At 72.3% G+C, this 55691-nt stretch carries 53 protein-coding genes and 2 pseudogenes (1 of these 55 cut by a window edge); 27 read left to right on the top strand and 28 right to left on the bottom strand.

Going from position 1 to position 55691, the window contains the following annotated elements; all coding sequences use genetic code 11:
• Nucleotides 1-125 precede the first annotated feature (125 nt).
• Entirely contained in the window at nt 126-1649 is a 1524-nt protein-coding gene (locus tag OG917_RS05185; RefSeq protein ID WP_328316343.1) for a glutamate--cysteine ligase, read from the top strand.
• A gap of 281 nt (nt 1650-1930) precedes the next feature.
• On the top strand, nt 1931-2731 hold the full coding sequence (locus OG917_RS05180; protein WP_443059059.1) for a CPBP family intramembrane glutamic endopeptidase: 801 nt from the start codon (nt 1931-1933) through the stop codon (nt 2729-2731).
• 198 nt (nt 2732-2929) lie between these two features.
• Here the strand turns inward: OG917_RS05180 and OG917_RS05175 are convergent, their stop codons facing one another.
• The gene (locus OG917_RS05175) at nt 2930-3739 is read right to left on the bottom strand and encodes a PhzF family phenazine biosynthesis protein (protein WP_328316342.1); all 810 of its coding nucleotides are present in this window, start codon (nt 3737-3739) and stop codon (nt 2930-2932) included.
• Nucleotides 3740-3878: 139 nt separating this feature from the next.
• On the opposite strand from OG917_RS05175, the gene OG917_RS05170 reads away from it, so the two are divergent.
• Complete coding sequence (locus OG917_RS05170) at nt 3879-4475, top strand: PadR family transcriptional regulator (RefSeq protein ID WP_328316341.1); 597 nt, start codon at nt 3879-3881, stop codon at nt 4473-4475.
• Between the two features lie 76 nt (nt 4476-4551).
• Here OG917_RS05170 and OG917_RS05165 read toward each other — a convergent pair whose 3' ends face one another.
• On the bottom strand, nt 4552-4980 hold the full coding sequence (locus OG917_RS05165) for a type II toxin-antitoxin system Rv0910 family toxin (protein ID WP_328316340.1): 429 nt from the start codon (nt 4978-4980) through the stop codon (nt 4552-4554).
• 259 nt (nt 4981-5239) lie between these two features.
• Here OG917_RS05165 and OG917_RS05160 point away from each other — a divergent pair, with 259 nt between their 5' ends.
• The 3 genes from OG917_RS05160 to OG917_RS05150 all read left to right on the top strand — a co-directional run bounded on the left by OG917_RS05160 (nt 5240) and on the right by OG917_RS05150 (nt 7950).
• The gene (locus tag OG917_RS05160) at nt 5240-5803 is read left to right on the top strand and encodes a Clp protease N-terminal domain-containing protein (RefSeq protein WP_328321664.1); all 564 of its coding nucleotides are present in this window, start codon (nt 5240-5242) and stop codon (nt 5801-5803) included.
• A 31-nt stretch (nt 5804-5834) separates the two neighbouring features.
• Nucleotides 5835-6815, top strand: a complete 981-nt coding sequence (locus tag OG917_RS05155; protein WP_328316339.1) for an EamA family transporter — start codon at nt 5835-5837, stop codon at nt 6813-6815.
• 163 nt (nt 6816-6978) lie between these two features.
• Entirely contained in the window at nt 6979-7950 is a 972-nt protein-coding gene (locus tag OG917_RS05150) for a DMT family transporter (RefSeq protein WP_328316338.1), read from the top strand.
• Between the two features lie 38 nt (nt 7951-7988).
• On the opposite strand, the gene OG917_RS05145 is transcribed toward OG917_RS05150, so the two are convergent.
• Nucleotides 7989-8678, bottom strand: coding sequence for a pyridoxamine 5'-phosphate oxidase family protein (locus tag OG917_RS05145; RefSeq protein WP_328316337.1), 690 nt, complete (start codon nt 8676-8678; stop codon nt 7989-7991).
• A gap of 35 nt (nt 8679-8713) precedes the next feature.
• Between OG917_RS05145 and OG917_RS05140 the strand changes: the two genes are divergently transcribed.
• Nucleotides 8714-10045, top strand: a complete 1332-nt coding sequence (locus OG917_RS05140; protein ID WP_328316336.1) for an aminotransferase class I/II-fold pyridoxal phosphate-dependent enzyme — start codon at nt 8714-8716, stop codon at nt 10043-10045.
• Here the strand turns inward: OG917_RS05140 and OG917_RS05135 are convergent.
• Nucleotides 10036-11010, bottom strand: coding sequence for a DMT family transporter (locus tag OG917_RS05135; RefSeq protein WP_328316335.1), 975 nt, complete (start codon nt 11008-11010; stop codon nt 10036-10038). The two genes, OG917_RS05140 and OG917_RS05135, sit on opposite strands and share 10 nt — an antisense overlap.
• Nucleotides 11011-11084: 74 nt before the next feature.
• On the opposite strand from OG917_RS05135, the gene OG917_RS05130 reads away from it, so the two are divergent.
• A complete protein-coding gene (locus tag OG917_RS05130; protein WP_328316334.1) occupies nt 11085-12014 on the top strand; it encodes a LysR family transcriptional regulator in 930 nt (309 codons plus the stop codon).
• A 16-nt stretch (nt 12015-12030) separates the two neighbouring features.
• Here OG917_RS05130 and OG917_RS05125 read toward each other — a convergent pair whose 3' ends face one another.
• Nucleotides 12031-12492, bottom strand: a complete 462-nt coding sequence (locus OG917_RS05125) for a pyridoxamine 5'-phosphate oxidase family protein (RefSeq protein ID WP_328316333.1) — start codon at nt 12490-12492, stop codon at nt 12031-12033.
• A 156-nt stretch (nt 12493-12648) separates the two neighbouring features.
• Here OG917_RS05125 and OG917_RS05120 point away from each other — a divergent pair, with 156 nt between their 5' ends.
• Nucleotides 12649-13290 carry a cysteine hydrolase gene (locus OG917_RS05120; protein ID WP_328316331.1) on the top strand — a complete coding sequence of 214 codons (642 nt, stop codon included), beginning with the start codon at nt 12649-12651 and terminating at the stop codon, nt 13288-13290.
• A 186-nt stretch (nt 13291-13476) separates the two neighbouring features.
• Here the strand turns inward: OG917_RS05120 and OG917_RS05115 are convergent, their stop codons facing one another.
• The 3 genes from OG917_RS05115 to OG917_RS05105 form a co-directional block, all read right to left on the bottom strand.
• Nucleotides 13477-15660, bottom strand: a complete 2184-nt coding sequence (locus OG917_RS05115) for a S9 family peptidase (protein WP_328316330.1) — start codon at nt 15658-15660, stop codon at nt 13477-13479.
• A 306-nt stretch (nt 15661-15966) separates the two neighbouring features.
• A complete protein-coding gene (locus tag OG917_RS05110; RefSeq protein ID WP_328316329.1) occupies nt 15967-17094 on the bottom strand; it encodes an NADH:flavin oxidoreductase in 1128 nt (375 codons plus the stop codon).
• A gap of 181 nt (nt 17095-17275) precedes the next feature.
• Complete coding sequence (locus tag OG917_RS05105; RefSeq protein ID WP_328316327.1) at nt 17276-17818, bottom strand: MarR family winged helix-turn-helix transcriptional regulator; 543 nt, start codon at nt 17816-17818, stop codon at nt 17276-17278.
• 146 nt (nt 17819-17964) lie between these two features.
• On the opposite strand from OG917_RS05105, the gene OG917_RS05100 reads away from it, so the two are divergent.
• The 3 genes from OG917_RS05100 to OG917_RS05090 all read left to right on the top strand — a co-directional run bounded on the left by OG917_RS05100 (nt 17965) and on the right by OG917_RS05090 (nt 20205).
• Nucleotides 17965-18927 (top strand): quinone oxidoreductase family protein, encoded by a 963-nt coding sequence (locus tag OG917_RS05100; RefSeq protein WP_328316326.1) that lies wholly within the window; start codon nt 17965-17967, stop codon nt 18925-18927.
• A 211-nt stretch (nt 18928-19138) separates the two neighbouring features.
• On the top strand, nt 19139-19714 hold the full coding sequence (locus OG917_RS05095; protein ID WP_328316325.1) for a SigE family RNA polymerase sigma factor: 576 nt from the start codon (nt 19139-19141) through the stop codon (nt 19712-19714).
• Nucleotides 19711-20205, top strand: coding sequence for a hypothetical protein (locus OG917_RS05090; RefSeq protein ID WP_328316324.1), 495 nt, complete (start codon nt 19711-19713; stop codon nt 20203-20205). The genes OG917_RS05095 and OG917_RS05090 overlap by 4 nt, the downstream gene beginning before the upstream one ends.
• 352 nt (nt 20206-20557) lie before the next feature.
• Here the strand turns inward: OG917_RS05090 and OG917_RS05085 are convergent, their stop codons facing one another.
• The 12 genes from OG917_RS05085 to OG917_RS05030 all read right to left on the bottom strand — a co-directional run bounded on the left by OG917_RS05085 (nt 20558) and on the right by OG917_RS05030 (nt 35813).
• Nucleotides 20558-22120 carry an AMP-binding protein gene (locus OG917_RS05085; protein WP_328316323.1) on the bottom strand — a complete coding sequence of 521 codons (1563 nt, stop codon included), beginning with the start codon at nt 22118-22120 and terminating at the stop codon, nt 20558-20560.
• Nucleotides 22117-22845, bottom strand: coding sequence for a 4'-phosphopantetheinyl transferase family protein (locus OG917_RS05080; protein ID WP_328316322.1), 729 nt, complete (start codon nt 22843-22845; stop codon nt 22117-22119). Before OG917_RS05080 ends, OG917_RS05085 begins: the two co-directional genes overlap by 4 nt.
• On the bottom strand, nt 22842-23972 hold the full coding sequence (locus OG917_RS05075) for an acyl-CoA dehydrogenase family protein (protein WP_328316321.1): 1131 nt from the start codon (nt 23970-23972) through the stop codon (nt 22842-22844). Before OG917_RS05075 ends, OG917_RS05080 begins: the two co-directional genes overlap by 4 nt.
• Nucleotides 23965-25143, bottom strand: coding sequence for an acyl-CoA dehydrogenase family protein (locus OG917_RS05070; RefSeq protein WP_328316320.1), 1179 nt, complete (start codon nt 25141-25143; stop codon nt 23965-23967). Before OG917_RS05070 ends, OG917_RS05075 begins: the two co-directional genes overlap by 8 nt.
• Nucleotides 25140-25406 (bottom strand): acyl carrier protein, encoded by a 267-nt coding sequence (locus OG917_RS05065; protein ID WP_328316319.1) that lies wholly within the window; start codon nt 25404-25406, stop codon nt 25140-25142. Before OG917_RS05065 ends, OG917_RS05070 begins: the two co-directional genes overlap by 4 nt.
• A gap of 53 nt (nt 25407-25459) precedes the next feature.
• Entirely contained in the window at nt 25460-26629 is a 1170-nt protein-coding gene (locus OG917_RS05060; protein WP_328316318.1) for a hypothetical protein, read from the bottom strand.
• 69 nt (nt 26630-26698) lie between these two features.
• Nucleotides 26699-27412, bottom strand: coding sequence for a maleylpyruvate isomerase family mycothiol-dependent enzyme (locus OG917_RS05055; RefSeq protein ID WP_328316317.1), 714 nt, complete (start codon nt 27410-27412; stop codon nt 26699-26701).
• A gap of 144 nt (nt 27413-27556) precedes the next feature.
• Nucleotides 27557-28846, bottom strand: coding sequence for a pyridoxal phosphate-dependent aminotransferase (locus tag OG917_RS05050; RefSeq protein ID WP_328316316.1), 1290 nt, complete (start codon nt 28844-28846; stop codon nt 27557-27559).
• A complete protein-coding gene (locus OG917_RS05045) occupies nt 28843-30207 on the bottom strand; it encodes a KamA family radical SAM protein (RefSeq protein ID WP_328316315.1) in 1365 nt (454 codons plus the stop codon). Before OG917_RS05045 ends, OG917_RS05050 begins: the two co-directional genes overlap by 4 nt.
• Nucleotides 30207-31886 (bottom strand): carbamoyltransferase C-terminal domain-containing protein, encoded by a 1680-nt coding sequence (locus tag OG917_RS05040; protein WP_328316314.1) that lies wholly within the window; start codon nt 31884-31886, stop codon nt 30207-30209. The genes OG917_RS05045 and OG917_RS05040 overlap by 1 nt, the downstream gene beginning before the upstream one ends.
• A gap of 29 nt (nt 31887-31915) precedes the next feature.
• Nucleotides 31916-34360, bottom strand: a complete 2445-nt coding sequence (locus OG917_RS05035; RefSeq protein WP_328316313.1) for an ATP-grasp domain-containing protein — start codon at nt 34358-34360, stop codon at nt 31916-31918.
• A gap of 196 nt (nt 34361-34556) precedes the next feature.
• Nucleotides 34557-35813 carry a condensation domain-containing protein gene (locus tag OG917_RS05030; RefSeq protein ID WP_328316312.1) on the bottom strand — a complete coding sequence of 419 codons (1257 nt, stop codon included), beginning with the start codon at nt 35811-35813 and terminating at the stop codon, nt 34557-34559.
• Between the two features lie 492 nt (nt 35814-36305).
• Between OG917_RS05030 and OG917_RS05025 the strand changes: the two genes are divergently transcribed.
• The 4 genes from OG917_RS05025 (at nt 36306) to OG917_RS05010 (ending at nt 41332) form a co-directional block, all read left to right on the top strand.
• Nucleotides 36306-38051 carry an AMP-binding protein gene (locus tag OG917_RS05025; protein ID WP_328316310.1) on the top strand — a complete coding sequence of 582 codons (1746 nt, stop codon included), beginning with the start codon at nt 36306-36308 and terminating at the stop codon, nt 38049-38051.
• Nucleotides 38052-38190: 139 nt separating this feature from the next.
• A complete protein-coding gene (locus OG917_RS05020) occupies nt 38191-39426 on the top strand; it encodes an MDR family MFS transporter (RefSeq protein WP_328316309.1) in 1236 nt (411 codons plus the stop codon).
• Between the two features lie 117 nt (nt 39427-39543).
• Nucleotides 39544-40785: an ATP-grasp domain-containing protein gene (locus OG917_RS05015; protein WP_328316308.1), complete on the top strand. Its 1242-nt coding sequence runs from the start codon at nt 39544-39546 to the stop codon at nt 40783-40785.
• A 127-nt stretch (nt 40786-40912) separates the two neighbouring features.
• Nucleotides 40913-41332: a PPOX class F420-dependent oxidoreductase gene (locus tag OG917_RS05010; protein ID WP_328316307.1), complete on the top strand. Its 420-nt coding sequence runs from the start codon at nt 40913-40915 to the stop codon at nt 41330-41332.
• Nucleotides 41333-41360: 28 nt separating this feature from the next.
• On the opposite strand, the gene OG917_RS05005 is transcribed toward OG917_RS05010, so the two are convergent.
• Nucleotides 41361-41597 carry a hypothetical protein gene (locus OG917_RS05005; protein ID WP_328316306.1) on the bottom strand — a complete coding sequence of 79 codons (237 nt, stop codon included), beginning with the start codon at nt 41595-41597 and terminating at the stop codon, nt 41361-41363.
• A 299-nt stretch (nt 41598-41896) separates the two neighbouring features.
• On the opposite strand from OG917_RS05005, the gene ligD reads away from it, so the two are divergent.
• On the top strand, nt 41897-42913 hold the full coding sequence (gene ligD / locus OG917_RS05000; RefSeq protein ID WP_328316304.1) for a non-homologous end-joining DNA ligase: 1017 nt from the start codon (nt 41897-41899) through the stop codon (nt 42911-42913).
• A gap of 92 nt (nt 42914-43005) precedes the next feature.
• Here ligD and OG917_RS04995 read toward each other — a convergent pair whose 3' ends face one another.
• Nucleotides 43006-43686 carry an endonuclease gene (locus tag OG917_RS04995; protein ID WP_328316303.1) on the bottom strand — a complete coding sequence of 227 codons (681 nt, stop codon included), beginning with the start codon at nt 43684-43686 and terminating at the stop codon, nt 43006-43008.
• A gap of 269 nt (nt 43687-43955) precedes the next feature.
• Here OG917_RS04995 and OG917_RS04990 point away from each other — a divergent pair, with 269 nt between their 5' ends.
• The 4 genes from OG917_RS04990 to OG917_RS04975 all read left to right on the top strand — a co-directional run bounded on the left by OG917_RS04990 (nt 43956) and on the right by OG917_RS04975 (nt 47721).
• Nucleotides 43956-45086, top strand: a complete 1131-nt coding sequence (locus OG917_RS04990; protein ID WP_328316302.1) for a glutathione-independent formaldehyde dehydrogenase — start codon at nt 43956-43958, stop codon at nt 45084-45086.
• Nucleotides 45087-45245: 159 nt separating this feature from the next.
• A complete protein-coding gene (locus tag OG917_RS04985; protein WP_328316301.1) occupies nt 45246-46448 on the top strand; it encodes an aromatic acid exporter family protein in 1203 nt (400 codons plus the stop codon).
• A 185-nt stretch (nt 46449-46633) separates the two neighbouring features.
• A complete protein-coding gene (locus OG917_RS04980; RefSeq protein WP_328316300.1) occupies nt 46634-46960 on the top strand; it encodes a plasmid stabilization protein in 327 nt (108 codons plus the stop codon).
• 80 nt (nt 46961-47040) lie between these two features.
• Entirely contained in the window at nt 47041-47721 is a 681-nt protein-coding gene (locus tag OG917_RS04975; protein ID WP_328316299.1) for an HAD family hydrolase, read from the top strand.
• A gap of 47 nt (nt 47722-47768) precedes the next feature.
• Here the strand turns inward: OG917_RS04975 and OG917_RS04970 are convergent, their stop codons facing one another.
• Nucleotides 47769-48299 (bottom strand): adenylate kinase, encoded by a 531-nt coding sequence (locus OG917_RS04970; protein WP_328316298.1) that lies wholly within the window; start codon nt 48297-48299, stop codon nt 47769-47771.
• A 145-nt stretch (nt 48300-48444) separates the two neighbouring features.
• Here OG917_RS04970 and OG917_RS04965 point away from each other — a divergent pair, with 145 nt between their 5' ends.
• Nucleotides 48445-48984: an EF-hand domain-containing protein gene (locus OG917_RS04965; RefSeq protein WP_328316297.1), complete on the top strand. Its 540-nt coding sequence runs from the start codon at nt 48445-48447 to the stop codon at nt 48982-48984.
• A 76-nt stretch (nt 48985-49060) separates the two neighbouring features.
• On the opposite strand, the gene OG917_RS04960 is transcribed toward OG917_RS04965, so the two are convergent.
• A complete protein-coding gene (locus OG917_RS04960) occupies nt 49061-49819 on the bottom strand; it encodes an ALF repeat-containing protein (RefSeq protein WP_328316296.1) in 759 nt (252 codons plus the stop codon).
• A gap of 318 nt (nt 49820-50137) precedes the next feature.
• Between OG917_RS04960 and OG917_RS04955 the strand changes: the two genes are divergently transcribed.
• On the top strand, nt 50138-50944 hold the full coding sequence (locus OG917_RS04955; protein ID WP_328316295.1) for a lysozyme: 807 nt from the start codon (nt 50138-50140) through the stop codon (nt 50942-50944).
• 93 nt (nt 50945-51037) lie between these two features.
• On the opposite strand, the pseudogene OG917_RS04950 reads toward OG917_RS04955, so the two are convergent.
• Nucleotides 51038-51526: pseudogene (locus OG917_RS04950) on the bottom strand (helicase-related protein); the annotation flags it as partial.
• On the opposite strand from OG917_RS04950, the gene OG917_RS04945 reads away from it, so the two are divergent.
• From OG917_RS04945 to OG917_RS04935, 3 genes and pseudogenes are all read left to right on the top strand, one after another.
• A complete protein-coding gene (locus tag OG917_RS04945; RefSeq protein WP_328321662.1) occupies nt 51479-52705 on the top strand; it encodes a sensor histidine kinase in 1227 nt (408 codons plus the stop codon). The pseudogene OG917_RS04950 and the gene OG917_RS04945 sit on opposite strands and share 48 nt — an antisense overlap.
• Nucleotides 52677-53889, top strand: a pseudogene (locus OG917_RS04940) (PP2C family protein-serine/threonine phosphatase). Before OG917_RS04945 ends, OG917_RS04940 begins: the two are co-directional and overlap by 29 nt.
• Nucleotides 53890-54072: a hypothetical protein gene (locus OG917_RS04935; RefSeq protein ID WP_328316294.1), complete on the top strand. Its 183-nt coding sequence runs from the start codon at nt 53890-53892 to the stop codon at nt 54070-54072. It abuts the pseudogene before it with no gap.
• A gap of 734 nt (nt 54073-54806) precedes the next feature.
• Here OG917_RS04935 and OG917_RS04930 read toward each other — a convergent pair.
• The 3 genes from OG917_RS04930 to OG917_RS04920 all read right to left on the bottom strand — a co-directional run bounded on the left by OG917_RS04930 (nt 54807) and on the right by OG917_RS04920 (nt 55544).
• Nucleotides 54807-54953 (bottom strand): hypothetical protein, encoded by a 147-nt coding sequence (locus OG917_RS04930; protein WP_328316293.1) that lies wholly within the window; start codon nt 54951-54953, stop codon nt 54807-54809.
• A 14-nt stretch (nt 54954-54967) separates the two neighbouring features.
• On the bottom strand, nt 54968-55102 hold the full coding sequence (locus OG917_RS04925; protein WP_328316292.1) for a hypothetical protein: 135 nt from the start codon (nt 55100-55102) through the stop codon (nt 54968-54970).
• Between the two features lie 67 nt (nt 55103-55169).
• On the bottom strand, nt 55170-55544 hold the full coding sequence (locus OG917_RS04920; RefSeq protein ID WP_328316291.1) for an SH3 domain-containing protein: 375 nt from the start codon (nt 55542-55544) through the stop codon (nt 55170-55172).
• A 118-nt stretch (nt 55545-55662) separates the two neighbouring features.
• Here OG917_RS04920 and OG917_RS04915 point away from each other — a divergent pair, with 118 nt between their 5' ends.
• On the top strand, nt 55663-55691 hold the 5' portion of the coding sequence (locus OG917_RS04915) for a helix-turn-helix domain-containing protein (RefSeq protein WP_328316290.1). Its footprint extends 1153 nt past the window's final position; only the first 29 of its 1182 coding nucleotides appear in the window; it begins with the start codon at nt 55663-55665; the stop codon falls past the right edge of the window.

Raw genomic sequence — 55691 nt, 5'->3', positions numbered from 1 at the left:
ATCTCTGCGTCACCCTACTCGCTCCGAACCCCGCGCGGGGAGTTACGGATCACCGGGTGTGGGCATTATCGACCGTGACCCGAGCCGCCGCCGCGGTGGCCGCACACGCGTGGAGAGGCCCGCCGATGGGGGAGAAGCTAGAGGCAGACGGAGTCGATCCGTCAGGTCGGCAGCGGTACCGGAGGAAGCTTCAGCAGTGCCTGGAGGTGCTGGAGCGACTGTTGGCCGACGAGAGGTTCGACCGTCCGAGGAATCTGATGGGGATGGAGATCGAACTCAATCTGGCAGGCCCCGACGGCATGCCGCGAATGATGAATGCGGAGGTTCTCGACCGGATCGCGAGCCGGGATTTCCAGACGGAACTCGGGATGTTCAATCTCGAAGTGAATATTATCCCGCACCGGCTGGGCGGCCGGGTCTTCGATCAGCTGGCGGAGGAGCTCCGCACCGGTCTCGCCTATGCGCACAGAAAAGCCGCGGAGGTCGACGCGGGGATCGTGATGATCGGTATTCTGCCCACGCTCGGGCCGGAGGATCTCGTGACGGCGAACCTCTCGGACGCCGACCGCTACACCCTTCTCAACGACGGGATGCGCGCTGCCCGAGGTGAGGACTTCGACCTCGATATCACCGGTGTGGAGCGGCTGACCTGCACCTCCGCCTCGATCGCGCCCGAATCCGCCTGTACGTCCGTGCAGTTGCACCTCCAGGTCACACCCGCGCGCTTCGCCGACGTGTGGAACGCGTCGCAGGCCGTGGCCGCGGTACAGATCGCGCTCGGCGCCAACTCGCCCTTCCTGTTCGGCAAGGAGCTCTGGCGGGAGTCGCGGCCACCGCTCTTCCTCCAGGCGACCGATGTGCGCCCGCCGGAGCTGCGGGCCCAGGGGGTGCGCCCGCGGACGTGGTTCGGTGAGCGCTGGATCGACTCGGCGTACGACCTCTTCGAGGAGAACCTCCGCTACTTCCCGCCGCTGCTGCCGCTGTGCGGCGACGAGGACCCGCTGCGCGTCCTCGACGACGGCGGGGTGCCGGCCCTTCAGGAGCTCGTGCTGCACAACGGAACCGTCTACCGCTGGAACCGCCCGGTCTACGACGTGGCCGACGGCGTACCGCACCTGCGGGTCGAGAACCGGGTGCTGCCCGCCGGGCCCACCGTCACGGATGTGATGGCCAACGCCGCTTTCTACTACGGACTGGTGCGGGCGCTCGCCGACGATGTCCGCCCGGTGTGGAAGCGGCTGCCCTTCGAAGCGGCGGCACGCAACTTCGAAGCGGCCTGCCGGTACGGGATCGAGGCCCAGCTCCAGTGGCCGGGGTCCGGGCGTTCCGGTGGTGTCATGACGGTGTCCGCGGTGCAGCTCGTCAGGGACGAGCTGCTGCCGCTGGCCGCAGCCGGGCTGGATGCCTGGGGGATCGAGGCCGCGGACCGCGACCGCTACCTCGGGGTCATCGAGGAGCGGTGCAGGCGCCGGATGAACGGGGCTTCCTGGCAGGTCGACACGTTCCACCGGGCGCTGGAGACGGGGCTCGGGCGGCGTGAGGCGCTGGCGTTCACCACCCGTCGCTACGCCGAACTGATGGCGGCCGGAGAACCGGTGCACTCCTGGCCCGAGGGCATCCCGGCGGCGGTGACGGCCCGCGGGCTGTGATCGTGCCGCGGGGCTGTCTCCCGCGGGCCTGCCCCGCGGGAGGGGGCGCGCCGGCAGGGGCCGGGGTGCCGGTGCCAGGGGGCCATCGGGCAAGCTGTGACGTCCCATGCGGTGTTGCTCCTCCCTCGCGGACGCTCCTTGAGGACGGACGGGAGGAAGGGGAGCGCGCCGTCGAATCGGCGCCGGTCCCCCGGCCTGTCGTGCGTGCTCCCCGTATCCGCATTGGAGACGCTGGGAGACGGTGGCGGGGACGAGGCGTGACTGGCCGACTGGAGGCAGGTGTGCAGGCGGAGGGCGAGCGCGTGGCCGAATTTGTTCCTGTGGAGGGGGCGTCCCAGCGGTTCTTGCGGTCCGAGACGGTGCTGGTACTCGCCCTCTCGCTCGGCGCGAGCGGCGTTTCGGCACTCATCAGTTTCGTCGGGGCGCTGACCAAACCCGGGGGGCTCAAGCACCAGGCGGCCAATCTCAACGGTTCGTACGCGCCGGGGCGCCCCTGGCTGGATCTCGCCTGGCAGCTCTTCGGTATCGCGACGGCCCTGGTGCCGGTCGCCCTGGTGGCGCACCTGCTGCTGCGGGAGGGATCGGGCCTGCGGGCGATCGGCTTCGACCGGACGCGGCTCCGCGCCGACGCGGGCCGCGGGCTGCTGATCGCGGCGGGGATCGGCAGCGTGGGCCTCGCCTTCTACCTGGGCGCGCGGGCCACCGGGTTCAACCTGACCGTGGTGCCCGAGTCGCTGCCCGACGTGTGGTGGAAGATCCCGGTGCTGATCCTCTCGGCGGTGCAGAACGCCGTACTGGAGGAGGTCATCGTCGTCGGCTACCTGCTGCGCAGGCTGGGGCAGTTCGGGTGGACCCCGGTGGCTGCCCTGGCGGCGAGCGCGGTGCTGCGCGGCTCGTACCACCTCTACCAGGGGGTCGGCGGGTTTCTCGGAAATGTGGCGATGGGCGTGGTGTTCGTGCTGCTGTACCGGCGGTGGGGGCGGGTCGGGCCGCTGGTCGTCGCGCACTCGCTGATCGATATCGGGGCGTTCGTCGGTTACGCGCTGCTCGCCGGCAAGGTGGGGTGGCTGCCCACCGGATGAGCGCCGCGGCGGACCGGGCCCGGGTGCGGGCGCGGGTGCGGGCGCGGGTGCGGGCGCGGTGCGTGCGGGTGTCGGTGCAGGGGGCGTACGGGGATCCCGTACGCCCCCTGTGCGTGTCCCCGGGAGCGCCGCTTGTCCCCGGGAGTACTGGCACCGGGCCGTGGCTGCCTCCGTCCCCCCGTTCTCCACGGGCCCCTCTCAGGCGTGCAGATCACCGTCGATGACGGTGACCGCGCTTCCGGTGAGCAGCGTCCGGTCGCCGCGCAGTGACGTGCGGACGAGGCCGGAGCGGGCCGAGGCCTGGAGACCTGTCAGGTCGTCGCGGCCGAGCCGGGCGGACCAGAACGGGGCCAGAGCGGTGTGGGCGCTGCCGGTGACCGGGTCCTCGTCGATGCCGACACCGGGGAAGAAGCCACGCGACACGTAGTCGTAGCCGCGCGCCGGGTCGTCGGCGGCGGCGGTCACAACGATGCCCCGCCGGGAGTGGGTCCTGAGTGCGGCGAAGTCGGGCGACATCGAGCGGACGGCCGCTTCGTCCGCGACTTCGACCAGCAGGTCCCCGATGTGTGCCCCGGTGCCGTGCACGCCGGTGATCCTGGCACCCAGCGCCTCGCCGAGACCGGCCGGAACGGCCTCCGGGGTGAGCGGGGACGTGGGGAAGTCCAAGGTGATCGTGCCGTCGTCGCCGGCCGTCGCGGTGAGCAGTCCGCAGCGCGCGATGAAGCGGACCGTGCCCGTAGCGGCTCCCGTGGTGTGCAGGACGTGGGCGGTCGCGAGCGTGGCGTGGCCGCACATGTCGACCTCGGTGGCCGGGGTGAACCAGCGCAGCGCCCAGTCGGCCTCGCCCCCCGCGGGCAGCGGGTGGGCGAAGGCGGTCTCGGACAGGTTCACCTCCGCCGCCACGCTCTGGAGCCAGGCGTCGTCCGGGAAGGAGTCGAGGAGGAGCACCCCTGCGGGGTTGCCGGCGAAGGGGCGGTCGGTGAAGGCGTCGACGATTCGTATGCGCATGGACAGACCGTAAGCACGGGGAAACGCCGCAGGCCAAGGCCACTCTCCGGGAGGTGGCCCGGAAAGGATTGCCAAACGAACACTACCGATATATCGTTGACGCATCGCGACCGATCAAAGATAGAAGGAAGTGAGTGCGATGCGTTCCCATGGATTCACACATGGTCATGGACATGGCGGCCCCGGCCCTCGGGGCGAAGGAGACTTCGAAGGGCGCCGTGGCGCCTTCGGGCCGTTCGGCCCGCCGTTCGGCGGCCCGCACGGCGGGCGCGGCGGCAGGGGCGGACCCCGGGGGAGGGCGCGCCGCGGTGACGTACGCGCGTCGATCCTGGCGCTGCTCAAGGACCGCCCGATGCACGGATACGAAATGATCCAGGAGATCGGCGAGCGCAGCGGCGGGGCCTGGCGCCCCAGCCCCGGCTCGGTCTACCCGACGCTCCAGCTGCTTGAGGACGAGGGTCTGATCGCCAGCGAGAGCGAGGGCGGCAAGAAGCTGTTCACGCTCACCGCGCCGGGGCGCACTGCCGCCGACGAGGGGCCGGACGCCCCCTGGGAGGAGGCCGGGCGCGGCGGTGACTGGGAGACGATGAACGAGATCCGGCAGGCCGGCTTCGGGCTGATGGAGGCGTTCAGCCAGGTGTGGCGGACCGGTACGCCGGAGCAGCGCACGAAGGCGATCGCCGTGATCGGCGAATCCCGCAAGAAGCTCTATCTGATTCTCGCCGATGAGGACTGAGCGCCATCCGGGCCGGCAGGCGGCGCCCCCGCGGGATTCCGCGGGGGCGCCGCCGTCGTGCCGGCTCCGGGTGGGCTCAGGTCACCAGGCCGGCGAGCCTGCGCAGCGACTCCTGGAGCGCGGTGGTCGCCGAGTCCTTGAGCTTGCCGGCCATCAGTGAGACGGCCGCTCCCGTGAACTCGCCCTGGATGCGGACCAGGGTGGCGCCGCCGTCCGGGGTCAGCGAGTAGCGCATCGCGAGGCTGACGCCCATCGGCCCCTTGCCCCGGGTGACCAGGAGGGCCGCGGGTTCCAGCTCGGACACGGTCCAGTTCACCTCCGCCGGGAAGCCCATGAGCTTCATGTTCTCCTCGAAGGTGGCGCCCACCGCGAGCGTGGCCGGGCCGCCCTTCGGGAAGCTGGTGTGGGTCGCGTTCCACTCGCCGTACGCGCTGAAGTCGGTCAGCTGGGACCAGACCTTCTCGGCCGGTGCCTCGATGCGGGCCCCGGCGCTGACTTCGGCCATGCGACCACCCCTTCTCGTCGGGTTGTGATGGCGCGGAACGTAACTCCTGGTACCGGAACATTCAATACTGATGAGTCGTCAGATCTCCTGGGGGGTCCTGCCGGGGCGGAGTGCGGGAGCGTTCCGCGGCGCTCCGGGCGGCCGGGCCCCAGGGGGCGCGCGCCGGTGCGATGCCCGGCAGGCTCCCTCATCCGTAAGGAGGAGAGCCCGCACCGGTGTGCCCAACTACCGGCGGACGGCTGAATGCTCCCCGCCGGGGATGTTCCGGGCGCGGCCGGCTGATGAGCTGGGAGATGTGCAGAGCCCTATCCAGCCGGACGAACAGCCCGCCCCGTCCCGGGCCGGCATCGAAGCCAGGCTCACCGTGGAACTGGCAACGGTCGTGGCGGGCGCACGCCGGCGTGCGCTGCGGGACGGCGACCGTCAGATCGATACGGCCCACCTGCTGCACTCGGTGGTCGAGACCGACCCCGAGGTACGGGCCGCTTTCGACGGCGGCGCCCAGGTGGCCAGGGTGCTGGGCTACCTCGTGCAGCGGAGTATCGGCTACGGGCTGCGCTGGCAGGGGTCGGTGGAGGATTCGGGGGCCGTACCGCTGGTCGCCGAGCAGGGCGTGACCGGCTGGTCGCCCGCGGCGGTCGCGGCCATGGAGGGCGCTCTGGGGAGAGCGCGCAGGGACGGCGACAGGCGGGCCGGCGGGCTGGACCTGCTGGCCGCGCTCGCCCGCGACCGCGAGTGCCGCGCCGTGGAGGTGCTGGGCCGCGCCGGAGTGGACGCGGAACTCCTCTCGGAGCGTGTGGAGAGCGGCGCCCGCCGGTGCTGACGCTCCCGGCCCCACCTGCCATGATGTGCCGATGCGTGCGTCTCGGGGAAAGAGCGTCGGCCTGGGGCTCGCCCTGGTGTCGGCCTTTGCGTTCGGTGGATCGGGTGTCGCGGCCAAGCCGCTGATCGAGGCGGGGCTCGACCCGCTGCACGTGGTCTGGCTGCGGGTGGCAGGTGCCGCCCTGGTGATGCTTCCCGTCGCCTGGCGCCACCGCGGTCTCGTACGGCGCAGGCCCGCCCTGCTCCTCGGCTTCGGGCTGCTCGCCGTCGCGGGCGTCCAGGCCTGCTACTTCGCGGCCCTCTCGCGGATCCCCGTCGGGGTCGCCCTGCTGGTCGAGTATCTGGCGCCCGCGCTGGTCCTGGGCTGGGTCCGGTTCGTGCAGCGCAGGCCGGTGACGCGCGCCGCGGCCTTCGGTGTGGTGCTCGCGGCCGGAGGGCTCGCCTGCGTGGTCGAGATCTGGTCCGGGCTGAGCTTCGACGCGTTCGGGCTGCTGCTCGCGCTGGGCGCCGCCTGCTGCCAGGTCGGCTACTTCGTCCTCTCGGACCACGGCGGCGACGGCGCCGACCGGGCCGACCCGCTGGGAGTCATCGCGTACGGACTCCTCGTCGGGACCGCCCTGCTGACCGTGGTCGCCCGTCCCTGGCGGATGGACTGGTCACTGCTCGCCGGGGACGCCCGGATGAACGGGGTGGCGGTCCCCGCCTGGCTGCTGCTCGGCTGGATCGTGCTGATCGCCACGGTCGTCGCGTATGTCTTCGGAGTCGTCTCGGTCCGCAGGCTCTCCCCGCAGGTGGCCGGGGTGGTCGCCTGCCTCGAAGCGGTCATCGCGACGGTGCTCGCCTGGGTGCTGCTCGGCGAACACCTCTCCGCCCCGCAGATCGCGGGCGGGGTGGTGGTGCTGCTGGGCGCGTTCGTCGCCCAGTCCTCGGCTCCCAGGCCCCCCACCGGACCGGTGGCCGGAGCGACGCCCGGCGCGGCGGCGGAAATGCCTGCCGGGCGGGCCACCACCTGAGAACTCCCCGTAGGGTGTGGCCATGCTTCTCACCGTACTGCCGCCCCCCGCTGCCTAGCGCGGGCGGCCACACCTCCTGACGAGGACCGGGCCCGGGTTGTCCCCGGGCGGTTCGCCGCTGCCCGCATACGGAGTTCAGCGACCGCCTTTCCCTGTCTTCCTCATGGAGAAGTACGTGACGCATGCGCCGAACCCTGCCGCCGGGCTGTCCGTCCGCAGGAGTCTCATCTATCTGTCCGTCGCCGGAGCGGCGTGGGGCACCGCCGGAGCCGCGGCGACGCTGCTCTACCGGGCCAGCGATCTCGGGCCCGTCTCCCTCACCTTCTGGCGCTGCGCCGGCGGTCTGGTGCTGCTGCTCGCGGCGCGCGCCCCGCGCCGCCCGCGAGGTGCGGCCCGCCCCGGCGGACCGCGCCGGAGGGCCGTCCTCGGCACCGCCGCGACCGGCCTCGCCTTCACGCTCTTCCAGGTGGCGTACTTCGCCGCCGTCCAGCTCACCGGGCTCGCCGTGGCCACCGTGGTCACCCTCGGGGCGGGCCCCGTGCTCATCGCCGTCGGCGCCCGGCTGACCCTGGGGGAGCGCCTCGGCGCCGGCGGGCTCGCCGCCGTCACGGGTGCGCTCGGCGGGCTTCTCGTCCTGGTCCTGGGCGGGGGGAGTGCGGCCGTACGCCCGGCGGGCGTCGGCTGGGCGCTGCTCTCCGCCGCCGGATACGCCGCGATGACCCTGCTGACCCGGTGGGCCGGCCGGGGCGGTGGCGGCGACCCGCTGGCGACGACGGCCTGGTCCTTCGCCGCGGGCACCGTCGTACTGCTGCCGCTCGCGGTGGCGGAGGGGCTCCTTCCGCACACCGTCGAACCGGGCAGGGTGCTGGGCCTGCTGGCGTATGTGGCCGCGGTGCCGACCGCGCTCGCCTATGCCCTGTACTTCGCCGGAGCCGCGGTGGTGCGGTCCGCCACGGTCTCGGTGATCATGCTGCTCGAACCGGTGAGCGCCGCGGTCATCGCCGTGGCACTTCTCGGGGAGCGGCTCACCGCCGGCATGGGCCTGGGGACGCTCCTGCTGCTCGCTGCCGTCACCGGTCTCGCGTACGGGGAGATGCGGGCGGCTGCCGCGCGGCGCCGGCCGGTGCCGGTCTGAGCGGGCCGGCACCGCGGCCCCGGCCCCGTCCGGGCTGTTCAGAGCCGGGCGAGGTACCCCGGCAGGGCGATGCCGGGGTCGAGGTCGTCCGAGGGGACGGGCGCTCCGTATCCGCGGCTCAGGGGTACCACTCCCGACCAGTACGGCAGGGCGAGGTCCTCCGGCTCGTCGCTGGGGCCGCCGGTACGGACCTTGGCGGAGACCTCGTCGAGGTCCAGCCGCACCACCGCGGTGGCCGCCAGCTCCTTGGCGTCGGCCGGACGCGAGTCCTGGGACCGGCCCGGCACGGCCTGCTCGACGATCGCGTCGAGCGCGGTGCGCCGCTCGTCGGCGCCGGTCACCCGGCGGGCCGTGCCGTGGACCACCACGGAGCGGTAGTTGATCGAGTGGTGGAAGGCGGACCGTGCGAGGACGAGGCCGTCGACATGGGTGATCGTCAGGCACACCGCCATGCCGGGATCCGTGGCGCCGGCCGTCCGCAGCGGACGGGAGCCCGTCGAGCCGTGTATGTAGAGGCGCTCGCCGACGCGTGCGTACAGCGTCGGCAGTACGACGGGCGCGCCGTCGCGGACGAACCCGAGATGGCAGACGTATCCCTCGTCCAGGACCGAGTGCACCAGTTCGCGGTCGTACGAGGCACGCTCCCGTGCCCGGGTCGGCACGGTCCGGGCGGTCGGTGCGTAGGGCGCGTCCTGCTGCCCGGGGGAGGCCGGAGGGGTCTCGGACATTGCGTACTCCATTGCATTAGTGCATAATCTTGTTTGTGCTAGGAGAGTATGGGATCGAAGGCCGCCGTGCAACGGACATCGCCGCGAGCGTGGAGCGGGCGGTCGGCTCCGGGGTGCTCGCCCCGGGGCAACTGCTGCCACCACTCAGGGAGTTGGCGGTTCAGCTGGGGGTCAATCCGAACACGGTGGGTGCCGCGTACCGGGTGCTCCGCGACCGCGGGGTGATCGCGACGGACGGGCGCAGGGGGAGCCGGGTGCGGCCACGGCCTGCCAGTACAGGACGTGAATCCGTCCGGGCCGACATTCCCGCGGGGGTGCGCGACCTCGCGTCGGGCAGCCCGGACCGCGCGCTGCTGCCGCCACTGGCCGGAGCCCTGGCGGCCGCCGCCGCGCGCAGTGACGCGCGGGCCGTGCTCTACGGGCAGGCGGGCGTGGACCCGGAGCTCGAACGGCTCGCGCGCGCGGCTCTCGCCGCCGACGGGGTGCCGCAGGGGCCGGTCGCCGTAGTGTCCGGCTCCCTCGACGGGATCGAGCGGGTGCTGGCCGCCCACCTCAAGCCGGGAGACGCCGTCGCCATCGAGGACCCCGGCTGGGGCGCCCTGCTCGATCTCGTACCGGCGCTGGGGCTGCGCGCGGTGCCGATGGGGCTCGACGAGGAGGGGCCGCTGCCCGGCGAGGTGGCACGGGCACTGAGCGAGGGAGCCCGCGCGCTCGTGGTCACCGCCCGTGCGCAGAACCCCACGGGCGCCGCGGTGAGCCCGGCCAGGGCCGGGGCGCTGCGGGACGTGCTGCGCGCCCGCCCCGGGGTGCTGCTCATCGAGGACGACCACGGTCACGGGATCGTGGACCTGCCCCTGAGTCCCCTCGCCGGGGCGGTGGACGCCTGGGCCTTCGTGCGGTCCACGTCCAAGGCGTACGGGCCCGACCTGCGACTCGCCGTGCTCACCGGGGACGCGGTCACGGTGGACCGGGTGCTGGGCCGCCAGCGGCTGGGGCCCGGCTGGGTCAGCCATCTGCTCCAGAGCGCGGTCGTCCACCTGTGGACCACGGGGGCCGTCGACGTGTCCGGGGTGTCGCTGTCGTACGGGCGCCGCCGGGAGGCCCTGATCGGGGCCCTGAACGAGCGGGGCCTCGACGCCTGGGGCCGCAGCGGGATGAATGTGTGGGTGCCGGTGCCGGACGAGACCGGGGCGGTGGCGCGGCTGCTGCACTCCGGCTGGGCCGTCGCGCCCGGTGCCCGGTTCCGGATGGCAGCTCCGCCGGCCGTGCGTGTCACGGTCTCGGCGCTCGGACCCGGCGACATCGCTCCCGTCGCCGACGCCGTCGCGTCGGCGGCGGGTCCCGCACCCGGCAGGCGCTACGACTGAACCGGCGCGCCGTTCCGCCCGCGCCCGCGCGGCCTGCTCTGTGTCAGGGCGGCGCCGGCCAGCACGACGACCGCGCCGACGGGGGTGTTCCAGCCGATGTTCTCGCCGAGCAGCGCGACGCCCGCCGCGGTGGCGATCACCGGGACGAAGTACGTGACCATCTGTGCGGTGGTCGGGCCGACTTCGGTCACCAGCCCGTACTGCAGCAGCAGCGCGACACCGGTGCCCAGCGCCCCGAGGGCGGCGACGGCGAGCAGCGGCGCCACCGGGAACGACGCGGGGAGCGAGGTGAACAGCGGTGTGACCACGGCCAGTTCGACGGTGGCGACGGCGAGCTGGGAGCCGGTCATCGCGAGGGCGGAGTGGCCGGTCCTGCCCAGGGTGCGCCGCAGGTAGATCCAGCCCACCGGATAGCACAGGGAGGCCAGCAGGGCGAGCGCGGTGCCCCGGAAGTCCAGCCCGGAGAAGCCCTGCCAGACCCCCAGTACGGTCAGTACGCCGAGGAATCCGAGCCCGAGTCCGGCGACCCTGCGGCGGGTCGGCCGGTCCTCGGAGAGCGCGACCAGGGAGAGCGCCATGCCCCACAGCGGCGAGGTGGCGTTGCAGATCCCGGCCAGCGTCGACGGGATGGTCTGTTCGGCGAAGGCGAAGAGGGAGAACGGCGCCGCGTTCAGCAGCAGGGCGGCGACCGCGAGGTGCGCCCAGGTCCGCGCCCCGCGCGGCAGCCGCTCCCGCCTGATGACGATGGCCACGGCCAGCACGGCGGTGCCGAAGAAGAGGCGGCCGAAGGTGACCTGGAAGGGTGCGTAGCCCTCGGTGCCCACCTTGATCAGCAGGAAGCTGAACCCCCAGATCAGGGAGAGCAGGACGAAGCGGATGCGCCAGTCGACGGCGGTGCGGCCGGAGGCGGACGGCGGTGCGGCGACCGGTGCTGACACGGTCCTGGCAGGAGAGACGGTGCTCATACCGACCACTCTCGTCCGGCCAATCTCTTAGCACAAGCGAGATTACGTGGAGTGGTTGCCTTAGCATTGCTTACATGTTGAATCTGGAGCGTCTGCGCATCCTCGATGCGGTGGCCCGGCACGGCTCGGTGAGCGGGGCTGCCGACGGGCTGCATGTGACCACCTCGGCCGTCTCCCAGCAACTGGCCAAGCTGGAGCGCGAGGCGGGACAGCCGCTGCTGGCGAAGAACGGCAGGGGGATCCGCCTCACCGACGCGGGGCGCCTCCTCGCCGACCACGCCGCCCGGATCCTCTCCCAGGTGGAACTCGCCCAGTCGGATCTGGAGGCCCAGCGCGGCCGGGTGGTCGGGGAGCTGCGGATCTCGGCCTTCCCCACCGCGGCCCGCGGCCTTCTCCCCGGAGTGCTCGCCGCCCTGCGCGCGGACCATCCCCAACTGGCCGTCTGCTCGCAGGAACTGGAGGGCGAGGACGGTGTACGTGCCGTGGTGCGCGGCGACCTCGATGTGGCCGTCGTACTCGACTGGTACAACAAGCCCACGGCGATGCCCGAGGGGATGGCCAAGCGGGCCCTCTTCGACGACATCGCCGATATCGCGGTGCCGGCCTCCCACCCCATGGCAGGAGCCGCCGAGGTGGAGCTGGAGGCGTTCGCCCAGGACGAGTGGATCACCTGGCCCGAGGGCGAGTTCTGCCGTGAGTGGCTGATGTTCACCCTCGGGGGCAAGGGGTTCGAGCCGCGGATCTCCCATGTCGCGGGCGAACACCCCACCCAGATGGCGCTGATCGCCGCCGGCCTCGGAGTCGGGGTCGCGCCCCGGCTGGGGCGGGGCCCGGTGCCCGACGGCGTACGGGTCGTCACCGTGCGGGACGCGCTGCGGCGTCATGTGTACGCGATCTGGCGCGCCGACGCGGACCGCAGGCCGTCCATCAGGGCGGCGGTCGACGCGCTGTACGCGGCGGGCGCGGAACTGGAGGGCGCGGGCCCGGACGGCGCGTCCGGCTGAGCGGCGCCACCGTCGGTCAGCCGAGTTTGCGGAAGTCCCAGGAGATCACGGCGTCCGGAGTCAGCCGCAGCCAGGCGTGCCGCCCGTCGTACGGCATGAGATCCATCCCGAAGTTCTTCCGCGCGAACAGCTTCTCCGGCGTGTCCAGTGCGGGGCAGGGCTCTCCCGTGCGGGGTGTCTCGCCGACGGCGACCGCGCTGCCCGAGAGCTCGACGCCCCGCAGCTCGCCGTACTCCTCGCCGTCGTCCACCACGACGGCCAGCCGCGGATCGCGGGAGAGCTGGGACCAGCGCCTGCTGCGGGTCAGCGAGTACAGCCAGAGTGACGTGTTGTCCCAGAGGAACCAGAGGGCCCCCACGTGCGGACGGCCGTCGGCCGAGACGGTGGCCACCCGGCAGGTGCGCTGCTCGCCGAGGAAGATGTCGCGCTCCGCTTCCGTCATCATGATCCTGCGGCCTCGGCGCTGGGTGTCGGTCATGGGATGTCTCCTCCGCTGGCTGTCCGGGTTCCGTCCCGCACGGTTCTGACTGCGCGTCAGAAAGCATGGAGCCTCTTCCCTCATGGCGCAATGGGCGTTAGCCTCGCGCGCCGTCCCGCCCGCCCGGCGGGCCGGGCCATACGAGAGGTGAGGTCCATGCCGTCGTCCGAACAGCTGGTCCGACAGCTCGACCCCGCGACGACGGTCCTGCTCACCGTCGAGTGCCAGGAAGGCGTCGTGGGCCACCGCAGTGCCCTGCCCGAACTGGCCGCCGAGGCAAGGGCGTCGGGGGCCCTGCTGCGGGTGGCCAGGCTGGTCGACCGCGCCCATGGAGCGGGGGTCCAGGTGGTGCACGCGGTGGCGGAACGCCGCCCCGACGGGCGCGGATCCGGCCGCAACGCCCGGCTCTTCCGGGCTGCCGGGCGCCTTCCCGTCCAGCAGCACACGGGCACGGATGCGGTCAGGGTGGCGGAGCCGGTCGAGGTGGCGGACGAGGACCTCGTCGTGCGGCGACTGCACGGCCTCTCGCCCCTGGCGGGCACGGATGTCGACGCCCTGCTGCGCAACCTGGGCTGTCGCACACTGGTCGTCACCGGGGTCTCGGCGAACGTCGCCATCCCCAACGCGGTGTTCGACGCGGTCAATCTCGGCTACACGGTGGTGGTCCCCGCGGACGCCATCGCGGGGGTCCCCGCCGACTACACCCCCGCGATGATCCGCAACACCCTCGCGCTCGTCGCGACCATCACCACGGCCGAGGACGTACTCGCCTGCTGGCAGCGGCCGGGAGGGCGTTGACCGTCCGAGCGGGGGCCGGCCGCCTTCCCCGGCTCGCTCCGGCGCCCCGGAGGCGGTCCGCGGCCGCACGCCCCTTGCCTCGCGCCACCGCCCGGCGGATCGGGGACACCCCGCCCGCCCGGATCGGTCGCGGACGACGGGACCGGCGAGGCCCCGGACCTGCTGCGGGACGCCGCAGCGATCCGCTCAGGGCTCCGACCGCCAGGGCTCCGACCGCCAGGGCTCCGACCGCCCTCCGTCCGAAGGTCCGAGCGGCTGGGCGGGGTGCTTGAGGTGATCGCCCCCCAGCGCCTTCCTGAGGAAGTCGAGTTCAAGGAGCAGCAACTGGTCCGCCACGCCCTCGCGGTGCACCAGATGTCCGGTACCGGACAGCGGGAGGACGGTGTGCGGACGGCCGGCGGCCAGCAGCGCGGCCGACAGGAGCAGCGTATGGGCGGGCGCCACGTTGTCGTCGGCGAGCCCGTGCACCAGCATCAGCGGCCGGGAGAGACCGGGTGCGTGGGGGAGCAGCGAGGAGCGTTCGTACCCCTCGGGCAGGACCCCGGGGTGGCCGAGGAAGCGCTCCTCCCAGTACGTGTCGTACAGGTGCCGCTCGGCGGGCGGGGCGCCCGCCACCGCCGCGTGGAAGACATCCGGGCGGTGCAGGACGGCGCCCGCCGCGAGATAGCCGCTGTACGACCACCCCCGGATCGCCACCCTCCCCAGGTCCAGGGCGTCGTACCGCTCCGCCGCCGCGTGCAGCGCGTCCGCCTGGTCCTCCAGCACGGGCCCCAGCCGGTCGCCGGTGATGGCCCGCTCCCACGCGATGCCCCGGCCCGGGGTGCCGCGTCCGTCCGTGGCCAGTACGGCGAAGCCCTGCTCGGCAAACCACTGGCAGACGGCGGTGTACCAGCCCCGTGCCCTGGTCACCACCTGCAGACCGGGTCCCGAGTAGGGGCTGAGCAGCACCGGCAGCCGCTCCTGGCCCGGCTCGTACCAGGAGGGCAGGTGCAGACGGCTGCGCAACTCCCTGACGCCCAGGGACAGATGAACGGGCGCCGGAGTGACGAGCGGGTCCTCGGCCAGCACCGCGATCCGCCCGTCGGGGCGCCCGGCCCGGCGGACCGTGACCGACTGGCCGTCATCCGTCCTGCTGTCGACGACCAGCGTGCCGCCGCCGGCGGCTGCCGTGTGCACGCCGGGTGTGTCCGTCAGCCTCACGAAGCCGGAACTCTCCTCGTACGACCAGACATGGACCTCGGCCGGCTCCTCGCTCGCGGTGAAGAAGACCCGTTCGCCCACGGCTCCCAGCACCTCGCGGACATACAGCCCCGCGGGGCTGAGGACGTCACCGATACGGATGCCGCGGACGTCGCCGCGGACGGCGGGCAGCACCGGTACCCCCGCGGGCGTGTACAGCGGGGTGCCGGGCTGGAACGCCACCCATCCGTCGTCCGCCGCCCGGGCCCGCACCTCGAAGGCGCCGCCGGCCGGGTCGGGGGAGACCACCCACACCGTGCGCTGGTCCCGGGTCTGGAGCACGGCGACGGGACCGGTGGCCCCCCAGGAGGCGGAGACCAGATACTCGAAGGCGGGTGCGTCCCATCTGCCGGGCTGCGCCGGCTCTCCGGGCGCCGTGCGGGGGAGCGGCACCCGGGTACGGTCGCCTCCGGCCGTGACGACGTGCAGTGAGGTCTCGGCGTTGGGCGTGCCGGCCGCCGGGTAGCGGATGGCGACGGGCGGCTTCTCCGGGTCGGTGGGGTCGGCGATCCAGCGGCGCCGCACCATCGAGGTGTCGACCCGGGCGACCAGCAGCGCGTCGCCCTGAGGGGACCACCAGTACCCGCGCGACCTGCCGATGGAGGCGCGGGCCGCGTAGTCGGCGAGGCCGTAGGTGACTTCGGTTTTCTCGGGGGCGGCGAGCAGCCTGTCGCCCGTCCCGTCGGTCCGCACCACCCGCAGGGCGCCGCCGGTCACATACGCGATCAGGGTGCCGTCGGGCGAGGGCCGCGGGTCGGTCACCGGGCCCGCGGTCCTGATGCGGCGAGGAGCGCCGGCGGTCGCGCCGTGCCCGGGGGCGCCGCCGGGGTGCTGAGGTGCTGCGGAGTCCGCGCGGACGGTCCAGAGCCGGCCGTCCACGGCGTACGCGACGACCCGCGCGTCCCGGTCGGTCGCGTACCCGGTCACGCCGGACGACGTCGCAGGGGGGCGGGCGAGGAGGCGTTCCTGTCCGTTCTCGTACAGCCAGAGCAGGCCGCGCGGGTCGGTGCCGGACACCGACCGGACGAAGAGCACCCGTTCACCGTCGGGTGAGACGGTGAACTGCCCGGGGACGCCGAGGGTGAAGCGGCGGGTCCTGGCGAACTGGCGGGGGAAACCGCTGAGGTCCATGGCGGTGTGCCTTCCGTGGGAGCGACCGGTCGGGAAACAGAGAGAGACCGTCGCCCTCGCCCCCCGGAGTGACCCGGCGGACGCGCGCCGAAATCACAGCGCCCCTCTCACGGCGGTGCGTGAGAGGGGCGCTTCCGGGGACCGTCGAGGCCGACGATCTCGGTGTGTATGCCGTACGGGACGGGCGGCCGGGTGCGGCGGGCCGTCGGCCGGGTGACCGTCCTGTGGGTGCGAACACTTTACCAGCGGAGGGTGTCCGGCCGGGCGGCCGGGTCCGCCATGGAGCCGGGCGGCGGGCCCGCCGGTTCAGCTGAGGGACTGCAGGGCCGCCGGGTCGTACGCGGCCAGCTCTCCGAACCGTCCGTCCAGCACCTTGGCCGCCCACTGGGGGTCGTGCAGCAGCGCACGGCCCACGGCGACCAGGTCGAACTCGTCGCGCTCCAGGCGGTCGAGCAGATTCTCGATCCCCTTGACCTGCGAGCCCTCGCCACGGAACGCGCCGCTGAACTCGTTGTCCAGGCCGACCGATCCGACCGTGATGACGGGCTTGCCGCTCAGCTTCTTCGTCCAGCCCGCGAGGTTCAGGTCCGAGCCGTCGAACTCCGGCTCCCAGTAACGGCGTGTGGACGCGTGGAAGACATCCACGCCGGCTCCGGCGAGCGGTGTCAGCAGGGCGTCCAGCTCCTCGGGCGTCCCGGCGAGCTTCGCGTCGTACTCCTGCATCTTCCACTGGGAGAAGCGGAAGATCACCGGGAACGCCGGTGAGACAGCTGCGCGGACCGCGGCCACGATCTCCGTCGCGAACCGGGTGCGGGCCACCGCGTCGCCGCCGTACGCGTCGGTACGCCGGTTGGTGCCCTGCCACAGGAATTGGTCGATGAGGTAGCCGTGGGCGCCGTGCAGCTCGACCCCGTCGAAGCCGATGCGCTCGGCGTCGGCCGCGGCCTCCGCGAACGCGCCGATGACGTCGTCCAGGTCCCGCTGCGTCATGGCCTTGCCGTCCTCACCGGAGCCGGCCGGCAGACGGAGGCCCGAGGGGCCCATGGCCGGTGCGTCGGCGAACGGGGGCTTTCCGGCGGCGCGGGCCATGCCGATGTGCCACAGCTGGGGGACGATCGTGCCGCCCGCCGCGTGTACGGCGTCGACGACCTTCGACCAGCCCGCGAGCTGTTCCTCACCGTGGAAGCGCGGGACCCGGTCGCTGTCCCCGGCCGACGCGTGCCCCACGTAGGTGCCCTCGGTGACGATCAGGCCCACCCCGGAGGCGGCCCGGCGCGCGTAGTACGAGACCACGTCCTCGCCCGGTATGCCTCCCGGTGAGAACTGCCGGGTCATGGGCGCCATCGCGATCCGGTTCGGAACGGTCAGGCCGTTCAGGGTGACGGGCCGGGACAGGATCTGAGCCGCGCGGTCGGAGAAGGCGGTGGGGGTCACTTTGGCGAGCTCCTCGGGAAAAAGGCTGACGGAACGGCACGTGGGTACCGTGGGCGACAACCCGGGGCCGCGCCGGTTGATTCCGCCGCCCTGTTGTGACGCGGGATACTGCTGGGCCACCGGATGTGTCCGGCTCCACCACCGGGCGCCGGTGCGGCCGCCCTGCCGTCCGCGGGTGGCGTCAGATCGCGGTACGGGCCGTCACGAGCGTGCTCGCCAGCGCGGAGAGCCGGGAGCGCTGCGCCTCGTCCAGGCCGGCGGTGAGGGCGTGGATCCGGCGGCCGGCGTCGGCGGTGGTCGCACGGGCCAGTTCGTGGCCCTCGTCCGTCAGGGCGACCCGTACGGCGCGTCCGTCGTGCGGCGCGGCGCCGCGGCGGACCAGGCCACGGCGCTCGGCCCGGTCGACCAGGCCGGTCATGCTGGACTTGTCCAGCCCAAGATGCCGGGCGAGTTCCTGCATTCCGGGCGTGCGGTCACGCAGTACACCGAGCAGGCGCAGCTGGACGACCGACAGCCCACGCTCGGCCGCGACGCTCGTCAGTACCCCCTGAACCAGGAATGACAGCTGGACCAGGCTGTCGACGATCCCGAGGTCGCCCGGGTCCTGGGCGGTGGCAGTGGCGGTCTCGGTGCGGCCCGGTGCCGGGGGTGCTCCTGCGGCCGGTGCCCCGGCGCGGGAGGGGGCGGAGGCTGCGGGGGGCGTGGTGCCGGCGTCGTCGGTCATGGGCTCATCGTAGTTGACATAGTACGTGACACAAATTAATTTGGTTTTGGTCACGTACTAAATCTGGTCACGCACCGGAGCCGGGCCCGCGCGGAACCCGCCGGGGCGGTCCCGGGCGCAGGCCCTCCGACCGGCCGAGGAGTCCCATGTACGCCGCTGTCGTCCGCTCGTTCGACCACCCGCCCCGCTACGAGGAGTTCCCCACCCCGCGGGAGACCGGAGGGAACGTCCTGGTGGACGTGCTGGCCGCCGGCCTGCACCCCCGGGTCCGCTCGGGCGCCGACGGGACGCACTACACCAGCGACGGGCGGCTGCCGCTGATCCCCGGCGTCGACGGGGTGGGCAGGCACCCCGACGGGCGGCGCGTGTACTTCGTGGCAGCCGACGGCGTGCCCGGCACCATGGCCGAGCGGGCACTGGTCGATCCGCGCCGCGCGGTCCCGCTGCCGGAGGACGCCGACCCGGTGGTCATCGCGGCGGCGGTGAACCCCGCGATGTCCTCATGGGTGGCGCTGCGCCGCAGGGTCGCGTTCCGGCGCGGACAGAGCGTGCTGGTGCTGGGCGCGACCGGGAACGCGGGGCAGATGGCCGTGCAGATCGCCCGCCGTCTCGGCGCGCACCGTGTCGTCGCCGCCGGGCGGGACCGGCAGCGCCTGGAGCTGCTCACCGCGCTCGGGGCCACCGGCGTGGTGCCGCTGACCGGTGACCCGGCAGAGGTCGCCGACCGGCTGGGCGCAGCCGCGGCCGACGTCGACGTGGTGATCGACTACACCTGGGGCGCCCCCACCGCGCTGGCCATCCCGGCCCTGATCGCCCGGCGCGCCGAGCGGAGTGCCCCGCTGGACTGGATCCAGATCGGCTCCACGGCAGGTCAGGACATCACCCTGCCCTCCTCCGTGCTGCGCGCGGCCAATCTGCGGATCATGGGCAGCGGGCAGGGCTCCGTCACCGCCGCGGGGATCGTCGCCGAACTGCCGTCCCTCATGGGGGAACTGTCGGCGGGGACCCTCACGGTCAACGCGCTGCCGGTGCCGCTCTCCCGGGTCGAGGAAGCCTGGACCGCCCCGGCGGAAACGGGCCGGCGCACCGTGCTCACGCCGCTCTCCTGACCTCGCCGTCCCGGCCGGCCGGCGGGGCGGTCCGTCGGTCACGTTCGACCGCGCGGGATCGCGTCCGCCCTGTCAGGTTCCCGCCGGCGGGACCTCCAGGAGGCGCCCGTTCCCTTGCGGGGGCCGGACGTTGTGACTCAGGTCTCACGGGGTGCGTGCAGCACACGGGGCCGTTTTCCCGTCGGGGAGGGGTGACAGGAAGGGAGGGGATGTGGATCTGGCAGCCGAGCACGATGTCCGTACGGGACGCAGCGAGCCCGAACCGACGGAGCCGGGGAACGACTTCCATGGCTTCGTCGTCGCCCGATCGGCCGTACTGTTCCGGGGCGCCCTCGTCTTGACGGGGAATCACGAGGCCGCGGAGGACCTGGTCCAGGAGACCCTGGAGCGGGCCTGCCGCAAGTGGCGCACCATCGCCGCCAAGGACTCCCCGGAAGCGTATGTGCGGCGGATCATGGTGAACCTCGCCAACGACCGGTGGCGGAGGTTCCGCCGGACGGTCCCGCATCAGGACGGCGGCGACCGTGCCGCCCCCGGGGACCAGTACGGGCGGGTCGACATGAGGGATCAGCTGGTGCGGGCCCTCCAGGGTCTGCCGATGCGCATGCGGACGGTCGTGGTGCTGCGGTACTTCCACGACCTGTCCGACGATGAGATCGCGGCGGACCTGAGAATCGCACCGAGCACGGTGCGATCCCAGCTCGCTCGCGGTATGGACAGGCTCAGAGGCCAGTTCCCCGCACTCTCCGGCCCTTCAGCACCGCAGCCCACGGAAGGAATCCGATGAGTCCGCACGATTCGCCGTCCTCCGGCTGCACCTCCTTCGAGCAGGAACTGGTGAACGCCATGAACGACTTCGCCACCACCACCCGGACGCCGCACTTCGACACGGCCGCCATCGCGCGCGGTGCTCGTCGCAAGCGGGCCACGGCCATCGCGGGCGTCGCCACCGCCCTCGTCGTGGCCGGAGCGGGCACCGCCCTGGCGGTCGGTGCCGTCGGCGGTGGTTCGGACACCGCGCGTCCGGCCGCCGCGGCCACCGCCGACAGCACCACCGTGCTGTACGGCTCAAGCAGCGGCAGGACCATCACGGTCCCGCTGGCCGGCAAGGACTCGGCGGAGGCCAGGGCAGCGCTCGTCAGGCTCCGACTCACGCCCGACTTCACCCGGGCCAGGGCGGCCGGCTGCAAGCAGGCCACGGTCATCAAGGTCTCGCCGCACGCGCCGGCGGTCCTCCACACGGGCGACACGGTCCACATGACCGTCTGCATCGGCTGACCCCCGCGGAACCAAGGGCTCGCAGGGGCCGGCGTGCTGTCCGACACCGGGCATGAGCCGCGGTGGCCGAGAGCGGGAGCACGCGGCGTGATTCTCTGCGAGCCCTGACGTCGCTGTCCCGGCCGTCGTGACTCCGTGCGGCGGCCGGGAACGCGCAAGTGCCCTCCGGCCCGGGGCGATGGACCGTGTCGAGGGGTGCCGCGAGCCCCGTCGGACGGCACTTTTCCGTGCAGGAAACCGGTTCGCTTCCCTGGTCTCGTGTCTGCGCCGACGGTGCGGGGGCGGCGGGCCGAGCCACATCGGCCGAAAGGGCGAGACCGGGGGCTGCCCCTGGGCCGGCGCCGGAACGTCGTCAACCCGGCGTACCGGATCCCGTGCCGAGAAGTCTCCCGAGCTCCGAACGGTCCACCTTGCCATTGCCGTTGAGAGGCAGGGCGTCCAGCCGGGTCAGGACGGCGGGCACCATATACCCGGGGAGCCGGTCGCGGAGCGCCACGCGCAGGTCGTCCTCACTGCCCGCTGACCCCGTCCAGGCGGCTGCGATCTCGGTCCCCGCCCGGGAGGCGAGCGCCACGGCGGCCGCGTCGGCGACGCCTGGCTGGATACGCAACGCCGCCTCGACCTCGCCGAGTTCGACCCGGTACCCGTGCACCTGGACCTGCTGATCGCTCCGCCCGATGTGCACCAGCGGCAGATCACGCGACCCGGCCCGCTCGTCGGGCGGCAGCAGACCCACGCGGTCTCCGGTGCGGTACCAGTGCGCCTCCGTCAGTCCCGCGGCCGGATCGTAGGGCTCCCCGCCGGGTCCGAGGAACCGGCCGGTGTTGTTGTCCGGGTCGAGATAGCCGGGAAAGCGCTGCGGGCCGCGTACGCACAGCTCGCTCCGGAAGAGCCGGTGCTCCATCCCGGGGTTGAGGGTGCCGATCGGCACCGTGCCGTTGGCGGGTGCAGGCCAGTGCGCCGGGTCGGGGGGCAGCCGGTACGCGGTGCAGGTGACGGTCAGCTCGGTCGGACCGTAGGCGTTCTCCAGCGAGCTCTCCGGGGCGGCCCGCTGCCATGCCCGTGCCTGCTGGAGCGTCAGCGGCTCCCCGCAGAACAGACTGGCCCGCAGCGTCGGCATGCTTCCCGCTTCGAGCGCGCGCAGCCGCTTGGCGATGGAGATGACCGACGGCACCGAGTTCCAGTGTGTGATGGCGTGCTGGTTGACGAAGCGGACCGGTGACAGCAGGTCGGCACGGGCCGGTACGACCAGGGCGGCGCCGCTGCCCCACGCCGTGTACATGTCGTGGACGGAGGGGTCGAAGGTCAGCTCGAAAGTCTGTGAGAAACGGTCCCCCGGGCCCGCCGCACTGTGCGGTACGGCATGGGCGAGGTAGGCGCAGATGTTCCGCTGCTGGACCGGGACGCCCTTGGGGACCCCGGTCGAACCGGAGGTGAACATGATGTACGCGAGGTCCGCGGGGCGCGCCCCGGCCGCGCGGTGACGGGGTGCGGGGGCACCGAGACGGCCGAGCAGCCCGCTGTCGGTCAGCTCGGTCGTAGGCAGGCCCAGCAGGCCGGCGGCTCCGGCGGTCCCGTCGCTGAGGACCGCGTCCAGCGCGGCCTGGCGGGCGATCCCCGCGTTGCGCCCGGTGGGGAACGCCGGGCCGAGCGGGACGACGGTCGCGCCGATGCGCTGGATGGCCAGGTATCCCGCGTAGGCGACGACCGTGCGCGCGGCCAGCAGGCCCACCCGGCGTGGTGGTGTCCCGCCCCCGGTGGCGGTGAGATCGGCGGCCAGGTGGTCGGCGAGGTGGGAGAGTTCGGAGTACGTCAGCTCGGAGCCGCCGGTCTCCAGCGCCGTACGGTCGCCGTGGACCGCGACCGAGGCCGTGAACCAGTCGTCGAGGGTGTGCCGTTGGGCGGGGATGCTCACGGTCTGTCCTTCCCGGATGTCGGGGGTGTCCCGGACGCCCGGGAACTCCCGGACGTGCCGGGGCCACGGGTGGGCGGTGCGGGGTGTGCGGCCGGCCCGGGGAGTGCGGGCGGCCCGGGGTGCGCGGAGAACGCGCAGCTGAACGGGGTGCGCGACCGGTCGCGCAGACTGACCCAGCGGTAGGCGTCCCACCGGCCCGACCGGGCACCGGGGCGCACGTCGATGGCCCACGGGCGGCCGGACACGCCCGCTCCGGTGGCCTTCACGCAGGCCTCCTGGACGGTCCACACCCAGGCGACCTCCTCGGCCGCCTGCTCCGGTGGCAGCGCGGTGACCCGGTCGGCGTGGCTGTGCAGCACCCGCCGGGCGAACGGGGCCGACACGGAGTCCGCGGGGTGCTGGAGGTCCACCCCGACGGCCCGCCCGACAGCGATCCCGGCGGCTACCGCGCCTTCGCTGTGCGAGATGCTGACGCCCACCCCTGGCAGCCCGGCGATGCCGGGCTTGCCGCGCGCGTCCGGGGTGATCCCGGCTCCTGCCGCGGATGGATGGACGGCGTCGATCAGCCGGCGCAACAGCCCGCGGCCGGCGAGGAATTCACGGGCGCGCCACTCGGGGAGCCGGGTGGCGCGGCGCAGATCGTCCCGGTGGGTGCTCGGGTCCGTACAGCCGGCCGCGACCGCCGCCACCCAGACGCCGTCCGCCACCTCCAGCACGGTGTTCACCGGAGGTCCGGCCGCGCAGGTTCGGCCAGGAGGGCATCGGACGCGTCGGCCAGCGCGCCGAGTACCACCTCGTTCGCGCCGCCGCCGATCCCGAACAGCGCTGCCTGGGCGCGCACTTCCTGGATACCGCCGGTGCTGAAGCCTGCCGCGCCCCACAGCTGACCGCACTCGTTCAGCACCTCGCCGACGGTAGCTCCGGCGGCGGCCTTGAGCGTGGCGGCGGCGGTCGCGTCGTGCCGGGCGGCCACCGCATCGCCGCACTCCGCCACGAGCGCCTGGAGTTCCCGCAGGCGCAGCAGGCAGCGGGCGAACCGCTGGCGTACGGCGTCGAGATCCCAGAGCGTGCCGTCCCCGTGCGCGCGCGTGGACAGATGGTGCTGGGTGTCCCGCAGGGTGCGCCGGCACAGGGACACGGCCCACTGCGCGCCGGCGAGCCGCTCGGTGGCGATGTGGCGGGCGAAGAGCGGCAGTCCGAAGCCGGCCCGGCCCAGCACATGGTCCCGTCCGGTCCGCACTCCGTCGAAGGTGAGGTGACCGGCGCCCGAGTCGGCGAAGAGAGCCGAGTCGGCCGCCGTCACCCGCACGCCCGGCGCGTCCGCGGGCACCAGGACCCAGGTGAAGGCGGTGAAGTGGCGCCCGGGACGCTGCCGCGCGAGGACGAGATGGTGGGCGGCGGTGGTCGCGTTGGCGATCCAGTTCTTCCCGCCGGTCACCACCAGGGCGTCGCCCTCGGTCCGCACCTGGGTGCGCAGTGCGGTGAGGTCGGTCCCCGCCGTGACGTCGGTCGCCGCCAGGGTCACCGTCGCCCGGCCGGCGAGTGCCTGCTCCAGGGCGGACCTGGCCGCGGGGGAGGTACCCGTGGCGAGTAACGGCAGCGCGGTGGCCAGCTGGACACTCACCGAGAGGGTGGCGGCGATCGAGAAACGGGCGTCGACGGCGCTGAGCACCCCGGCGAGACCGTCCGGATCGACTCCCGCGCCGACAGCGCCGTCACGGTAGGCGCGGGCGGTCAGCCCGCCCCGGCCGAGCGCCGCCCAGACCTGGCTGCCGCTCGCCGTCGCGGGCAGCGCGTCGAGCAGGGACCGGCCGGGACCGGCCGGCGGCTCCCGCCGGAGTGCGTCAGGCAAAGTTCACTCCCTGGTCCCGGAGTGCCAGCCGGCCGTCGGCGAGGTGCAGCCGGTCGTTGCTGTAGTTCAGCGCCGCCGAACGCAGGTCGCGCAGGGCGCGTTCGAGCCCGGTGGGGGAGTCCTTGAGGTAGCCGTGGCGCAGCCCGAGTGCGGTGACGAGGTCGTCCACCGCGGCGTGGCACTCGTCCGCCGCGGTGATCTTCAGCGAATTGAGCAGGAGCTGACGTGCCGGGGCCGAGAGGTCCTCGCCCGACTCCACCACCAGCAGCGCCCGGCTGAGGAGCGCGTGCACCGTGTCCAGGCGCTGCCGGGAGCGGGAGATCCGGGTGAGCAGCAGCTCCGACGTCAGGTCGAAGCGTGCGCGCCCCGCCGGGCTGCGCAGAAGCCGCAGCACACGCGAGAGTGCCCCGGCCGCCGTACCGAGCCACACCGCCGACCAGCCCAGATGGGCCAGCGGGCCGAAGACCTGCGCGGCGATCTCGTGGAACCCGCCCTGACCACCGACCACTTGGCGGGCCGGGACGCTGCCGGAGAGCTTGAGCGCGCCACTGTGGCTGGCGCGCATCCCCATCGGCTGCCACTCGCCCGTACCGCTGACGTCGAGCTGGCTCCGGTGCGCGTACACGAGGGAGACCTCGTTCTCGGAGGAGGCGTCCGGGCTGCGCATCGTGATGAGGAAACCGTCGGCATGGCCGCCGCCGGTCACGACAGGAGCGAACCTGTCGATGTCCAGCTGCCCGTCTCCGCCCGTCAACTGGGCCTGTGCGCTGAGCAGATGACCGCCCTTGCCCGCTTCGGTCGTCACCGAAGCCAGATAGATCCCGCCCTTGGCGATGCCCGGAAGCAGCTCGTCGCGGAGCGCCTCGTCGCCGTAGCGGACGATGGCCTGCGACTGCTGGCAGTGCATCGCGAAGATCATGCCCACCGACATGTCGCTGCGCCCCAGCGTCTGCGCGGCCGCGACCAGGTCGGCGGTGGTGCCGCCGAGACCACCCTGGGCCGCGGGCACCAGGAGCCCGAGCAGCCCGGTTCCGCGCAGGGCGTCCAGCGCCTCGACGGGGAACTCCGCCGCGTGGTCGGTCCGGGCGGCGTGCTCCTCGGTGACGGCGGTCACCTCCGCGAGCGCGGCCGTCAGATCGAGCGGACCGGACGCCCCGGCCTCCGCGCTCACGCGCTCACCCGGCCGGCGGCGTCGTCGGGCAGCTGAGCCGAGATCACACGCCAGAGGCTGCCCGCGGTCGCGAACGTCGTGTCGTTGAGCTCCTCGTCCGGGAGGGATATCGCGAAGGTGTCCTCGACCGAGAACAGCAGCTCGATGGCTTGCATCGAGTCGACGCCGAGCCTGCGCAGATCCGTCTCGGGGGTGATGTCGACCCCGTCGGGCCCGGCGTTCTTCAGGAAGGGGCGGAGCAGTTCGGTGAATCGGGGGTCCATGGCGGGAGCCTCTCGTGAGGTGCGGGTCGGCGGATGAGACGTCGGGGGCGCGGTCAGCGGACGATGCGGCACAGGTCGTCGATCCGGAGGAGGTTCTCCGGTACGAGGTCGGCGGCGGCGAACTCGGTACCCAGCTCGTCCTCCAGCCGTTCGATGATCTCGATCAGCCGGAAGGAGCCGAACGAGGCGAAGGAGTCGAAGGCCGCGCCCCCGAGCAGCTCGGCCGCTGCGACACCGAGCACGGCGCCTGCCACGGCCGCGACCCGGCGGCGCAGCGCCGGGTCCGGTGCGGCGGGCCCGGCCGGCGGCTCCTGCGCGTGGAGCTCCCGATCGGCCGCGAGCACCTCGCGCAGGCGCTCCACGACCTGCGGCGGTTCGGCACGGCCCCGCGAGACCCTGCGGTGGGCGAGGTACGTCTGCTCGACCACCTTGTCCCAGGCGCGCAGTCGGGTCTCCTCGGCCTCGCCGGGGGCGGACCGGCCGGAGAAGAGCGCACGGTACCGCGCGTGCAGCCTGCGGCCCCGGGCCAGCAGCCAGGTCTCCACGGTGAGCTGCTCGACGGCGCGCGCACGGTCGGGCCATGTCTCGTACGCGCTCAGGTACTCCCGTACCGCGTCCTCGTCCGCGGTGAGCGCGGGGGGCAGCGTGGCGAGCGGCGGCAGGTCTCCCGCGCCGAACTCGACGACGTCGGCGGACTCGATGCCCGACAGGTCCGCGTCGCTGAGCACCCAGCGGCCGGGGACCGCCGGTCCCCAGGACGTCTCGCTGCGGTAGGCGTCGGTGATGCGCCAGCCGTCCGGGCCCGCGGCGAGCAGGAAGCTGTGTTCCATGTGCGCGTGCCCGAAGTACGGCAGCCAGGGCAGCCGGAAGGAGTCGGCGATGACGTAGTGCGTGCCGCCGCGCCGGGCGACGGTGGCACGCAGCCCGGCCCCGGACAGCCGCTCACGCCGCACCGTGCGCAGCCCCAGCGGGCCGGGGAGCGAGCTGAGCTGCTCGTCCGGCGGGGGTTCGACTGTCGGGAGGCCGTCCGGCCGCTTCCAGGTGCGGAAGTCCAGGACCGCCCCGGCCCGCAGATGGGTCCCGGCGCCGTGGTGGTGGTCCGCCAGCACGGCCAGATTGACCTGGACACAGTCCAGCAGGCCGGTGTGGACCCCATCGAAATCGAAGTACCCGGGTGCACCGGGACCTGGTCCGCCCTCACCTGCGATGTCGGTCTCCGCCATGTCCGCTCTCCGTCCCTGACTCGTCGGTGCCTGCTGCGTCGGCCTGTCCTGTCCGGCTGCCGCCACCGGTCAGAGCCATGCCGGGAGCGCCGGCAGTCCGGCCGTCGACGTGAGTCCCGTCCCCCCGGACCGGCCCGCCAGCCAGGCGAGCGCGTCGGCTGCCGGCCCGGTGACGACCGGGCCACCCGTGCCGAACCGGCCGAGCACCTCGCCGCCGGGGTCGCGCAGCGTGAACGCCGGTACGCCGCCGGCTTCGGCGTAGTAGCCGAGTACGTCGGCCAGGATGATGTCCCGCGCCGAGCCGGGGATGTCGTGCCAGCCGTAGCCGATGCCGAGATCCACGTGGTGCAGTTCGAGTTCGCGCAGCCGGATCACCAGGATCCGCCGGGGGGTGCAGAGTTCACCGGTGAAGGGCCTGATCTCCGCCTGCCAGGCAGGGGCGGGCAGCGTCTCGATCACGTGCTGGAAATGGGCCGCGCTCTCCCGTACGTCGGCCACCTGGACCGCCGCGGGGCGGCCGGCGCCCGCGGCGATCTCCGCGTCGCGGGCCCCGCGGTTCGCGTACTGCGGGGTCTCCACCCCGGTCCGCGCCCACTCCAGCAGCCTCTCCAGCGCGGGGGCCTGGCGCGCGAGGTGGCTGAGGACATGGCCGCGGGTCCAGCCCGGCAGCCGGGAGGGTTCCGGGACATCCGCGTCGCGGAGCCCGGCGAGTCCGGTCAGCAGCCGGTCAGCCGCGGCGGCGATCTCCTGGAACGACTCCCGGGTGGGTGCGATCTCCTTCAACGGGGCTCCTTCGACGTGTTTTCCGGTGCGGTGCGTCGTGCGGTGCGGTGCGTCGTGCGGTGGGCGGGGCGTCCGGCCGGTGCGGAGACGGCCGGCGCGGTCCGGCCCGGCGTGGCGCCCGGCCGCCGCGTGGTGTCGCGGGTCTCAGCGCGCTGTCCGGGCGCCGCCCCGCCGGGTGAGCCGGGCGAACCCTTCGGCGAGGGAGTCCAGCGTCTCCGCGATGTGCGGGAGAGCCGCCGGATCGGCGGCCTGCAGCGCCTGCTGCTGCTGTTGTTCGTCGCCGTACAGCAGGCTGGTGGCTGCCTTGAAGCGCAGCGCCTCCGGACGGTCGCCGAGCAGATGGCCGCCCAGGACGACGATCCCGGAGTCGTCGATGAGCCGTTCCGCGAGGGACGCCGAGTCCGTGACGCCGTGCGCCGCCAGCCTGCCGCGCAGCGGCTCGAAGTCCGGGTAGACGTAGAACCCGCCGGCCGGCGGGCGGCACTCGGCCCCCGCTTCCACCGCGATCCGGTGCACGGCCCGCGCCACCGCGCCGTGCAGCCGGGCGCTCGCCCGCTTCCTGGCGAGGATCTCCGGTGGCTCCGCGAACGCGTACTCCGCGACCTGCTGCATCGGCCCGGCCAGCGTCGACCACAGCTCGCTGGCGGCCGCGACCACGGCGTCCAGGAGCAGCCCGCCCGCCTCGTCCGGGGGGAACCGCGCGGCGCCGATGCGCCAGCCGCCGATCCCCAGCGTCTTGGAGAGACCGGTGGTGACGACCGTCCGTTCCGGTGCCACATCGGCCGGGCTGAGGAAGGGGGTGGCCTCCGGGTCGTGGACGATGTCCCGGTAGATCTCGTCGGACACGATCAGCAGGTCCTCGGCGCGCGCGAGGGCGCAGATCTCGCGGACCGCCGCCGGCGGGGCGAGCGTCCCGGTCGGGTTGTCGGGAAGCGTCAGCACCAGCAGCCGGGGATCACCGCCGCCGCGCCTGGCCCGCCGGATCGTCTCCCGCAGCGCGCCGGGGTCCGGCATCCCGCCGTACTCCCGGGGGATCGGCACCCCGAAGACCTTCTTGCCCGCGTACGCGGCCTGCGGCGCATAGGTGTTCCAGGCGGGCTGCGGCAGCAGCACATCACCGGGGACGGAGAGCTGCAGCGCCATCAGCAGCGGCTTGCTGCCGGGGCCGACCACGATCCGGTCGGCGCCGGTGGGCAGCCCGCGCCGGGTGAAGTACCCGGCGACGGCTGCGCGTACGCCGTCGGCGCCCGCCACAGGACCGTACGCGGATCGGGTCGCCCCGATGGCCAGCTGCTCGGCCAGCTGCGGCAGCAGCGGCAGTCTGGCCTCCCCGAACGCGAGGTGGATCAGGGAATCCCCGCCGGCTCTGCGCCGGTCGACCAGCTGGTTCAGCGCCAGGTTCGGCGAAGGCGGCGCGAAGGTCACGGCGGTCATGTTGTGTTCCTCTCCGGCTGCCGGTCAGCGGGGCCGCCCGCACGGACGGGGGCTCCGCCGCGTACGGCGGCCGCGATGTCGGCGGGGGTCGCGGGGTCGAGTTCCAGCTCGTCGAGCCAGGCTGCGTCCGGCGAGTAGCGGGCCCGGAACGGCCTGCCCACCAGGGCCGGATCACGCGCCTGGACCATCCGCAGCCGGAAGAACGCCCCGTCGGGCGTGTCCTCCACCCCGTCGACCACGACCTTGCCCGGCGTCGCCGACATGACGGGTCCGCGCACTGTGCGGGCGAGCCCGGGCAGTGTGCGGTACGCCTCGGCGAAGATGTCCACCGCCCTGGCGAGCGGCACCTTGAAGTAGTCGTAGGGCCCGGTGTCCCGCTCCACGAACAGGTAGTAGGGCACCGCACCGGCCGCCAGCTCGGCGCGCCACAGCTCGCTCCACACGCGGGGGTCGTCGTTGACGTGCCCGATCAGCGGCGCCTGGCAGTAGACGACGGCGCCGGTGGCCCGGATCCGGGCCAGAGCCCGGCGCGCGAGGTCGCTCTCCAGCTCGCGCGGATGGCTGAAGTGCGCCATCACGGCGAGCTGGCGCCCCGACGCCACGACGGCCTCGAAGAGCCGCAGCACCTCGTCGGCGTCCGGGTCGCTGACGTACCGCTGCGGCCAGTACGCCACCGATTTGGTGCCGATCCGGATCGTACGGACCGACTCGACACCCAGCAGCGGCTCCAGGTGACCGCGCAGCCGCTCGGTGGACATGACCATCGGGTCACCGCCCGTGACGAGTACGTCGTGCACCTCGGGGTGTGAGCCCAGGTAGTCGACGAGGCCGGACGGGTCGGGGGCCGCGAAGCGCAGGTCGGCGTCGCCGATGAACTGCGCCCAGCGGAAGCAGTACGTGCAGTACGCGTGGCAGGTCTGCCCCTGGCCCGGGAAGTAGAGCACCGTCTCCCGGTACTTGTGCTGGAGGCCGGGGAGCTGGACGCCCTCCTGGCTCGGCACATTGAGCTCCTGCTGGCCCGACGGATGCGGATTGAGCCGCTCGCGGATGTCGCGTACGGCCTCGCGCAGCAGCAGCTTGTCCGCGGGGTCGCCGGAGAGCTTGGCGAGCTGGTCCTCGTCGGAGCGTGCCAGCATCCCGCTCTGCGGGAACGTCAGCTGGAACATGGGGTCATCGGGGACCCGGTCCCAGTCGATGAGGTGCGACAGCACGTATTCGTTGACCCGGAACGGCAGCACGAGCGACACCCTGCGCACGGTCTCCGTGATGTGCCCGGGCAGCCCGAACCGCCGGGCGATGTCGTCGATGTGGCGCGGGCCGAACGCCCGGAACCTGTCGGGATCCCGCTGGCCGGCCGCCATCAGTGCGGCCCTCCCGCGCGGTTCGGTTTGCGGTACAGCTCGTCGCCGAGCACCAGGAAGTCGAGGTCCATGGAGCGGAAAGCGTGCACCGCGTCGGCCGCGGTGTTGACGACCGGTTCGCCCTTGTCGTTGAACGAGGTGTTCAGCAGCACCGGCGGCACGCCATTGCGCCGCAGGCCGTCGAGGGCCGCGCCCACTGCCGGTGCCTCGTCGCTCCGCAGCACCTGCGGGCGGGTGGTGCCGTCGACGTGCACGACGCCGGGCGCGACGCTCCGCCCCAGCTCGGTGGCGCTGGCCGCACCGAGCATGTAGCGGCTCAGGTGCTCCTGCTGCTCCCAGAGGAGGGCGCCGTAGTCGGGCCGGGTGACCCCGGCGAACGGGCGCCACTGCTCGCGGTTCTTGATGGAGTTGACCCGGGCGTGTACCGCGCTGGTGTCCGGTACGGCGATGATCGACCGGCGGCACAGGGCGCGCGGCCCCACCTCCGCCCGGCCCTGCGCGACCGCGCCGACCCGGCCGTCGATGAGGAGCGCCGTCAGCTCGTCGATGTCGAGGTCGCTGCGGAGCAGACCCGAGGTGTCCGGGGCGCCGGGGCCGTTGGTGTGGTCGTAGCCGTGGATGTCGGTGCCCAGATAGGGGCTGAGCGCCCCGGTCCGCCTGCTGGGCGGGCGGACGGTCCACGCGGCGCCGAGTGCGACACCCGCGTCGTGCGGCACGGGCGGGACGTACAGCGGTCCTGGCAGTGTTCCGTTGGTGCTGCAGTTCAGCGCCACGCCACCGCTCATACAGAGCTCTTCGACCCCGGACGCCTTGCGCGTGAGCGACGCGAGATGGCTGACCGTCTCCTCGATCAGCCGCTGCGCGGTATAGGCGACGAGGATCGCGCGGGGGTCCTCGGTGAGGGCCTCCTCCGGGGCGCTCGGCGCGTCGGCGCCGGCGATCCGGGTGTACTTCTCGCGCCACCGGGCGACCGTGGTCTCGTACTGCTCTCCGACCTCGTCGGCTGTGGCGTGTCCCGCGCTCTCCTTCAGCGGCCCGACGGCCAGCCGGAAGTCGTCGGCTCCGATGTCCACCAGCGACTCGACGTCCAGTCCGGCGGCGCGGCCGTACGCGGCGAGACCCATGGTCTTGCCCGCGTTGAGGAAGGAGAAGCCGAGCCAGGTGGACGCGGCGTCGTAGGCGTACCCCAGCGACGCCGTGCGCTGCCAGGAGCGCTCCAGGCGCGGTTCGGCGCCGTCCTCGTACGTCCAGATGGTGGAGGACTCGTTCTCGCCGTGCCCGTCGACGACCAGGACCCCGGCCCTGGAGAAGGGCGAGGCGTAGAAGGACGATGCGGCGTGCGCCTGGTGGTGGGGGACACGGACGACCTCCGGGGTGCGCTCGCCGAAGTCCAGCCCGACGGCGTACTCCAGGAACTCCGCGTCGGTCGCGAACCGGCGCGGGTACAGCTGTTCGCTGTCCCAGCCGAGAGCGACCACATCGATGTCGGCGGCTGAGATCCCGGCCTGCTCCAGGCAGAACCGGGCCGCGCCCAGGGGCTTGCGGTAGAGCGAGTGCCGGCGCCGGTTGCAGCGCTCCTCCTCGGAGAAGGCGACGATCTCGCCGTTCCCGTCGATGAGGCAGGCGGCGCTGTCGTGCCACCCGGCGGGAGGGGCGTTGACTCCAAGAATCCACGTCATGCGCGTCTCTCCTCGTTGGCTGTGGTCAGTCACGGAAGTCGGGTGAGGGTCTGCCGTACGGCCCGCTGGGCGCGGTCGAGCGCTGCCGCGCACGCGTCAGGACTGCCGCCGACGGCGATCAGAGCGGCGATACGGGGCACGATGCCGCGTGGGGGCAGCAGCAGTGTGCTGCCCGGGGTGACGAGGGGGATCGCCTCGACGATGCCGGGCACCGCGGCGGCGCCGGTCAGGTCGAGTGAGTCCACGGTGGCGTCGTGCCCGGGGTAGAGGAAGCGCACCTCGGCGCAGCGGTCACGGGTGGGTGTGAGGTCGGGGGTGCGGCCGAGCGCGATGTCCACGGCGGCCGTGACCGGGTCGACGCCGGTGGCGAGCGTGCCGAGCAGCGGGATGAAGTCGCCGCCGAGCCGGCCGTTGACCTCCACGACGCGCGGCCCGGTGGGGGTGAGACGCAGCTCGGTGTGGGTCAGACCGGTGCGGACACCGAGGACCGTGTGGGCCCGCGCCACCACTGACCGCACCTCGTCGGCCCACGGTTCGTCGCGCCAGGGCGCGACCCGGTGGCCGGTCTCCTCGAAGTACGGAGCGAATCCGAGCTGCTTGTGCGCGACGTTCACGATACGGACCGTGCCGTCGGACACCGCGCAGTCGACGCTGATCTCCGGGCCCTCCAGGTACTCCTCCACGATCGCGCCGTCCAGGGCGCTGATACCGGGGAACGACGAGGTGCGGGCCTGCTCGAAGGCGCGGGCGAGCTCCCCGGGGCCGTCCACGAGGCTGACGCCGATACTGCCGGCCAGCCCGCGCGGTTTGACCACCACGGGCCAGCCGAGCTCCTCGGCCGCCGCTGCCGCCTCCGCGTGGCTGTGCACATGGCGGTAGGCGGCCGAGGGCACGCCCGCTGCCCCGAGCAGCCGCCGGGTGGCCAGTTTGTCGCGGCAGCGGCGGGCCGCCTCCGGGCTCATGTGCGGCAGCCGCAGCAGCCTGGCGACCTCCGCGGTGGTCTCCAGCAGGGTCTCGTCCCAGGTCAGTACGGCGCCGGGGCCGCCCTGGCCGTTCAGCAGCTCTGCCACGGCCCGGGCGGTGGCGGGTGCGTCGGAGGTGTCCGCGGCCCTGAACCTGTCTCCCACAGAGGGCTGTTGCCAGCCGAGGGGGGCGCTCTGGACGAGTGCGGTTTCGGCACGTGCGGCGACCGCGGCCAGCGCGTACGCGCGGTAGGGCGGATTGCCGCAGCCCACGACGGCGATCCGGCCGGGCTCCCGGGCGTCCACCGGGGCGCACACCAGCGAGGCGTCCCGGATCGTACGGCGGACGGCCTCGGTGACAGCCGCGCTGTCGCGGCCGCGGAACCGGAACCGTATCCCGGCGTTCTCGTAGCCGCCCTCGCTCAGCAACGCTCCGGTGTGCGGGCGGACTTCGGCGTACGGGCCGGGTTCATCGCCGGAGTCCCGGTACCCGGCCGCCGAGAGGACCCGGCAGGGCATGGGCACCGAGGGCGGCACCAGCAGCCAGCCCGCCACCTCGGCGGGCCCGTCGAAGCCGGGCGCCGGGCAGGGCCCGACCCCCGTCTGCTGGGAGATGGCCACCGCCATCAGGTCGATGCCGTGCACCTCGCGCCAGATGAAGGGGACTTCGGCGCCGCCGGGCCTCGCCCCGATCTCCAGCACGGTGAGCGCTCCGCTCGCGCTCTCGAAGAGCTCCAGATGGAAGACGGCGGGTCCGGTGAAGAGCGCTGCCGTCGTCGCGGCGGTGATCTCCTCCGTCCGCGACAGGAGCCCGGGGTCGTCGATCTCGACCGATCCCAGGGCGGCGCCGTCCGTGAACTCCAGACAGGTGCTCAGGTAGCGGGAGGCCCGCCAGGCGCCGAGGCCTTCCCCGGTGAACACACCGTCGACGTGCAGCACCTGGTCGGGCAGCCAGGTCTGTACGAGCATCTCGGTGTCGCGCGGGAAGGCGTACGCCCGCAGCGCCTCCGGGGAGTCGAGCCGGCGGATCCCGGCACTGGCTGTACCCCGCCGTGGTTTGACTAGCACGGGCCAGCCGTGCCGGGCGGCGAACACCCCGACCGCACCGTGATCCGGTGCGTCGGCTGTCGCGGGAACAGGGATGCCCGCCGCCGTGAGCCGCTCGGCCATCAGGAGCTTGTCGCGCAGGGGCTCCAGGTCCTCGCTGCGCTGCCCGGGCAGCCCGAACTCGCCCCGCAGATCGGCGGCCAGGTCGAGATCCGTCTCCTGGAGTGCCACGATCCGGGTCGGCGGCCCGATCTGCTCGATCAGTGAGCCGATCGCGTCCCGGACCTGCTTGACGTTCTCCGTGCTGTCCACCAGCCGTACGCCCGCGGCCTGTTCGTGCGGCAGGTGGCGCGCCGCCCGTTCGGTCGTGACGTAGCTGACGTGGTGGGCGGTGTGGTCCAGACAGGCGGCGTAGTCGGCATACCGGTCGGTCCAGCGGTGGATGACCATCACGTGTTCGGGCACTGGGATGCCTCCTGGGGCAGGAACGAGCACGGGCAGGGCGGGAAGCGGGACGGGGCGCGGCCGGGAGCCGGCAGGCCGGGGGCGCAGGACAAGGCGGGGCAGCCGAGGCGGCACCGGGGGAGCGGGCGTGACATACGCGGCTGCATCCGGTGGGACCAGGACGGGGCGGCGTCAGCGGGGTGTTCCTGTCGTCCGGTCAGCACGCCCCGGCGGTGGCGACGAGCGTGTCGTGCATGTCCCACAGCAGTCCGGCGCACCGCTCGCGGCCGATGTCCTTGGCGGTGAGCCGGACGGACAGGCCGTCGTCGCTCTCCAGGGCGCGGGCGTAACAGCGCGGGCCGATCGTGGTGAAAGGCTCCTCCCAGGTGATGTCGGGCTCGGTGGCGGACGCCGGAGCCCCGGAGCCGGGCAGCTGTTGCTCCGGCATGGCCACGAAGTTGAAGGCGCAGGCGGGCTCGGGCGCCTCCGGCCGGCGGGCGAGCAGCCCGGCGACGGCCATGACGTCGTGCGCGCCGTGGCGGAAGGCGCCGAGGCTGCTCCAGTGCGCGGCGCGCGCCAGGGTGCGCAGATCGTCCTCGCGGGCGCCCTCGATCAGTGCGGGCACCCACTGGTTCATCGACGTGACCACGTTCTTCCAGCGCGCGGCGAAGCGGTTGGCGCTCATCAGCTGCACCAGCAGGGTGTCGGTGCCGCAGATCCTGGCCACACTGCGGGCGTAGGCCGCGAGGACGACGCTGGAGACGGATACCTGCGCCGCCTTCGCGATCCTGCGGGCGGCTGCCCGGGCGGGCCCGGAGCGCAGGGTGGCCTGGACGACGCCCGCGCCGGTCCCGTCCGCGGTCGGCAGTGCGGCGGGCGGTGCCTGGTCGAGCAGCCGGTCCCAGTGGCCGAGGGCCGCGGCCTGGCGTCGCAGGCCCGCGGGGGTGAACTGGTCGGCCGCCAGTTCGGCGGGGCCGGACGCGATGCCCGGCCCGAGCCCGCCGGGGTCGGCGAGCGCCGCGGTGAACTCCTGGCGCAGTACCTCCTGGGCCCAGGCGTCCGCGGCGATGTGGTGTTTGACGAACAGCAGGTGCGAGGGGCCGTTCGCGCGGGTCAGCAGCGTGGCACGCCAGCCGTGTTCGCGGCCGAGCCGGAAACGCCGGGCGGCCGGTTCCGCGGTGAAGTCATCGAGTGGGCTGTCCCCCGTCCCGACCACCGCGAGCGCGTCGGAGAAGTCGGTGTCGGGGGCCAACTGGCCTGGTGAGCCAGGGTCGTGGAGGTCGTAGCGCGTTCGCAGCGAGGGGTGCCGTGCCACCACGGCGCGCAGTGCCGTGCGCACCTCCCCGGGACCGGCGCCGTGCGGGAGTGCCCAGAGCGCCGCGTTGTTCGCCTCGTGGTGACGGGGGCCCGGCAGGTCCCGGATGTCGTGCCAGACCGAGAGCTGACCCAGTGAAAGCGGTCCCGCCACAGACATGCGCCCCCCTTGTCGACACGGACTCTGCAAGTTTTCGCATGGTGGAATCCCTCTTCCATGCGACGCTGACGCTGCCACAGACCGTTGAATCCTGTCCAGGTCGAACGGGGCCCCGTTGCCCCTCCGTTCACCCCCAGCGCCCCCTCGACGCCCGGTAATGACAAGGGATTTGGGACTTCATGAAAATTCGGTGCCGACTGTGCACCCGGATGCGCCGCACCCCCGGTGGCGCCGGGGTGGTGATCCTGGTGGTGATCCACCTCACATGCCATCCCCGGCATCGGCGTGAGAGTCTGACCTCACCTTCGGAAGTCAATTTCCGCTATATGGAATAAGCGGACAGTAGATACGAGAAGAGCGCGACGGTATCCGTCGGCCGGGTTCCCGCGGTGCAGCCCCGGCTCCCGGCGCCTGCCGGACGACGCGGAGCCGCCGGTCCCGCAGGGCCGCCCCGGGCCGCCGTTCCCGCACCAGACGAGGGGTGTCATCAACGTGACGCAACAGCATCTCCAGGCCGGTCCTGCCGGGGAGTTCCTGCACGACTTCCTGCTCGGCGCGGTGGGGCGGACGCCTGACCGGCCGGCCGTCGTCGAGTCCGCGCGGGCCGGGCAGACCACCGTGACCACCTACGGTGAACTCGGCTCCCTGGTGGACACCTGCACCGCGGCGCTGAGGGAGCTCGGCATCGAGACGGGCGCCCGGGTGATCCTGGAGGCCGAGACGACGGCCTCCTCCATCGCGATGTTCCTCGCCTGCTCGCGGGCGGGTCTCACCTTCATTCCGGTCAGTCCTGAAATGCCGGCCCCGCGGCTGCTGTCCATCATCGGGACCGCCCGGCCGGCGCTCCACCTCCGGACAACGGAAGGTGAGCGGACGGACATCCCCCACAGCGTCGGGACCGCCAGGTTCGGACCGGCGGGACTGACCGTGGGCCGGGCCCCGGTCCGGCGCACCCCTCGCCGCGGGACCCCCTGTGTCACCGATCCCGCCTACATCATCTTCACCTCGGGCACCACGGGCCGGCCCAAGGGCGTGGTGATGAGTCACCGGGCCGTGGTCGCGTTCTACCGCGGGATGCTGGCCCACCGTCTGGCCACGCCAGACGACCGGATCGCCAGCACCTCCCCGCTCCAGTTCGACTTCTCGCTGCTCAATATCGGCCTGGCGCTGGGCAGCGGCGCATCCGTGGTTCCCGTACCGCCGCGGCTGGTGCGCTGGCCGCGCCACTTCCTGCGGGTGCTCAGGGAGACCGGGGCGACGCAGGTCAACGGCGTGCCGTCGATCTGGCGCCAGTCGCTGCGTCACGAGTCCGGGCGGCTGGCCGCGCTCCCTGACCTGCGCCGCGTCCTGTTCTGCGGCGAGGTCTTCCCGCCGGCCGAACTCAGCAGGCTCCAGGAGCTGCTGCCGCAGGCGGAGTTCACCAACTGCTACGGCAGCACCGAATCGATGGCCTGCTCGTTCGAGCCGGTGCCGCGCCCCCTGCCCGCGACGGCGGAACGGCTCTCCATCGGGATCGCGCATCCCGGGGCCGAACTGCTCCTCGTCGGTGACGACGGCGGGATCGTGGAGGAGCCCGGTGTGCTGGGCGAACTCCATCTGCGCAGCCCCGCGCTCTTCACGGGGTACTGGGACGATCCGGAGGCCACCCGGGCGGCGCTGGTGCCCGATCCGCTGTCCCCGCACTCCGGCCAGCAGGTCCTGCGCACCGGCGATCTGGGCGTACGGGGCAAGGAAGGCGAGTTCTACTTCTGCGGCCGCGCCGACTCCCAGGTGCAGATCAATGGCAACCGGGTCGAACTGGGCGAGGTGGAAGAGCAGTTGCAGACGCACCCGGCCGTCACCGCCGCCGCCGTGACGGTGCTCCCGGAGCCCGGCGGCGCGCAGCAGCGGCTGACGGCGTTCGCCGTCGTGGCCGCCGGACAGCAACCCTCCGCCGGCGGACCGGGCGTCCCGGCCGGAGAGCCCGGCGGGAGTGACGCGGGCGCGCTGCGGGACTTCCTGGCCCGGTCCCTGCCCCCTTACATGGTCCCGCAGGAGATCCGGCTGGTGGACACGCTGCCCACGACGGCCAACGGCAAGATCGACCGCAGGGCGCTGGCAGCAGGTGCGGGTGCCGGACCGGGGCCCCGGGACGCGTCGCGGCCGACCGGGTCCGCTGCCCCCGCCGAGGACATCTGCCCGCCATCGCCGGAACAGGTGCGCGCGGCCCCGGCCGTGCTGCGCGGGTGCGGCCACTGACTCCGCACGGCCGGCGTGCCATGTACACCGGCCGCCCCGCACCGCAGTCCCCGACGGGACCCGCCGGCCGCCCGTACCGCCGCGGGCCGGCGGCCCCCGGCACTCACCCCAGGCCTGGCAGGCCCCGTAGGAGAGAGACGTGAGCAGAACCGACACACCCGCCCCCCGCCCGGCCGGACAGCCGCAGGGCCGGCTGCGCGCCCTGGTGCGGGTGGGCGCGGGCGGGCTGCCCGGCGCGTTCTGGGTGCTCTGGGGCGGGACCCTGGTCAACCGGCTCGGCTCCATGGTCAGTCCGTTCCTGAGCCTCTATCTGACGGGGGTACGCGGAGTATCGATCGGCGCCACCGGGCTCATCCTCGCCACGGTCGGCCTGGGGTCCGTCATATCGCAGCCGCTCGGCGGGTTCGTCGCCGACCGGTTCGGCCGCCGGGTGGCGCTGAGCGGCGGCATGCTGGCCAACGGCGCCACCCTCCTGACACTCGGACACGCCCGGAGCCTCACGGTGCTCGTCCCTGCCTGCTTCGTACTCGGCATCACCATCGACTTCTTCCGGCCCGCCGCCCAGGCCCTCGTCGCTGACACCGTCCCTCGCGCCGACCGGACCCGCGCCTTCGGTCTGCTGCTCTGGTCGGTCAACCTCGGGTTCTCGATGGCGATGATGCTGGGCGGCTACCTCGCGTCCCACGGCTACCAGCTGATCTTTTGGCTGGACGCCGGAGCCTGCTCGGTCTTCGCGGTGCTGGTCTGGCTCGCCGTCCCCGAGACCCAGCCGCCCGCCGGGGAGCAGGGCTCCGGCGGCTTCCTCGCCCCGGTGCGCGACCGCGCGATGCTGGCGTTCGCCGGCATCGTCGTCGTCTACGCGACCGTCTTCCAGCAGGCCTTCGCCACGCTGCCCCTGGCGATGCGGGGCGAAGGCCTGTCCAGTACCGCGTACGGCACCGTCATGGCGGTCAACGGCCTGGTGGTCATCGCCGCGCAGCCCCTGATCGGCCACCGGCTCGGGGCCTTCGACAAGAGCCGGGTGCTCGCCGCCGGCTTCTGCGTCGCAGCCGCCGGCACGACCGTGATGGCGTTCGCCTCCACGACACTCGTGTACGGGCTGGCCATCACCGTATGGACGGGCGGCGAGATCCTGGTCTTCGCGATGACCTCGACCGTCGTCGCCGATCTGGCCCCACCCCATCTCCGGGGCCGTTACAACGGGTTGATCGGCATGGCCTGGGGTACCGGCTTCCTGCTGGCGCCGGTCGCCGGCACCCGGCTGCTGCTCGCGGGCTCCACGATGCTCTGGCTGACCGGTGCGTGTCTGTGCCTCCTCGCGGCGGCGGGCCAGCTCGCCCTGGCGCCGGTCCTGCGGCGCAGAACGGTGCAGTGAGCTCCGCTCCCGGGCCCCGGAACGCCGCCGGCCGCACCGTCGCGGCCCGACCGGGCGGGCCGCGACCTGGGCCCCTCTCACCCCACCTCACCTCACCTCACCGAAGGGAATCCCACCGTGCAGAAGGTGCTGCTGATCGAGGCCGACGTGTCCGCGGGCGAAGACCTGCTGACCGCGGCCGCGGAGCTCGGTGTCGAGGCCCATGTGGCCACCCATGAGGACGTGTTCCGCTCCTACCGGCCCGAGTTGAAGGAGAGGATCAGCGGTACGGTCTTCACCGACTTCGCCGATCCGGAGACCGCACTCGACGACCTGGAGCGCTTCTGCCGGGAAACGGGGATCGACGGCATCGTGGCCTGCTGGGAGTTCCTCTCCCCGCTGGCCACCCGCCTCGCGGACCGGCTGGGCCTGCCCGGACACCGGCCGGAACGCGCCGAAGCCTGCCGCAACAAGCGGCTCATGGCCGAGGTGTTCGACGCGCACGGTGTCCCCGCTCCGCGCACCGTGGTGGCCCAGGACCCCGGCGAACTGGCCCGGCGCGTGGCGGAGAGCGGCCTCGGCTACCCCCTCGTCGTCAAGCCCGCCGAGAACGCGGCCTCCATCGGCGTCTCGGTCGTGCACTCCGCCGCGGAACTCCCCGGGGCCGCCCGGCTGGCCCAGGCGCAGACCCACAAGTCCTCGCACGGTCTGGCCCTCGACATCACGCTGCTGGCCCAGGAGCACGTGGACGGCGACGAGTTCAGCGTCGAGTCCGTCATCTCGGGCGGCACGATCCACCATCTGGCGATCACCGAGAAGTTCACCACCCGGGGCACGAGCCGGGCCGAACTGGGTCACACCGTGCCCGCGGAGACCACCCCCGCCGTCAGCGCCGCCCTGTACGAGGCGGCCACCGCCGCGATCAGGGCGCTGGGACTGCGCAACGGCGTCGCGCACACCGAGGCCAAAGTCGGCTCCACCGGCGCCTGCAAGATCATCGAGGTGGGTGCACGGCCGCCGGGCGATCACATCATGCGGCTGGTCAGGGAGGCTCTCGGCATCGACGAGGCACGCGCCTTCCTGCAGACGGTGCTGGGCCGCCGCCCCGACGTCGCACCGCTGCGCGACACGGCAGCGGCCATCCGGTTCCTCACCGCGCCGGAGGCCGGTGTCCTCCGCTGGACGAGCGCGCTCCCGGGCGGGGAGCACGTCGTCGCGACCTCGATGTCGAAGATGCCGGGGGACGAAGTGGGCTCCCCGCACGACAACATGGGCCGGATCGGCCAGATCGTCCTCCGCGGAGCCACCGCGTCGGAGGTGAACAAGGTGGCCGCCGAGACCATGGACGCGATCACGGTGGAGATGGTGACGCAGTGGTGAACGCGCGGAACCGGTGTGCGGGCCCGCTGGAGACCTCGGCGGTCCGCCGGGTCAGCGCTGGCGGAGCGGCCTCCCGGGCACGACCATGGAAATGACCCCAGGCCCCGCGCAGTGAGGTGTGTACTCCATGTCCAAGCCGCCGCTCCCCGAATCCGCAGTCGCCCTGCTGGAGAAGGCCAATCCGGCCGTCATCACGACGCTGAGGTCGGACGGCCAGCCCGTGTCCACGGCCACCTGGTACCTCTGGGACGACGGCCGTGTGCTGGTCAACATGGACGAGGGCCGTAAACGGCTGACCCATGTACGCAACGACCCGCGGGTGACGCTCACCGTGCTCGACGACGGCAACTGGTACACGCACCTCAGCATCATCGGCCACGTCGCCGAGATCCGTGAGGACCGGGACCTGGCCGACATCGACCGGCTGGCCCAGCGCTACCTCGGGAAGCCGTACCCGCAGCGCGACCGCGGCCGGGTCACCGCCTGGATCGAGATCGACCGCTGGCACGGTTGGGGGAGCCTCAAGGACAGCGGCCAGCCCGGGTGAGCGCCGTCCGGCCCCCGCCCGGGTGAGCTCAGCCGTTGCCGGTACGAGCGGTCCGCCGCCGCCGGGCGGGGACGCAGTCGGCGCAGCAGTAGAACCTGCCGCCTGACCTGTGCCCCTGGCCGAGGACACGGCTCCCGCAGGCGTCGCAGACGGGGGCCAGTCTGTGGGTCGCGCACTCGAAGCTGTCGAAGGTGTGGACCGCGTCGGCCGCACGGACCTCGAAGCCTATGTCGTAGTCGTTACCGCATACCTCGCAGGCTGCCATCGTGCTCTCCTCCAGTGTCTGCCCCGGTCCCGCCCGGGCTGGACCGGCGTCCTTCCCATGACCTCACGGATCCCGCCGCCCAGCGCGCCGCGCAAGGCATCCGGGTACGAGTCCGCTGCCCGCCACCGCCGCTCCGCGGGAGGGCGCACATGCGGGCGGGGCCCGCAGGCACGAGAGTGGAGCAGGGGGCCGGGCAGCCGTCCCCCAGGAGGCAGCAGGCGTGAGTGACAGCGGCAGGAGCGAGCCGGCCGGGTGCCGGGAGACGCACCCCTTCCACCGGAGGAACCGGAGGGCGAGGGATGCATGACCTGCTCCGCGCTCTGCCCGAGGCACAGCAGCGGCTGCTGGCCGTGGCCCCGGCCGCGGCCGATTCGGCGGCCGACCCCATGCGTGCCGTCCTCACCGACCGGCGCGACTTCGGCCCCGGCTGGCTCTTCGAGCGCAAGCTCGACGGGATGCGGGCCCTGGCGACCCGCGACGCCGATCGCGTACGCCTGATCTCCCGCACCGGCCGTACGGTGCAGGGGAGTTACCCGGAGATCGCCGAGGCGCTCGCGGAGCAGCCGAGCGACGGCTTCACCCTCGACGGCGAGATCGTCGCCTTCGACCACGGCCGCACCGACTTCTCCCGCCTCCAGCAGCGCATGCAGCTCACCGACCCGCGCCGCGCACGGGCCAGCGGGGTGGCCGTCACCTACTACGTCTTCGATCTGCTCCGGCTGGACGGGGTCGACCTGACCAGGCTCCCGCTGCGCACCCGCAAGTCCCTGCTGCGACGCGCGCTCGGCTTCCGCCCGCCCGTACGCTTCACGCCCCACCGCAACGAGGGCGGCCGGCAGCAGCTCGACGAGGCCTGCGCGCGCGGCTGGGAGGGACTCATCGCCAAGCGCGCCGACGGCCGCTACCATCGCCGCCGCTCCCCGGACTGGCTCAAACTCAAGTGCGCGAACGGTCAGGAGCTGGTCATCGGCGGCTTCACGGAACCCGCCGGCGCGCGCACCGGATTCGGGGCGCTGCTCCTCGGCCACTACGACAACGGCCGCCTCGTCTACGCGGGGAAGGTCGGCACCGGGTTCGACGACACGACCCTCACCCGGCTGCGCGGCGGGCTCGGCGCGCTGGAGACCGACGCCTCGCCCTTCAGCCCGCCAGTGCGGGTCCGGGGCGCCCACTGGGTCGAGCCGGTCCTCGTGGCGGAGATCGGCTTCACCGAGTGGACCCGTGACGGAATGCTGCGCCATCCGCGCTTCCTGGGGCTCCGGAAGGACAAGGAAGCGACGGACGTCGTACGGGAGCGTGCACGGACGACGGCATGAACGGGAGCGTGCACGGACGACGGCATGAACGGGAGCGGGCACAGGAACGACGGCAGGGAACCGCCGCGCCCGGGGGCAGCGGGGAGCGGCGGTCAGCCGCCGTTCCTGTGCCCGGCGGGGCCCGTCCTCTCCTGCACGTCCGCCACCACCGACTTGTCGAGCGCGGCCCGCACGAGGGCCGCGGCGAAGACGGCGAGCTCCTCCGCGGTGACCAGCTTCGCCAGTTCACGGGGTTTCACCGGCAGCCCGAGGCGCGCCGCCCCCTGGGCGGCCTTCTCGTCGAGGTACGGCTCAAGTTCGGGCCAGATCCCCTGGACCTCACGCAGGAAGATGGACGCGCCCGCGGGCCCGATCCCGGGCATCTCCCGGAGGAGCTCCCGCATGCGACCCGGGTCACCGCCGGCCTCCTCGCGCAGACGCCTCAGGTCGCCGCCGTACCGCTCGCGGACAAACGCCGCGCCCTTGCCGAGGGTGGTGGACGTGCTCTCGTCGTAGCGCCTGTAGTGGCCCGCGCCCAGTGCGTCCACCCGCTGCTGCCAGGTGGCGTCCTGCATTCTGCGGGGAGTGCGCATATCGGCGGCGAAGAGTTCACGGGCCGCGTCGACGGCGACGGAGGCCCGGATGCGGGCGCTGAGAAGACAGGCGAGGACGAGCAGTTGGTAGAGCGGCTGCGGAGTGTCCCGCAGCCGGATGCCGGCCTCCGCGGCGTAGGTCCGTCCATGCGTGTCGAGCAGTGCGCGGGCCGTGTCGCGGCGCGTGGCCGTGGCGCTCATGACGTCCTCCCTCAGCGAATGGCGGCGCTTCGGACTCCGTACGGCATTGTCGCAAAGCGGGCGGACCGCCGCAGATGCGCAGGCGGCACTTCCGCCGTCTGCTCCACACGGAGTGCCGCCGTTCCCGCCGCACGGTGTGATGGAGGCGGCCCCCGGGGCAGGCGGTGTCCAGGAGGCCGCCGCGCCTCCGGCCGCGGACCCGCCGGACGAGGCACGGCCCCCGGCACATACGGAAGCAGCAGTACGACAGGAAGAGCGGTGAGTCGGACATGAAGGCGCTGGTCTACCAAGGCCCCCGGGACGTCGCGGTCAGGGAGGTGCCGGACGCGCGGATCGAACGTCCGACGGATGTGCTGGTCAAGGTCACATCCACCAACATCTGTGGTTCCGACCTCCACATGTACGAAGGCCGCACCACGATGGAGACCGGCCGGGTGCTCGGGCACGAGAACCTCGGTGTGGTGGTCGAGGTCGGCAGCGGTGTCGACCGGATCAAGACCGGTGACCGGGTCTGTCTGCCGTTCAACATCGGCTGCGGATTCTGCGCCAACTGCGAGCGCGGCCTGACGGGGTTCTGCCTCTCGGTGGACTCCGACACACCCGGCGGTGCGTACGGCTTCGCCGCCATGGGCACGTACGCGGGCGGGCAGGCCGAATTCCTCCGCGTCCCCTGGGGCGACTTCAACTGCCTCGTGCTGCCCGAGGACGCGGCGGAGAAGGAGAACGACTATGTGATGCTGGCCGACATCTTCCCGACCGGCTACCACGCGACGCAGCTCGCCGACGTGTCGCCCGGGGAGTCGGTCGTGGTCTACGGCGGTGGTCCCGTCGGGCTGATGGCCGCGTACTCGGCGAACCTGCGCGGAGCGGCCCAGGTGTTCGTCGTCGACCGCCACCCCGACCGGCTGCGGCTGGCCGAGCAGGCGGGCGCCATCGCGATCGACGACAGCGACGGCGACCACGTCGAACGGATCAAGGAGCTCACCGGGGGAGGCGCCGACAAGGGGTGCGAGTGCGTCGGCTACCAGGCACACGACCCGCAGGGCAACGAGACGCCCGAGTCGACCATGAACGATCTCGTCGCCTCGGTGAAGGCCACCGGAGCCATCGGTGTGGTCGGGGTCTTCCTGCCCCAGGACGACGACGGCCCGACGGAGCTGGCGCAGCAGGGCAAGATGCCGTTCGACTTCGGGCAGTTCTGGTTCAAGGGCCAGCGGATCGCCACCGGCCAGGCCAACGTCAAGGCGTACAACCGCTACCTGGGGCAGCTCATCCACCACGGCAAGGCCCAGCCGTCCTTCATCGTCTCCCACGAACTGCCGCTGGACGAAGCGGCCGAGGCGTATCGCAAGTTCGACGACCGGGTGGCCGGCTGGACGAAGGTCATCCTCAAACCGTGACCGCGGTGGCCGGGTGACACCGGAGGCACCCCTCCGGCCCGGTCCTCGCCGCGTGGTCCCTCGTGATTGACCGCCCAGAGGAGGGGTACCTGCGTCTGGCCTGCGGCATGCACGCCAGACCGGCGTCGTGTCCGCCTGCCCGCCCGCGGAAGGAACGACGTGACCGACAGCAGCAGCCCACGGCCCGCACAGGCCGGGCGACTCGGGCGCCTGCGGCAGCTCTGGCAGCGCCGGCACGCGCCAGGCGCGGAGAGCCCCGAACGGCACAGTCTGCTGCTCATCGGCAAGAGCACGCTGGCGGCGACCCTGGCCTGGGTGATCGCCTTCTACCTCATCGACGCGCAGTCGCCCGCGTTCGCTCCGTTCTCCGCCGTGGTCATCATGCACGTCACCGTGTACCAGTCCGTGGTGCAGTCACTGCGCTACGTGGGCGCCGTGGTCGCGGGCGTGGCGGTGCAGGCCGCCCTCGGCTTCCTCGTGGGGCCGGATCTGCTGACGTTCGTGCTCGTCGCGGTGATCGCACTGTCGATCGCCCGCTGGCCCCTTCTCGGCGTCCAGGGCCCCCAGGTCGCCACGGCAGCGTTCTTCGCCTTCGCGACGTACAGCAGCGCCACGGACAGCACGATGCGCGTCACCCGGCTGACCGAGATCGTGCTGCTCGTGGTGGTCGGCTGCGCGGTGGGAACCGCGGTGAACCTGCTGGTCGCCCCTCCGATGAGGTACCGCAGCGCCGAGCACGGCATCCGGGTGCTGGCCGGGGCCCTCCACGGCCTGGCGCACGAGATCCCGCCCGTCCTGCGGGAAGGAGCGCCCGACGGGGAGGCCACAGCGCGGTGGCGGCAGCGGGCCGCGGACACCGGCGGCATGATCACTCAGGCGCGCGAGGGCCTGCACACCGCACGGGAGAGCGTGTACTTCAACCCGCGCGGGCTGCTGCGGCGCCATCAGGGGCACGTCGTGTTCGACGGGTACGAGTCGGTCCTGGCGGCCCTGGAGCGCACGCTCCATCAGATGGCGTCGCTCACGAGGAGCCTCGACCAGTGGCAGGAGCCCGAGGCTCCCGTCGAGTACCGGGGCTTCCTGCGCCGTTACGCGAGTCTGCTGGACGCGGTCGCCGAAGCCGCGCTCGCACTGAGCACCCTTGACGAGACCACCCTGCCCCAGCAGTCGGGCCGCCTCACCCGACTGGCAGCGGAGGCGGTGGAGCATGGCCGCGAGGTGGCCGAGGCGGCGTCGGCGGACGATCTGCCCCTGGGCGATCCGCGGCAGCCGTACGGCGTCCTGGTCATCGAGGGGGCCCGTCTCGCCGAGGAGATCCAGTACACGAGTGACACCCTGCGCAGTTGGGTCACCGACACCTGACCGCGTCGTCCGCCGCGACGGCGGGCCGGGTACGCGGTGCGCGACCGGGCTGCTCCGCCGGGGGCGTCGCGCCCGCGCCTCCCGGATTGCCGGGGCGTGCTTCTGGCCGGAGTGTGTGAGGTGCGCCGGGATCGGGGCAGGCGCAGAGACAGAGGCAGATCCGACATCACCCGGAGGAGTACGTCATGCCCGCAGGATCCAGCCGGAAGCGCGAGCGTCAGTACGAGCACGTCAGGGACAGCGCCGAAGCACGAGGCACATCGAAGGGCCGGGCCGAGGAAATCGCCGCGCGCACCGTCAACAAGGAACGCGCGCGGTCCGGGGAGGCCAAGTCCCCCGGCAGGGTCTCCACCCGTGACCCGAAATCCGCCTCCCAGCGCGGTGGCGAACGCTCGCACAGCGGTGCGCAGGGGCCGACGAAGGACCAGCTCTACGAAGAGGCGAAGAAGAAGAACGTCGAAGGCCGCTCCTCGATGAACAAGCAGCAGCTGCGCAAGGCCGTCGGGCGCTGACTCCGCCGGAGCACGGGCCGCAGACCACAGATCGCAGAGAGCAGACCGCAGACCGCGGACCGCAGAGGGCAGGAACTCACATGGAGCGCGCAGCACTCTTCGACGTGGACGGCACCCTCGTCGACACCAACCATCTGCATGTGGTGGCGTGGTGGGAGGCTCTGAGGCAGGCCGGTCACACCGTACCGATGCCTGCCATCCACCGGGCGGTGGGTCTTGGCTCCGGTGACCTGCTGGAGCACCTGCTCGGCAAGGGGCGGGACCAGGGCCGGGACGGGGCGATCAGCGCCGCCCACACCACACTGTTCGGCACCTTCTTCGAGCGGCTGCCCGCATTCGAGTCGGCGGGTGAACTGCTCCGGACGCTCGCCGGACAGGGGTGGCGCATCGTGCTGGCCACCTCGGCGGGCGGGCCCGAACTGCAGGCGCTGCGCCGCGCCATCGACGCCGACGACGCCATCGCGGACACCGCGAGCGCGGACGACGTTTCCGAGGGGAAACCGGCCGCCGAGCCCGTGGAGCACGCACTGGAGCTCGCCGGGGTCCCCGCGCGGCAGGCCGTGTTCGTCGGTGACACGGTCTGGGACATGGAGGCCGCCTCGCGGGCCGGGGTCCCCGCCGTCGCCCTGCTCTGCGGTGGCATCCCGCAGACCGACCTGGAGCGGGCCGGCGCCGGCAGCGTCTACCGCGACCCCGCCGACCTCCTGGCCCGGCTCGGACACAGCCCGTTCGGCGCCGTAGCGCCCGGCGCGGGCTCCTGAACGGGCCCGGCTGCGGCGCCGCTGCCGCACAGGAAGACGCTGTCTGATCAACCGTCGCGGCGGAGGGCCCGCAGCCAGGCCGCCGCCTGCGCGGGGCGCTCGAACCGGATCACGTGCAGCGGCTCGGGACGGGGTCCGCCCGCGCGCCGGCGGATGTCCTCCCGGCGTGCCGCGTGCTGGGACCACGCCCCCCACGCGGGGTGGTCACGGTGGAACCACTCCGCCGGCGTCTCCCGGTTCCCGCCGAACACCCGCTCGCGCAGCACGGTCCTGCGCAGCGACCGCCGCAGGACCCGCGACATGACGACCCGCCTCGGACAGTCCAGCCAAACCACGGTGTCCGCCCGCTGCCACAAGAGGTCGCGGACCCTGGGGTAGCCGTACGAGTCGAAGATCCAGGCAGGTGCGGCGGCGATGCGCGCCACGTCGTCGGCGAACGTTTCGTTCACCGCCCAGCCGGGCCCGGCAAAGTACAGCGCGTCCATCTCGTGGTACGGCACACTGCGGCGTTCGCTCAGTGCGCGGGCGAGTGTGGTCTTTCCGGCCCCGGTGGTACCGGCCACGAGGATGCGTTGCATCGGGGCAGGCTACTGGGGGTGATCGTTCGCGCATATGTGCCCGTGGGAACGAGGGCGTGTCCCGGCCTACAGTTGCACACGGCCAGTCCCGTACGGCGGTTGCCGGCGGTGGCGTGGTTCGCGTCTGCGTCGAGGGAGGCTGCTCGTGGCCAGTGCGTTTCAGGAGCGCAAGCTCAGGGGGATGTTCACCGCGTTCGACGCGGACGGCGACGGTTTTCTGTGCGAGGACGATTTCCGCGCGCTCGTCGCCCGCTGGAACCGACTGCCCGCGGCCCGGCCCGGGACCGAGCTCGGCGCGCGGGTCGGGACGCTGCTGATGGGCTGGTGGTCGGCGCTGCTGGAGACCGGTGACGCCAATGGGGACGGCGTGATCGACATGAGTGAACTCCTCGCACTCGTGGACAAGTTGCCCGCCATGGTCGCGGACGTGGAGGCGACGGCCGACACCATCTTCGACGCCGTGGACGCCAACGGCGACGGCGTCATCTCCCCGGAGGAGCACCGCAGTCTCGTCGAGACCTGGAACGGTCGGCCCGTCGATATGACGGGGGTCTTCGAACTGCTCGACCTGAACGGCGACGGTCACCTCAGCCGCGATGAATTCACGCTGCTGTGGCGCCAGTTCTGGATCAGCGATGATCCCGCCGATCCGGGGAACTGGCTCTGCGGCCGGTTCCCCGGATAGGCGTGGGCGCGGCGGCGAACGCACAGATGCCGGACCTGCGGGCACGGCGCGCCGGCCCCTGTGAGCAGGACCGGCCTCAGCCGTTCACCTCGTACTGCCCGGTCACCCGGAAGTACCGCAGGGCCTCGGGAGAACCGTCGTCGAGCACCTTGTTGACGGCTGCACGCATGGCGGGGCTGATGTCCGCATCGGTCAGCATGCGGACGATGTAGACGGAGTCGTCCTCGGCCTGGGCGAGCCGGTAGCCGGTCTCCCGGAAGGCGCGTACTGCTTCCGGGGTGTCGACGCTGAGAGCGTCGTTGCATCCCTTGATGACTGCCTTGTCGCCGTTGTTCGTGGCCAGGTAGAGGAGGTGGGAGATGGCGACTTGGTCGTCCTCGAACTGGGCCTTCGGGTACCCGGTTTCCAGGAAGGCGCGTGCCGCTTCGGGGGTGCCGGCGTCGAGGGCGTCGTTGCATCCCTTGATGACTGCCTTGTCGCCGTTGTTCGTGGCCAGGTAGAGGAGGTGGGAGATGGCGACCTGGTCGTCCTCGAACTGGGCCATCCGGTACCCGGTTTTCAGGAACGTGCGCATGTCGTCCACGGTGCCGCCGAGAGCCTTGTTGGCTTCGCGGACGACGCCCTTGCCGCTGTTCACGGCCAGGATGTCGGCTATCGCGGCGCGCAGTTCGGCTTCCGTCATCTGGTCCACCGGCGTGTCCTGCCCGGTTTCGGGCCCGACTGTCGCGGAGGCGGACGTGCCCGCCGGGGCGGCGGCGAACGCCGGGGCTGCGAGGAGCAGGGCGGGTGTGAGGGCGGTGACGGCCACGAACAGTGCGGCGCGGGTCGGTCTCATGAGTGTGTGCCTCCACGGGCGGGCTCGGGGGGAGGTCCCCTTCTGCACCGGAGGCGCCACCCTATCCAGAGTGATGCCTTGGTCGAACAGGATTCCGGATCATTGCGCGTCGCCGTCCTCTCCCGGGCTGAGCCGCTGCCTCTGCGCTGCGTAGCCTCTCGGCCGTCCCGGACTTCGACTGCCCCCGCCGTACGTCATATCGGGTGATATGAGCTGTGTGCTCCGCGCGCCTCACGACGCGCCCTCCGGGCTCCGCGCAGGCTGGGCCCTGACCTTTGGAGGCGCCTCATGTCTGTGCCCGCCTGCACACCTCGCCGGATGTCGACTGTCCTGGCCGCCCTGGCCGTGGGTATCCCTGCCCTTGCTCTCGCCCTGTCCAGCACCGCAGTCGCCGCCCCCGGCGTCCCCGAGCCCTCTCACCCCGGGGACGACTCCGCCGGCTCCCAGATCCTCAGGCATGAGGGCACGAGCAGGACGGGTGTCGCACTCCCCGCCACCTGGGGCACGGAGGGCGTCGACGTCAGCAGCCATCAGCGCAACGTCGCCTGGTCCGCGGTGCGGAAGTCCGGTGTGAGGTACGCCTATATCAAGGCGACGGAGTCCACCAGTTACCGGAACGCGTACTTCGCCCAGCAGTACAACGGGTCGTACAAAGCCGGCATCATCCGGGGCGCTTACCACTTCGCCACCCCGAACACGTCCAGCGGTGCCACCCAGGCGAAGTACTTCCTCGCTCACGGGGGCGGCTGGTCCAAGGACGGCAAGACCCTGCCCGGCGCTCTGGACCTGGAGTACAACCCGTACGGCGCCACCTGCTACGGGCTGAGTCACCAGTCCATGGTCAACTGGGTCAGGGACTTCTCCCGGACCTACAAGGCGAAGACCGGCCGGGACGTCGTCCTGTACACCTCCACCAACTGGTGGAAGTCCTGCACAGGCAACAACTCCGGCTTCGCCAGGACCAATCCGCTGTGGGTGCCGCACTACGGTTCGTCCGTCGGAGTCCTGCCCGCGGGCTGGAAGCTGCAGACCATGTGGCAGTACACCTCCAAGGGGGCGGCGGTCGGCGACCACAACCGGTTCAACGGGAACATCGACCGGCTGAAAGCCCTCGCGAACGGCTGACCGGGCAGGTGGAGGGCGACTCACGCCGGCCTGTGTCCGGGCGGCAGAGCGGCCTCGGCGGGGCCAGGCTCCCTTCCGGTAAGACCGTCGGGGTCAGCGGCCCCTGCGTACCCGGGCCGCCGCGCGTGCTTCCGCCGCCTTGCGGGCGTCGGCCGTTCTGCGGGACTCCTTGGGGCCGCCCGGCCGAGTGCCCATGCCGCGGAAGGGGGCGTTGCCGCTGCCCTTCCCTTCGACCGGCGGGCGCTTCGCCCCGGTGATGGCGGTCAGCTTCTCCTCGCCGGAGCGCACCTGGGTGACCGTCGGCCGAATCCGGGCGTCGGCCATGATCTGGTTCACGTCCCGCCGCTGGTCCGGGGTGACCAGCGTGACCACGTTCCCGGATTCCCCGGCGCGGGCCGTACGCCCGCCACGGTGCAGATAGTCCTTTGCGTCGGCAGGCGGGTCGACGTTGACGACGAGGTCGAGCGCCTCGATGTGAATGCCTCGCGCCGCGACATTGGTGGCCACCAGCACGGTGATCTCGCCGCCCTTGAACTGCGCGAGTGTGTGGGTGCGCTGGGGCTGCGACTTCCCGCTGTGCAGCAGGAACGCATCGCGCGTCCGCTCGCGGCCGCGCCCGCCGGCTCCCCCTCGCCCCTGGCAGCTGAACGGGCCGCGGAGGGCAAGGCGGCCTTCGACAAGGTCCGTGCGGCATTGCACAGCCAGCAGGACCGGCTGCGCGCGGACCGGGCCCGGGCCCGGGACGACCTGTTGGCCACGACGACCTTGCAGAACTGGGTGTTCGGCGCCATCGCGCTGCTCATCCTCATCCTCATGGCCCTTGTCTTCGAAGGGCTGCGCCGCGGCATCAACAGGCCCTTGGAGCAGCTCGGCGGGGACGCCCGCACCATTGCCGGCGGCGATTTCGACCACCCCATCGACCCGATGGGCCCGGCCGATCTGCGGCACCTGAGCGGCGAGATCGACTTCATGCGCCGACGGCTCGTACGGGAACTCGCCTACAGCGAAGAGGCACGTTCCCGCCTCGACGCACAGGCCGCGGACCTTCAGCGATCCAACGCGGAGCTGGAGCAGTTCGCGTACGTCGCCTCGCACGACCTGCAGGAACCGCTGCGCAAGGTCTCCAGCTTCACCCAGCTCCTTCAGCGGCGATACGGAGAACAGCTCGACGCCCGAGCCGACCAGTACATCGGCTTCGCAGTCGACGGGGCGAATCGCATGCAGGTCCTCATCAATGACCTGCTCGACTTCTCACGGGTCGGACGCGTGCACAACGCCCACGAGAGCATCGAGCTGGACGCCTTGCTGGAGCAGGTCCTCTCGGGGCTGAGTGTCAGCATCGAGGAGGCCGGAGCGACGATCACCCACGACCCACTGCCTGCCCTGGTCGCCGACCCCACCCAGATGGGCGTGCTCTGGCAGAACTTGATCGCCAACGCCGTCAAGTTCCGCCGGCCCGACGCGGCACCGGACATCCGCGTCACGGCTGCCCGCGACGGTGAACTGTGGCAGTTCACCGTCACCGACAACGGCATCGGTATGGCCGAGGAGTACGCCGACAAGGTCTTCGTGATCTTCCAGCGGCTGCATACCAAAGACACCTACAGCGGCAGCGGCATCGGCCTCGCGATGTGCAAGAAGATCGTGGAATTCCACGGCGGCACCATCAGGGTCGACACGGCACACCCCGGCCCACACCGCAGCGGCGGATACCACCGAGCCGACCTACCGCATCCTCCTCATCGAAGACGATCAGGGTGACGCACTGCTCGTCGAAGAGCTCCTGCACGACACGGGACTGCGGTTCGAGCTGACCACCCGGACCACACTGGCGCAGGCCCGTGCCGAACTGACCGGCGCCGTGACCGACTGCATTCTTCTCGACCTGTACCTGCCCGACGTATCGGGCATCGACGCGGTCACCGCCGTCCGCGCCCTGGCCCCACACGCCGCGATCATCGTCCTGACCGGACTGTCCGAGGCCCAGGCGGGTGCCGACGCCATGGCTGCGGGAGCACAGGACTACCTCGTCAAGGGGAAGGTCGAAGCGGACCTGCTGCGCCGCACCGTTCGCTACGCCGCCTACCGGAGCCAGACCGAACGCGCGAGCGCCGAAGCCCAGGCCACCCGGCTGCGGGCAGAGGAGAACACCCGTCTGCAACGCGGCCTGCTGCCCCAGCCACTCCTCGACACATCCACCGTGGAAGTGACCTCCCGCTACCTGCCCGGCACGGCGATGGCCCTGCTCGGCGGGGACTTCCTCGACGTGGTGGAGGCAGACGACGGCCTGCTCCACGCCCTCGTGGGCGACGTCAGCGGCCACGGCCCCGACGCGGCTGCGCTCGGGGTCTGCCTGCGGATCGCCTGGCGCTCCCTGATACTCGGGGGGCACCGGGGCGAGGGTCTGCTGCACCTGATGGAACGCATCCTGATCGCCGAGCGCGATAACCAGCAGCTCTTCGCCACCTGCACCCTCCTCACCCTCGGCCTGGGAGCGGCCACCGCGACCCTCCACCTCGCCGGCCACCACGAACCCCCTCCTCACCACCGCCGATGGCACCCACGAAGTGACGGCCACCCACGGCATCGCGCTGGGCATCATGCCCGGAACGCACAGCTGGCCGTCGACCGTTATTCCGCTCCCGCCCACCGGAGCCCTGGCCCTCTATACCGACGGCCTCACCGAAGGGCACAACGGGGCAACGGGCGAGCGCCTGGGCGTAGAGGGGCTGCTCGCCCTGATGGGGAAGCTGCCGTTGGCGGACCCGGCCGCCTACGTCGACTTCCTCATTGTGGAAACCCATGAACTGAACGCCGGACGGCACTCGGACGACCTCGCTGTCCTCCGCCTGGACTGGAGCAGCAGCGGGCCGCAGAACCGGGGGTTCGCCGTGCGTGCGGAGCCGGACCGCCACGGTTCTTCAGTCGGCCCGCCGATCGAGTAGATGGTGCATCCCAGGGGCCGCTTCAGCTCGGTGACCATCCCGGCGGACGTCGTTCCGTCCGACCAGCGGCACGAGGAAGCACGGGCCGGCAGTGGGCAGTGGGCGGCGGTCCCGAAGGAGGGTTTCCACACGCTGCGGCACACCTACGCCTCGGTCATGTGGGAGCCGGAGAGTCCGTCGTGACCTCTGGCTCGGTTGCTCGGACACTCCTCGCAGGCGATCACCCTCGGTTACTATGCTCACTTCATGCCGGAAGCCGCCGGCAAGGGGCGCGGCACCACCGAGGGTCTGCTGGGGGAGCGGGGAGACCGGCTCGCCGGCCGATCGATGCGGCTGTACCCACCCCTGAACTGCGCGGATAAATCTTTCAACGTCTTTCGGGGTCGTGCTGCGTTACGCGGTCGATTCTCCCCACGAGCTCCCCAGGGTGGTCGATACTCCCCAGATTCTCCCCAGGAAGCGCCGTTGCGGCGGGCCTGGTGGCACGGGACGTCATGCCACCGGAGGCGCTTCCAAGGGCACGTTGAGTGACTGCCTGTGAGGGCAGGGCGGAAGCCTGGCGCCGAGCGGATGAGCGCAAGGCGTGAGTCTGACTCTGCCTGAGCAGGGCTCAAGTTCGAACCCGCCGTCGGAAGTCGACGTCTTTCCGATGACGCACCATGTGGAGGGCGTCGCCATCCTCGAACCGGCCGCAAAGGCCGTCTGGCCTGGGGGTTTGGGTGGTGTGCGTTATGTGCACGGTGGGCGTTACGGGCGATATCTTGACGCTGAAATGACGCCCTCCGAGGCATCTTGACGCTCGTTCTGATGGAGCGTGAGGCGACCTGTTGGGCAGGTCAGGCCCTCTCGGGGTGGCGTATATCGATGGGGCGTCGAGGGCGGGCGACGCTCTGCGCGGAGCTGCCGGCTCTCGATGGTCAGTTGTCCCGGAAGAGGGGGAACTTCCACACGATTCCGTTCAGGACCCTGCGGTCGTCCGGCCGCTTCCGCCCCCGCAACGACTTGGGCGGCAACGCCCGGACGAACTCCCGCTCAAGATCCGACAGTTCATGACGACGTAGCACGACGCCATGATCCGCTAGAGATGATCATGCGAAGACGCTGCCTGGGCCTGGGACGCCAGCTCATCGATCAGCCGGTCGTCCACCGCCTTCACCGGCAGCGGCTCCAACGACTCGACTGCCTGGGCCTCGGTCACGTGCTCACTGGTCATCGGTGCATCCTCCATGATCGGGAGTTGCACCGAACGACTTACAGTCCCGAGCGGCATCGCCACGGACTCAACAGTGTTTGGTCGCACCGTGGTTATTGAGGTTGTCGTCCGAAGTCCAGCCCTCGATGCTCGTTCCATCGACGCGGACGTGGGTCCAGGTGTTGCCGTAGCTGTTGGTTACGTAACAGTGGTAGTACAGGTGGGCGCCTGCGGGGACCGTAGTCGTCAGGTTGGCGCACGCCGAGTACGGGCCGGACTTCAGATGGGTGCCGCTCTTCGTCATGTAACCGTCGCCGGCGTCGGGGTTGCTCCATCCCCATCCGCTGCAAGAGACAGCGGCAGCCGGTGCGGCAGTGAGCAGAGCGTTCGTGGGGATGGCCAGGCCCAGGAGGGCTGTGGAAAGGATCGCCATCTTCTTGGTCTTCCGAAAGCGAGCGTTCAAGGTGATCTCCTCTCAAGCTGCCGCGCACTGTGAGACATCGCGGCAGGTCGCTGTCAGATCTTCGGTGGGGAGTAGACAGAACTACTGCCTCTCCAGCCACATCCACTAAGGACAAGACATGACGCTAGATCGAACACCTCAGCCCGC

The organism is Streptomyces sp. NBC_00388 (assembly GCF_036061255.1).
GTDB lineage: Bacteria > Actinomycetota > Actinomycetes > Streptomycetales > Streptomycetaceae > Streptomyces.
The sequence above is the reverse complement of the archived record's forward strand: the minus strand, read 5'-3'. Positions and strand labels throughout refer to the sequence as shown.

Excerpts from the sequence above, each read along its gene's own strand:
- OG917_RS05090 (WP_328316324.1), top strand. The coding sequence starts at position 19,711 with ATGAGTCCGCACGATTCGCCGTCCTCCGGCTGCACCTCCTTCGAGCAG.
- OG917_RS05005 (WP_328316306.1), bottom strand. The coding sequence starts at position 41,597 with ATGGCAGCCTGCGAGGTATGCGGTAACGACTACGACATAGGCTTCGAG.
- OG917_RS05120 (WP_328316331.1), top strand. The coding sequence starts at position 12,649 with ATGCCGTCGTCCGAACAGCTGGTCCGACAGCTCGACCCCGCGACGACG.
- OG917_RS04990 (WP_328316302.1), top strand. The coding sequence starts at position 43,956 with ATGAAGGCGCTGGTCTACCAAGGCCCCCGGGACGTCGCGGTCAGGGAG.
- OG917_RS05105 (WP_328316327.1), bottom strand. The coding sequence starts at position 17,818 with ATGACCGACGACGCCGGCACCACGCCCCCCGCAGCCTCCGCCCCCTCC.
- OG917_RS05065 (WP_328316319.1), bottom strand. The coding sequence starts at position 25,406 with ATGGACCCCCGATTCACCGAACTGCTCCGCCCCTTCCTGAAGAACGCC.
- OG917_RS05030 (WP_328316312.1), bottom strand. The coding sequence starts at position 35,813 with ATGTCTGTGGCGGGACCGCTTTCACTGGGTCAGCTCTCGGTCTGGCAC.
- OG917_RS05175 (WP_328316342.1), bottom strand. The coding sequence starts at position 3,739 with ATGCGCATACGAATCGTCGACGCCTTCACCGACCGCCCCTTCGCCGGC.
- OG917_RS05060 (WP_328316318.1), bottom strand. The coding sequence starts at position 26,629 with ATGGCGGAGACCGACATCGCAGGTGAGGGCGGACCAGGTCCCGGTGCA.
- OG917_RS05010 (WP_328316307.1), top strand. The coding sequence starts at position 40,913 with ATGTCCAAGCCGCCGCTCCCCGAATCCGCAGTCGCCCTGCTGGAGAAG.
- OG917_RS04925 (WP_328316292.1), bottom strand. The coding sequence starts at position 55,102 with ATGACCAGTGAGCACGTGACCGAGGCCCAGGCAGTCGAGTCGTTGGAG.
- OG917_RS04980 (WP_328316300.1), top strand. The coding sequence starts at position 46,634 with ATGCCCGCAGGATCCAGCCGGAAGCGCGAGCGTCAGTACGAGCACGTC.
- OG917_RS05050 (WP_328316316.1), bottom strand. The coding sequence starts at position 28,846 with ATGACCGCCGTGACCTTCGCGCCGCCTTCGCCGAACCTGGCGCTGAAC.
- OG917_RS05040 (WP_328316314.1), bottom strand. The coding sequence starts at position 31,886 with ATGACGTGGATTCTTGGAGTCAACGCCCCTCCCGCCGGGTGGCACGAC.
- OG917_RS04955 (WP_328316295.1), top strand. The coding sequence starts at position 50,138 with ATGTCGACTGTCCTGGCCGCCCTGGCCGTGGGTATCCCTGCCCTTGCT.
- OG917_RS05045 (WP_328316315.1), bottom strand. The coding sequence starts at position 30,207 with ATGGCGGCCGGCCAGCGGGATCCCGACAGGTTCCGGGCGTTCGGCCCG.
- OG917_RS05125 (WP_328316333.1), bottom strand. The coding sequence starts at position 12,492 with ATGACCGACACCCAGCGCCGAGGCCGCAGGATCATGATGACGGAAGCG.
- OG917_RS04935 (WP_328316294.1), top strand. The coding sequence starts at position 53,890 with ATGGTGCATCCCAGGGGCCGCTTCAGCTCGGTGACCATCCCGGCGGAC.
- OG917_RS05160 (WP_328321664.1), top strand. The coding sequence starts at position 5,240 with ATGTTCCGGGCGCGGCCGGCTGATGAGCTGGGAGATGTGCAGAGCCCT.
- OG917_RS05135 (WP_328316335.1), bottom strand. The coding sequence starts at position 11,010 with ATGAGCACCGTCTCTCCTGCCAGGACCGTGTCAGCACCGGTCGCCGCA.
- OG917_RS05145 (WP_328316337.1), bottom strand. The coding sequence starts at position 8,678 with ATGTCCGAGACCCCTCCGGCCTCCCCCGGGCAGCAGGACGCGCCCTAC.
- OG917_RS04975 (WP_328316299.1), top strand. The coding sequence starts at position 47,041 with ATGGAGCGCGCAGCACTCTTCGACGTGGACGGCACCCTCGTCGACACC.
- OG917_RS05170 (WP_328316341.1), top strand. The coding sequence starts at position 3,879 with ATGCGTTCCCATGGATTCACACATGGTCATGGACATGGCGGCCCCGGC.
- OG917_RS04970 (WP_328316298.1), bottom strand. The coding sequence starts at position 48,299 with ATGCAACGCATCCTCGTGGCCGGTACCACCGGGGCCGGAAAGACCACA.
- OG917_RS05165 (WP_328316340.1), bottom strand. The coding sequence starts at position 4,980 with ATGGCCGAAGTCAGCGCCGGGGCCCGCATCGAGGCACCGGCCGAGAAG.
- OG917_RS05100 (WP_328316326.1), top strand. The coding sequence starts at position 17,965 with ATGTACGCCGCTGTCGTCCGCTCGTTCGACCACCCGCCCCGCTACGAG.
- OG917_RS04995 (WP_328316303.1), bottom strand. The coding sequence starts at position 43,686 with ATGAGCGCCACGGCCACGCGCCGCGACACGGCCCGCGCACTGCTCGAC.
- OG917_RS05155 (WP_328316339.1), top strand. The coding sequence starts at position 5,835 with ATGCGTGCGTCTCGGGGAAAGAGCGTCGGCCTGGGGCTCGCCCTGGTG.
- OG917_RS05185 (WP_328316343.1), top strand. The coding sequence starts at position 126 with ATGGGGGAGAAGCTAGAGGCAGACGGAGTCGATCCGTCAGGTCGGCAG.
- OG917_RS05150 (WP_328316338.1), top strand. The coding sequence starts at position 6,979 with ATGGAGAAGTACGTGACGCATGCGCCGAACCCTGCCGCCGGGCTGTCC.
- OG917_RS05130 (WP_328316334.1), top strand. The coding sequence starts at position 11,085 with ATGTTGAATCTGGAGCGTCTGCGCATCCTCGATGCGGTGGCCCGGCAC.
- OG917_RS05115 (WP_328316330.1), bottom strand. The coding sequence starts at position 15,660 with ATGGACCTCAGCGGTTTCCCCCGCCAGTTCGCCAGGACCCGCCGCTTC.
- ligD (WP_328316304.1), top strand. The coding sequence starts at position 41,897 with ATGCATGACCTGCTCCGCGCTCTGCCCGAGGCACAGCAGCGGCTGCTG.
- OG917_RS04960 (WP_328316296.1), bottom strand. The coding sequence starts at position 49,819 with ATGAGACCGACCCGCGCCGCACTGTTCGTGGCCGTCACCGCCCTCACA.